General features: G+C 71.3%; 54 protein-coding genes (1 of these 54 running past the window's edge). 37 read left to right on the top strand and 17 right to left on the bottom strand.

Features of this window, described 5'->3' with window-relative positions; translation table 11 throughout:
* The 3 genes in view from ACZ4FV_RS01820 to ACZ4FV_RS01810 are tightly spaced (at most 16 nt apart) and all read left to right on the top strand, a layout consistent with a single transcriptional unit that may run on beyond the window.
* Positions 1-136: the 3' end of an ABC transporter permease gene (locus tag ACZ4FV_RS01820; RefSeq protein WP_402233969.1), read on the top strand. It extends 875 nt beyond the left edge of the window; the window shows 136 of its 1011 coding nt (coding positions 876-1011); the start codon falls outside the window, past its left edge; it ends in the stop codon at positions 134-136.
* 16 nt (positions 137-152) lie between these two features.
* Positions 153-1196, top strand: coding sequence for an ABC transporter ATP-binding protein (locus ACZ4FV_RS01815; protein WP_395870471.1), 1044 nt, complete (start codon positions 153-155; stop codon positions 1194-1196).
* The gene (locus ACZ4FV_RS01810; protein WP_395870473.1) at positions 1189-2271 is read left to right on the top strand and encodes an ABC transporter ATP-binding protein; all 1083 of its coding nucleotides are present in this window, start codon (positions 1189-1191) and stop codon (positions 2269-2271) included. Before ACZ4FV_RS01815 ends, ACZ4FV_RS01810 begins: the two co-directional genes overlap by 8 nt.
* 76 nt (positions 2272-2347) lie before the next feature.
* Here the strand turns inward: ACZ4FV_RS01810 and ACZ4FV_RS01805 are convergent, their stop codons facing one another.
* Positions 2348-4489: a S9 family peptidase gene (locus ACZ4FV_RS01805; RefSeq protein WP_395870475.1), complete on the bottom strand. Its 2142-nt coding sequence runs from the start codon at positions 4487-4489 to the stop codon at positions 2348-2350.
* Positions 4490-4696: 207 nt separating this feature from the next.
* Between ACZ4FV_RS01805 and ACZ4FV_RS01800 the strand changes: the two genes are divergently transcribed.
* From ACZ4FV_RS01800 to ACZ4FV_RS01780, 5 genes are all read left to right on the top strand, one after another.
* Positions 4697-4897 carry a DUF2304 domain-containing protein gene (locus tag ACZ4FV_RS01800; protein ID WP_395870477.1) on the top strand — a complete coding sequence of 67 codons (201 nt, stop codon included), beginning with the start codon at positions 4697-4699 and terminating at the stop codon, positions 4895-4897.
* A 129-nt stretch (positions 4898-5026) separates the two neighbouring features.
* Positions 5027-5647: a class I SAM-dependent methyltransferase gene (locus tag ACZ4FV_RS01795; RefSeq protein ID WP_402233974.1), complete on the top strand. Its 621-nt coding sequence runs from the start codon at positions 5027-5029 to the stop codon at positions 5645-5647.
* Positions 5648-5706: 59 nt separating this feature from the next.
* Positions 5707-6606: an N-acetyl-1-D-myo-inositol-2-amino-2-deoxy-alpha-D-glucopyranoside deacetylase gene (mshB, locus tag ACZ4FV_RS01790; RefSeq protein ID WP_395870481.1), complete on the top strand. Its 900-nt coding sequence runs from the start codon at positions 5707-5709 to the stop codon at positions 6604-6606.
* A 10-nt stretch (positions 6607-6616) separates the two neighbouring features.
* Entirely contained in the window at positions 6617-7009 is a 393-nt protein-coding gene (locus ACZ4FV_RS01785) for a DUF6113 family protein (protein ID WP_395870483.1), read from the top strand.
* A 355-nt stretch (positions 7010-7364) separates the two neighbouring features.
* Positions 7365-10178 carry a VanW family protein gene (locus tag ACZ4FV_RS01780; protein ID WP_465321588.1) on the top strand — a complete coding sequence of 938 codons (2814 nt, stop codon included), beginning with the start codon at positions 7365-7367 and terminating at the stop codon, positions 10176-10178.
* A 216-nt stretch (positions 10179-10394) separates the two neighbouring features.
* On the opposite strand, the gene ACZ4FV_RS01775 is transcribed toward ACZ4FV_RS01780, so the two are convergent.
* Entirely contained in the window at positions 10395-11114 is a 720-nt protein-coding gene (locus ACZ4FV_RS01775) for a hypothetical protein (protein WP_395870487.1), read from the bottom strand.
* Positions 11115-11206: 92 nt separating this feature from the next.
* On the opposite strand from ACZ4FV_RS01775, the gene ACZ4FV_RS01770 reads away from it, so the two are divergent.
* The 4 genes from ACZ4FV_RS01770 (at position 11207) to ACZ4FV_RS01755 (ending at position 14772) form a co-directional block, all read left to right on the top strand.
* A complete protein-coding gene (locus tag ACZ4FV_RS01770) occupies positions 11207-12157 on the top strand; it encodes an ABC transporter ATP-binding protein (protein WP_395870489.1) in 951 nt (316 codons plus the stop codon).
* Complete coding sequence (locus ACZ4FV_RS01765; RefSeq protein WP_395870491.1) at positions 12154-12882, top strand: ABC transporter permease; 729 nt, start codon at positions 12154-12156, stop codon at positions 12880-12882. Before ACZ4FV_RS01770 ends, ACZ4FV_RS01765 begins: the two co-directional genes overlap by 4 nt.
* A gap of 65 nt (positions 12883-12947) precedes the next feature.
* On the top strand, positions 12948-14156 hold the full coding sequence (locus ACZ4FV_RS01760) for a sensor histidine kinase (protein ID WP_395870492.1): 1209 nt from the start codon (positions 12948-12950) through the stop codon (positions 14154-14156).
* A 10-nt stretch (positions 14157-14166) separates the two neighbouring features.
* A complete protein-coding gene (locus ACZ4FV_RS01755) occupies positions 14167-14772 on the top strand; it encodes a response regulator transcription factor (RefSeq protein WP_395870495.1) in 606 nt (201 codons plus the stop codon).
* Positions 14773-14808: 36 nt separating this feature from the next.
* On the opposite strand, the gene ACZ4FV_RS01750 is transcribed toward ACZ4FV_RS01755, so the two are convergent.
* A complete protein-coding gene (locus tag ACZ4FV_RS01750) occupies positions 14809-15561 on the bottom strand; it encodes a class I SAM-dependent methyltransferase (protein ID WP_395870498.1) in 753 nt (250 codons plus the stop codon).
* Positions 15562-15737: 176 nt separating this feature from the next.
* Between ACZ4FV_RS01750 and ACZ4FV_RS01745 the strand changes: the two genes are divergently transcribed.
* A complete protein-coding gene (locus ACZ4FV_RS01745) occupies positions 15738-17351 on the top strand; it encodes a glycoside hydrolase family 18 protein (protein ID WP_395870500.1) in 1614 nt (537 codons plus the stop codon).
* 28 nt (positions 17352-17379) lie between these two features.
* Here ACZ4FV_RS01745 and ACZ4FV_RS01740 read toward each other — a convergent pair whose 3' ends face one another.
* Together ACZ4FV_RS01740 and ACZ4FV_RS01735 are read right to left on the bottom strand one after the other, a co-directional pair.
* On the bottom strand, positions 17380-18219 hold the full coding sequence (locus tag ACZ4FV_RS01740) for a SirB1 family protein (protein WP_395870502.1): 840 nt from the start codon (positions 18217-18219) through the stop codon (positions 17380-17382).
* On the bottom strand, positions 18216-19154 hold the full coding sequence (locus ACZ4FV_RS01735; RefSeq protein WP_395870504.1) for a GNAT family N-acetyltransferase: 939 nt from the start codon (positions 19152-19154) through the stop codon (positions 18216-18218). Before ACZ4FV_RS01735 ends, ACZ4FV_RS01740 begins: the two co-directional genes overlap by 4 nt.
* Positions 19155-19358: 204 nt before the next feature.
* Between ACZ4FV_RS01735 and fdxA the strand changes: the two genes are divergently transcribed.
* The 5 genes from fdxA (at position 19359) to ACZ4FV_RS01710 (ending at position 24366) form a co-directional block, all read left to right on the top strand.
* Positions 19359-19685, top strand: a complete 327-nt coding sequence (gene fdxA, locus ACZ4FV_RS01730; RefSeq protein ID WP_020556628.1) for a ferredoxin — start codon at positions 19359-19361, stop codon at positions 19683-19685.
* Positions 19686-19773: 88 nt separating this feature from the next.
* Entirely contained in the window at positions 19774-20856 is a 1083-nt protein-coding gene (gene dapC, locus ACZ4FV_RS01725; protein WP_395870668.1) for a succinyldiaminopimelate transaminase, read from the top strand.
* Between the two features lie 68 nt (positions 20857-20924).
* Complete coding sequence (gene dapE, locus ACZ4FV_RS01720; protein ID WP_395870506.1) at positions 20925-21986, top strand: succinyl-diaminopimelate desuccinylase; 1062 nt, start codon at positions 20925-20927, stop codon at positions 21984-21986.
* 89 nt (positions 21987-22075) lie between these two features.
* Positions 22076-22861 carry an LOG family protein gene (locus ACZ4FV_RS01715; protein WP_395870508.1) on the top strand — a complete coding sequence of 262 codons (786 nt, stop codon included), beginning with the start codon at positions 22076-22078 and terminating at the stop codon, positions 22859-22861.
* A gap of 98 nt (positions 22862-22959) precedes the next feature.
* Positions 22960-24366 carry an alkaline phosphatase PhoX gene (locus ACZ4FV_RS01710; RefSeq protein WP_395870510.1) on the top strand — a complete coding sequence of 469 codons (1407 nt, stop codon included), beginning with the start codon at positions 22960-22962 and terminating at the stop codon, positions 24364-24366.
* 133 nt (positions 24367-24499) lie between these two features.
* On the opposite strand, the gene folP is transcribed toward ACZ4FV_RS01710, so the two are convergent.
* On the bottom strand, positions 24500-25312 hold the full coding sequence (gene folP, locus ACZ4FV_RS01705) for a dihydropteroate synthase (protein ID WP_402234074.1): 813 nt from the start codon (positions 25310-25312) through the stop codon (positions 24500-24502).
* A gap of 206 nt (positions 25313-25518) precedes the next feature.
* Between folP and ACZ4FV_RS01700 the strand changes: the two genes are divergently transcribed.
* Positions 25519-26232 (top strand): DivIVA domain-containing protein, encoded by a 714-nt coding sequence (locus ACZ4FV_RS01700; protein WP_465321584.1) that lies wholly within the window; start codon positions 25519-25521, stop codon positions 26230-26232.
* A complete protein-coding gene (locus ACZ4FV_RS01695; RefSeq protein WP_395870514.1) occupies positions 26229-26807 on the top strand; it encodes a DNA-3-methyladenine glycosylase I in 579 nt (192 codons plus the stop codon). The genes ACZ4FV_RS01700 and ACZ4FV_RS01695 overlap by 4 nt, the downstream gene beginning before the upstream one ends.
* Positions 26808-26910: 103 nt before the next feature.
* On the opposite strand, the gene ACZ4FV_RS01690 is transcribed toward ACZ4FV_RS01695, so the two are convergent.
* Positions 26911-27708, bottom strand: a complete 798-nt coding sequence (locus tag ACZ4FV_RS01690) for an enoyl-CoA hydratase/isomerase family protein (protein WP_395870516.1) — start codon at positions 27706-27708, stop codon at positions 26911-26913.
* Positions 27709-28012: 304 nt separating this feature from the next.
* On the opposite strand from ACZ4FV_RS01690, the gene ACZ4FV_RS01685 reads away from it, so the two are divergent.
* Complete coding sequence (locus tag ACZ4FV_RS01685; RefSeq protein WP_078976897.1) at positions 28013-28180, top strand: DUF3117 domain-containing protein; 168 nt, start codon at positions 28013-28015, stop codon at positions 28178-28180.
* Between the two features lie 106 nt (positions 28181-28286).
* Here the strand turns inward: ACZ4FV_RS01685 and ACZ4FV_RS01680 are convergent, their stop codons facing one another.
* Positions 28287-28973 carry an O-methyltransferase gene (locus ACZ4FV_RS01680; RefSeq protein ID WP_395870518.1) on the bottom strand — a complete coding sequence of 229 codons (687 nt, stop codon included), beginning with the start codon at positions 28971-28973 and terminating at the stop codon, positions 28287-28289.
* Positions 28974-29298: 325 nt separating this feature from the next.
* Here ACZ4FV_RS01680 and sigE point away from each other — a divergent pair, with 325 nt between their 5' ends.
* The 5 genes from sigE to ACZ4FV_RS01655 all read left to right on the top strand — a co-directional run bounded on the left by sigE (position 29299) and on the right by ACZ4FV_RS01655 (position 34303).
* Entirely contained in the window at positions 29299-29916 is a 618-nt protein-coding gene (gene sigE, locus ACZ4FV_RS01675) for an RNA polymerase sigma factor SigE (protein WP_052174094.1), read from the top strand.
* Between the two features lie 104 nt (positions 29917-30020).
* Positions 30021-30641 (top strand): anti-sigma factor family protein, encoded by a 621-nt coding sequence (locus ACZ4FV_RS01670; protein ID WP_395870520.1) that lies wholly within the window; start codon positions 30021-30023, stop codon positions 30639-30641.
* A gap of 301 nt (positions 30642-30942) precedes the next feature.
* Positions 30943-32760, top strand: a complete 1818-nt coding sequence (locus ACZ4FV_RS01665) for a S1C family serine protease (protein WP_465321583.1) — start codon at positions 30943-30945, stop codon at positions 32758-32760.
* Positions 32761-32924: 164 nt separating this feature from the next.
* Positions 32925-33359, top strand: coding sequence for a sec-independent translocase (locus ACZ4FV_RS01660; protein ID WP_395870524.1), 435 nt, complete (start codon positions 32925-32927; stop codon positions 33357-33359).
* 299 nt (positions 33360-33658) lie between these two features.
* Positions 33659-34303 carry a hypothetical protein gene (locus ACZ4FV_RS01655; RefSeq protein ID WP_395870526.1) on the top strand — a complete coding sequence of 215 codons (645 nt, stop codon included), beginning with the start codon at positions 33659-33661 and terminating at the stop codon, positions 34301-34303.
* Positions 34304-34435: 132 nt separating this feature from the next.
* Here ACZ4FV_RS01655 and ACZ4FV_RS01650 read toward each other — a convergent pair whose 3' ends face one another.
* Positions 34436-35584 (bottom strand): Mrp/NBP35 family ATP-binding protein, encoded by a 1149-nt coding sequence (locus ACZ4FV_RS01650; RefSeq protein ID WP_395870528.1) that lies wholly within the window; start codon positions 35582-35584, stop codon positions 34436-34438.
* A gap of 74 nt (positions 35585-35658) precedes the next feature.
* Between ACZ4FV_RS01650 and ACZ4FV_RS01645 the strand changes: the two genes are divergently transcribed.
* The 3 genes from ACZ4FV_RS01645 to ACZ4FV_RS01635 are packed head-to-tail and all read left to right on the top strand — an operon-like array spanning position 35659 to position 38354.
* Positions 35659-36570, top strand: coding sequence for an amidohydrolase family protein (locus ACZ4FV_RS01645; RefSeq protein ID WP_465321580.1), 912 nt, complete (start codon positions 35659-35661; stop codon positions 36568-36570).
* Between the two features lie 45 nt (positions 36571-36615).
* Complete coding sequence (locus ACZ4FV_RS01640) at positions 36616-37092, top strand: macro domain-containing protein (protein ID WP_402233993.1); 477 nt, start codon at positions 36616-36618, stop codon at positions 37090-37092.
* Between the two features lie 20 nt (positions 37093-37112).
* Positions 37113-38354, top strand: a complete 1242-nt coding sequence (locus tag ACZ4FV_RS01635; RefSeq protein ID WP_402233995.1) for a benzoate/H(+) symporter BenE family transporter — start codon at positions 37113-37115, stop codon at positions 38352-38354.
* Here the strand turns inward: ACZ4FV_RS01635 and ACZ4FV_RS01630 are convergent.
* The 3 genes from ACZ4FV_RS01630 to ACZ4FV_RS01620 form a co-directional block, all read right to left on the bottom strand.
* Entirely contained in the window at positions 38326-38910 is a 585-nt protein-coding gene (locus ACZ4FV_RS01630) for a TetR/AcrR family transcriptional regulator (RefSeq protein ID WP_402233996.1), read from the bottom strand. The genes ACZ4FV_RS01635 and ACZ4FV_RS01630 overlap by 29 nt on opposite strands.
* A 102-nt stretch (positions 38911-39012) precedes the next feature.
* Positions 39013-39597, bottom strand: coding sequence for a DUF1003 domain-containing protein (locus tag ACZ4FV_RS01625; protein ID WP_395870536.1), 585 nt, complete (start codon positions 39595-39597; stop codon positions 39013-39015).
* Positions 39587-40861, bottom strand: a complete 1275-nt coding sequence (locus ACZ4FV_RS01620) for a magnesium transporter MgtE N-terminal domain-containing protein (RefSeq protein ID WP_395870538.1) — start codon at positions 40859-40861, stop codon at positions 39587-39589. The genes ACZ4FV_RS01625 and ACZ4FV_RS01620 overlap by 11 nt, the downstream gene beginning before the upstream one ends.
* A gap of 154 nt (positions 40862-41015) precedes the next feature.
* Between ACZ4FV_RS01620 and ACZ4FV_RS01615 the strand changes: the two genes are divergently transcribed.
* Both ACZ4FV_RS01615 and ACZ4FV_RS01610 read left to right on the top strand, forming a co-directional pair.
* On the top strand, positions 41016-41843 hold the full coding sequence (locus ACZ4FV_RS01615; RefSeq protein ID WP_395870541.1) for a hypothetical protein: 828 nt from the start codon (positions 41016-41018) through the stop codon (positions 41841-41843).
* Positions 41844-41951: 108 nt separating this feature from the next.
* Positions 41952-42896 (top strand): hypothetical protein, encoded by a 945-nt coding sequence (locus tag ACZ4FV_RS01610; RefSeq protein ID WP_395870543.1) that lies wholly within the window; start codon positions 41952-41954, stop codon positions 42894-42896.
* A gap of 129 nt (positions 42897-43025) precedes the next feature.
* Here the strand turns inward: ACZ4FV_RS01610 and ACZ4FV_RS01605 are convergent, their stop codons facing one another.
* Complete coding sequence (locus ACZ4FV_RS01605; RefSeq protein WP_395870545.1) at positions 43026-43550, bottom strand: hypothetical protein; 525 nt, start codon at positions 43548-43550, stop codon at positions 43026-43028.
* Between the two features lie 148 nt (positions 43551-43698).
* On the opposite strand from ACZ4FV_RS01605, the gene ACZ4FV_RS01600 reads away from it, so the two are divergent.
* Positions 43699-44667 carry an HpcH/HpaI aldolase/citrate lyase family protein gene (locus ACZ4FV_RS01600; RefSeq protein WP_391586794.1) on the top strand — a complete coding sequence of 323 codons (969 nt, stop codon included), beginning with the start codon at positions 43699-43701 and terminating at the stop codon, positions 44665-44667.
* A gap of 158 nt (positions 44668-44825) precedes the next feature.
* On the opposite strand, the gene ACZ4FV_RS01595 is transcribed toward ACZ4FV_RS01600, so the two are convergent.
* Entirely contained in the window at positions 44826-45722 is an 897-nt protein-coding gene (locus ACZ4FV_RS01595) for an RNA polymerase sigma factor SigF (RefSeq protein ID WP_395870547.1), read from the bottom strand.
* Between the two features lie 152 nt (positions 45723-45874).
* On the opposite strand from ACZ4FV_RS01595, the gene ACZ4FV_RS01590 reads away from it, so the two are divergent.
* From ACZ4FV_RS01590 to gltX, 3 genes are all read left to right on the top strand, one after another.
* Positions 45875-46243 (top strand): STAS domain-containing protein, encoded by a 369-nt coding sequence (locus tag ACZ4FV_RS01590; RefSeq protein ID WP_395870548.1) that lies wholly within the window; start codon positions 45875-45877, stop codon positions 46241-46243.
* A 182-nt stretch (positions 46244-46425) separates the two neighbouring features.
* Positions 46426-46797 carry an ATP-binding protein gene (locus ACZ4FV_RS01585; RefSeq protein WP_465321579.1) on the top strand — a complete coding sequence of 124 codons (372 nt, stop codon included), beginning with the start codon at positions 46426-46428 and terminating at the stop codon, positions 46795-46797.
* A 129-nt stretch (positions 46798-46926) separates the two neighbouring features.
* The gene (gltX, locus tag ACZ4FV_RS01580; RefSeq protein WP_395870672.1) at positions 46927-48297 is read left to right on the top strand and encodes a glutamate--tRNA ligase; all 1371 of its coding nucleotides are present in this window, start codon (positions 46927-46929) and stop codon (positions 48295-48297) included.
* Between the two features lie 68 nt (positions 48298-48365).
* On the opposite strand, the gene ACZ4FV_RS01575 is transcribed toward gltX, so the two are convergent.
* The 3 genes from ACZ4FV_RS01575 to ACZ4FV_RS01565 all read right to left on the bottom strand — a co-directional run bounded on the left by ACZ4FV_RS01575 (position 48366) and on the right by ACZ4FV_RS01565 (position 53307).
* Positions 48366-49397, bottom strand: a complete 1032-nt coding sequence (locus ACZ4FV_RS01575; protein ID WP_395870552.1) for a WxL domain-containing protein — start codon at positions 49395-49397, stop codon at positions 48366-48368.
* 271 nt (positions 49398-49668) lie between these two features.
* Positions 49669-51264, bottom strand: coding sequence for a WxL domain-containing protein (locus tag ACZ4FV_RS01570; RefSeq protein ID WP_395870554.1), 1596 nt, complete (start codon positions 51262-51264; stop codon positions 49669-49671).
* A gap of 360 nt (positions 51265-51624) precedes the next feature.
* Positions 51625-53307, bottom strand: coding sequence for a hypothetical protein (locus tag ACZ4FV_RS01565; protein ID WP_395870556.1), 1683 nt, complete (start codon positions 53305-53307; stop codon positions 51625-51627).
* 613 nt (positions 53308-53920) lie between these two features.
* On the opposite strand from ACZ4FV_RS01565, the gene ACZ4FV_RS01560 reads away from it, so the two are divergent.
* Positions 53921-54469 carry a hypothetical protein gene (locus ACZ4FV_RS01560; protein ID WP_395870558.1) on the top strand — a complete coding sequence of 183 codons (549 nt, stop codon included), beginning with the start codon at positions 53921-53923 and terminating at the stop codon, positions 54467-54469.
* A gap of 1262 nt (positions 54470-55731) precedes the next feature.
* Positions 55732-56211, top strand: coding sequence for a hypothetical protein (locus tag ACZ4FV_RS01555; RefSeq protein ID WP_395870560.1), 480 nt, complete (start codon positions 55732-55734; stop codon positions 56209-56211).
* Positions 56212-56357: the final 146 nt, after the last annotated feature.

The raw sequence follows: 56357 nt of genomic DNA, 5'->3' as shown, positions 1-56357 counted from the left end.
CAGCTCCGCGACCACCGCGCTGCGCGACTCGCCGTACCAGCTGATCTTCCCGTCGATCTTCCTCTCGGTCACGGTGTTCAGCTTCATCCTGCTCGGCGACGCGGTGCGCGACGCCCTCGACCCGAAGCTCCGCTGAGGGAGGGGACAGACAAGTGACGACGATCGACACGAAGAACAAGCCCGAGGGCTCGGGCTCGGCCGCCGCCGCGCCGCTGCTCGAAGTGGACAACCTCCACGTCGAGTTCCGCACCCGCGACGGCGTGGCCAAGGCGATCAACGGTGTCTCGTACGACGTCAGCGCCGGCGAGACGCTCGCGGTGCTCGGCGAGTCCGGCTCCGGCAAGTCGGTGACCGCGCAGACGATCATGGGCATCCTGGACATGCCGCCGGGGCATATCACCGGTGGTGAGATCCGCTTCCACGGCAAGGACATGCTCAAGATGTCCAAGGAGGAGCGCCGGAAGATCCGCGGCCAGAAGATCTCGATGATCTTCCAGGACGCGCTCTCCGCGCTCAACCCGGTGTACTCGGTCGGCTTCCAGCTCGCCGAGATGTTCACCGTGCACCGCGGGATGTCCAAGAAGGACGCCAAGCTCAAGTCCATCGAGTTGATGGACCAGGTGCGCATTCCGGCCGCCAAGGACCGGGTGAACGACTACCCGCACCAGTTCTCCGGCGGTATGCGCCAGCGCATCATGATCGCGATGGCGCTCGCGCTGGACCCCGAGCTGATCATCGCGGACGAGCCGACCACGGCGCTGGACGTGACCGTGCAGGCGCAGGTGATGGACCTGCTCGCGGAACTCCAGCGCGAGCGCAACATGGGCCTGATCCTGATCACCCACGACCTCGGCGTGGTCGCCGACGTCGCGGACAAGATCGCGGTCATGTACGCGGGCCGGATCGTCGAGCAGGCGCCGGTGCGCGAGTTGTACCGGCAGCCGACCCACCCGTACACCAAGGGTCTGCTCGAGTCGATCCCGCGCCTGGACCACAAGGGCCGCGAGCTGTACGCGATCAAGGGCCTGCCGCCGAACCTGATGCGGATCCCGTCCGGCTGCGCGTTCAACCCGCGCTGCCCGTACGCGCAGGACGTGTGTCGCAGCGAGGTTCCGCCGCTGCACGAGATCTCGGTCGGGCGTGGCAGCGCTTGCCACTTCTGGGAGACCGTGATGGAGGGAGAAGTCCGTGGCTGAGTCCGCGAGCGGCGCGACCGCCGCCGATCTGCGCAAGCTCGTCAAGCCGGTGGCGCAGGGCGAGCCGATCCTTCAGGTGCGGGGGCTGGTCAAGCACTTCCCGATCACCCAGGGCATCCTCTTCCAGAAGAAGATCGGCGCCGTCAAGGCCGTCGACGGTGTCACCTTCGACCTGATGAAGGGCGAGACCCTCGGTCTGGTCGGCGAGTCGGGTTGTGGCAAGTCGACGGTGGCCCGACTCCTGATGAACCTGGAGACGATCACCGCCGGCAGCGTCCTGTACAAGGGCGACGACCTGGCGAAGCTGTCCGGTCGCGCGCTCAAGGCGGTGCGCCGCAACATCCAGATGGTCTTCCAGGACCCGTACACCTCGCTGAACCCGCGGATGACGGTCGCCGACATCGTCGGCGAGCCGTACGACATCCACCCGGAGGTCGCGCCCAGGGGCGACCGCAAGCGGCGGGTCCAGGAACTGCTGGACCTGGTGGGTCTGAACCCGGAGCACATCAACCGGTATCCGCACCAGTTCTCCGGCGGTCAGCGCCAGCGCATCGGGATCGCCCGCGGCCTCGCGCTCAACCCGGAGATCATCATCGCGGACGAGCCGGTCTCCGCGCTGGACGTGTCGGTGCAGGCGCAGGTGGTCAACCTGCTGGAGAAGCTGCAGAACGAACTGGGTCTGTCCTACCTGTTCATCGCGCACGACCTCTCCGTGGTGCGGCACATCTCGGACCGCGTCGCGGTGATGTACCTCGGGCGAATCGCCGAGATCGGCACCGACGCGCAGATCTACGACCACCCGACGCACCCGTACACCCAGGCGCTGCTGTCCGCGGTGCCGGTGCCGGACCCGGACGGCCGTGAGCACCGCGAGCGGATCATCCTCACCGGTGACGTGCCCTCGCCGGCGAACCCGCCGTCGGGCTGCCGGTTCCGCACCCGCTGCTGGAAGGCGCAGGACATCTGCGCCGAGCAGGAGCCGTTGCTGGAGATCCGCAAGGGCCTCTCCGGTCTGGGCGCGCACGACAGCGCGTGTCACTTCGCCGAGGAGAAGGACATCGTCGGCGCGTCCTGAACCGCGCACCGACCCGACAGTGCCCGCCGTTCCGATCGGAACGGCGGGCACTGTCGTGTTTCCGGGCGGCTTCGGGTCAGCCGGCGCCGTCGGTCGCCGGCCGCGCCAGGGCGCGGTGCAGGAAGTCGACCTGGAGGAGCAGGAGGTTCTCGGCGACCTGCTCCTGCGGTGTCATGTGGGTGACTCCGGACAGCGGCAGCACCTCGTGCGGGTAGCCCGCCGCGAGGAGCGCGCCGCTCAGCCGCAGGGTGTGCGCCGCGACCACGTTGTCGTCGGCGAGGCCGTGCACCAGCATCAGCGGGCGGCGGGTCGCCGCCACTTCGCCCGGCTCGGTCCCCGAGACGAGCGAGTTCTCGCGGTACACCTCGGGCCGTTCGCTCGGCAGGCCGAGATAGCGCTCGGTGTAGTGCGTGTCGTACAGCGCCCAGTCGGTGACCGGCGCGCCGGCGACCGCCGCGTGGAAGACGTCCGGGCGGCGCAGGACGGCCAGCGCCGCCAGGTAGCCGCCGTAGGACCAGCCCCGGATGCCCACCCGCGTGGTGTCCAGCCAGGGCCGCTCGGCGGCGAGCGCTTGAAGCGCGTCCACCTGGTCCTGGAGGGTGATCGGGCCGAGGTCGAGGTGGACCGACTTCTCCCACTCGGGGGAGTGCCCGGGGGTGCCCCGGCCGTCCGCGACGAGCACCGCGAAGCCCTGGTCGGCGAACCACTGCGAGGTCAGGTGCGGGTTGCGGGCGGCGAGCACGCGCGGGCCGTGCGGGCCGCCGTACGGGTCCATCAGGACCGGCAGCCGCTCGCCTGAGGCGGGGTCGAACCCGGTCGGCAGGAGCAGCGCGCATGGGATCTCGCGGGCCCCGGCGCGGAGCAGCTCGACTCGTGCGGTGAGCACCGGGGTGGCCGCGTGCGAGGTGATCTCGGCGAGTTCGGCGCCGTCCCGGTGCACGGTGACCCGGGTGCCGAAGCGGTCGAGCGAGGCGGACAACAACACCGTGGTGTCGCCGGAGCGCACCGCGCTGTGCCAGCCGGGCTCGGTGCTCACCCGGGTGACCCCGTCCGAGGCGACGCGGTACACGTGCACCTCGCCGATCTCGGCGGCGCTCGCGTCGGTGCCGGCCGACGCGGTGATCAGCACGTCCTCGTCGGCGATGTCCAGGATCGTGCGGACGAACAGGCGCCGGTCGGTCGACTCCTTGTCCGCGACCACCAGGCGACGCGCGCCGTCGGCGTCGACCAGCCGGACCAGCCGGCCGTCCGGCGTCCACGCCGGTACGCCGGGGATCAGGTCGACCCACACGTCGTCGGTCTCGGTGTGCAGTTCGCGGGTGGTCCCCGTGGCGACGTCCACGGCGAGGGTGAGCAGGCGCTTCTGGTCGCGCGGCTGCACACTCAGCAGCGGGTCGCCGCCGGCCGACCAGTGCACGCTCGCGAGGTAGGGGTACGCGTCGTGATCCCAGCCCAGTTCGGTGCGGTTGCCGTCCAGACCGATCAGCCACGCGGTGACCTCGGCGTTGGCGGTGCCGGCCGCCGGATAGGCGACCCGGGTCGGCGCGGCGGCCGGGTTCGCGGGGTCGCCGATCCACCAGCGGTCCACCGGCGCGTCGTCGGCGCGTGCGGCGATCAGCGCGGAGCCGTCGGGGGCCCACCAATAGCCCCGGAACCTGGACATCTCCTCGGCGGCGATGAACTCGGCCAGACCCCACGTGACGCCGTCGCCGTCCGGTTCGGCCAGCGCGACGTCGAGCGAGCCGTCGGCGGTCACCACGCGCAGCGCGCCGCCGGCCACGTAGGCGATGTGCGTGCCGGTGGGGGAGGGCCGCGGATCGATCACCGGGCCCGGCACGGCAAGCTCGCGCGGGGCCTCGCCGGTGGCGAGGGAGACCGCGAACAGCCGGCCCGAAAGGGTGAAAGCGGCCAGGTCGCCCACGCTGTCGAGCGCGTAGCCGACGATGCCGGCCGCCCCCTCGCGACTGCGTTCGCGCCGGGCCCGCTCCTCGGCCGACAGGTGCTCGGCCGCGCCACCGAGCAGGACCGCGGGATCGGCCACCAGGCGCTCGACGCCGGTGAGCGGATCCAGCGTCCACAGGCACGTGGTGGAGTCGTCGGCGGCCTTGGACCGCAGGAATGTGATCCGGCGGTCGGCGATGCCGAAGCCGCGTGGAGCGCCTTGGGTGAAGCGCTGCGTGCGGGCGTATTGCCGGGGAAATGTGATCTCCGAGCTCATGCGCCACAGCGTACGGGGGCGGTGACGGCGGGAGGAGGGGAGACCGAGGGAGAGTGCGGACGGTTGTACGAACACCACCTCGCGCCCGCTGAACGAGTGAACGCGGTTCGTGACCGTTGGCTTACAGTCTGTGTGTAGACATGTCCCTTTGGGTGCGAAGGCCGGTTTCCCCGAGTCGGCCCCGGACCCCCTGCGCACAGGAGGTGCGTGACTGTGGTGGTGTCCGTCTCCGCCGTGCTGCTGCTCGGTGTCACCGTGGTCTTCCTCGTCCGGAAGTCCTCCCTCAGGCCCGTCCACGCGATCGTCTGCGCGTTGCTCGGCTTCTATTTGTCGAGCACGTCCATGGCCCCCTCCATCCGCGACGCGGGCATGAGCTTCGCGGGAGTGGTGAACGGGATCCACTTCTGACCGAGTCGCGGGATCGATCTTCGACGGGCCCGCTTCCGGATCGAGCCTCGTCGGCGTGGGCCCCGGGGCCGCTCCCGGGGTCGGCACGTTGCGATGACGGGTTCGGCGGGCTTTGTAGGCTCGTCTGCCATGACCAATCGATGGCTGGCCAATACCGGTGGCACCCGAGGGCCCGAGTACGCCGAGCGGTTTCGCAGGCTCGCCGCGGAAGGGCGGGACCTGCACGGTGAGGCGCGGTTCTGCGACGAGCTGCTGGACGAGCCCGCGCGCGTGCTGGACGCGGGCTGCGGGACGGGTCGCATCGCGATCGAGTTGGCCCGGCAGGGCCACGAGGTGGTCGGCGTCGACCTGGACGCCTCGATGCTGGCCGAGGCGGAGGCCGCCGCTCCCGGGCTGACCTGGGTGCTCGACGACCTCGCCGACCTGGAGCCGCGGGCGCTCGGCGGTCGCGGGAGCTTCGACCTGGTGGTGGCCGCGGGCAACGTGATGATCTTCCTGACCCCGGGCACCGAGGCCGAGGTCGTGCGCGCGCTGGCCACGATGTTGCGGCCGGGCGGCGTGCTGGTCGCCGGCTTCAGCCTCGCGGGCGGCCCCGACGGGGTCGGGGCGACGCTCGGCGTCGACGAATACGAGGCCGCGTGCGCGGCGGCCGGGTTGGTCCGGCGCACCCGGTACGCCGGGTGGGCGCGCGAGCCGTGGATCGAGGGCGGCGACTATCTGGTCGCCGTGCACGCGATGCCGACCGGCTGACCCGTGACCGCGGGGGTCGCCCCCCGGGCACGTCGGTTCGGCTGCGTAGGCTGTCGAACATGACCGAACGCACCGAGGCCCCGCTGCGGCTGTTGCTCGTGCACGCCCATCCGGACGACGAAGTGATCAACAACGGCGCTTCCATGGCGCGCTACGCGGCGGAGGGCGTGCACGTCACGCTCGTCACCTGCACGCTCGGCGAGGAGGGCGAGATCCTGGTCCCCGAGCTGGCCCATCTGGCCGCCGACCGCGAGGACGCGCTCGGGCCGCATCGGATGACCGAGATCGCCGACTCGATGAAGGTGCTCGGCATCGCCGACCAGCGCTTCCTGGGCGGCCCGGGGCGCTACCGCGACTCCGGGATGATGGGCGTGCCGAGCAACGAGCGGCCCGACTGCTTCTGGCAGGCCGACGTCGACGAGGCCGCCGAGCACCTGGTGCCGGTGATCCGCGAGGTGCGCCCGCAGGTGCTCGCCACCTACGACGAGCGCGGCGGCTACGGCCACCCGGACCACATCCAGGCGCACCGGGTGGCCCTGCGCGCCGCCGAGTTGGCCGCCGACCCGACCCACGCCGAGGGCGAGGGCGAGTCCTGGACGATCGCCAAGATCTACTACAACGTGATGCCCCGGTCGGTTCTCAAGGCCGGCATCGAGCGCATGGTGGAGGCCGGCCAGGAGGTGCCCTTCACGGCCGTCGAGGTCGACGAACTGCCGTTCGCGGTGGACGACGACCAGGTCACCACGGCGGTGGACGCGGGTGAGTACGTGGGCGCCAAGTTCGACGCGCTGCGGGCCTACCCCACCCAGGTCTCGGTCGAGGACGGCTTCTTCGCGCTGTCCAACAACATCGGCCAGAGCATCATGTCGGTCGAGCACTACCGACTGGTCCGCGGCGACCTCGGGCCCACCGGCCCGGACGGCCGCGAGGACGACCTGTTCGCCGGACTGCGCCCGTAAGGTAGCCCTCGTGCCACAGAAAGCCGGCCGCGTCGCGGCATACGTCGTGCTGTTCCTGCTCGGCGTGGTGATCGCCTTCATCGGGGCGTTCACCCAGGCGGCCTACCCGCCCGCCGGGCTGATCGTCGCGCTCGCGGGCAGCGGCGCCCTGTTCGTCGCGGGCGGTTCGCTGTTCAAGGCGAAGGCCGGGGCGGTGGTGCCGGTGGCGGGCTGGATGTTGACCGTGTTGTGGCTGGCGAGCTGGACCAAGCCGGAAGGCGACTGGATCTTCGTCAGCGGGTTCCTGTCCTATATCTATCTGCTCGGTGGCACCATCTTTGGTGTCGCCTCGGCCACTTACCCCTGGGGCGGCATCAAACCCGTCCTTCTTTCGGGTGAATCGGTCAAGACGCATACGAGGTGAGGCCCTTGCGCGGCCATGCTTGCCGACGGCGCGTGTCATGCGGCACGCGACGGTGCGGGGTACCGGTGTGGCGGGAGCGCAGTATTGTGTTTGCCGAGGTGCGGTGCGTGTCATGCCCTGTCCACAGGGCCGTCGCGACCGACTCCTCTAGCCCGTCGTACCGGGCAACCTCGGTGGCCGAGTTCGTCCACTCGCCTTCGAAGGGGAGCAGGAAAACCCTCGAAGGCGGTGTCACGACCCGCACGCGGCGTGTGTCAACGCACCGTCGTCGCACTTTCCTGGATACCGTCCGACCCCGGGCGGGGGCGGCCGTGCGCCGCCACGCAACCTTCAGCTGTCGGAGAGCTCGTTCTTCGTGAGTAACGACCAGCCCCCCACGCCCGACGACCCGGGCGCGCAGCCGCGCCGCGACGACCTCGGCGGTGATCCGCATCCGTTCTTCGGACGGGTCGGCCGGCAGTCGCAGGCAGCGCCCGCTGCCCGTGAGCGATCCGTCGCGCCCGCGTCGCCCCACCCATCCCCCGATCCGTTCGGGGACGACGACGAGTTCGCGTCGTGGTTCGACGACGAACCGCCCCGGCCCGCGCCCGTCGCGGGGCCGCCCGGTGGCTCGTCGTGGCCCAGCGCGGACGACGATGTGCCACCCGTCGCGGAGCCGCCTCGGCACGCGGCCCCGCAGTTGGGACCCAACGGGCTGCCCCAGCGCGTTCCCGGCGCCTCGGGAGCCAGGAGCCTGACGGCCGACGGGACGGGTGCGCCCGGTCCCGTGCCGTTCTCGGACGGGCCGCCGCCGTTCGTACCGGCGCAGCCCGGACAGCCGCCGGCCCAACCCCGACCGCCGGGGCAACCGGGATCCGGCATGCCGGCCGCCCACGCGGGCGAGCCCGGCCCGGGCACGCCCGGTGCCGGCCTGGACGACGCCGGCTACGGCCCGCCGCCCGGGACCGAACCGGTCGTCCAGCCGAACCAGCCGGCCGCGGCGGCCGAGAGCGGTGCGCTGCCCCCGCGGGTGGGCCGCCGCCGACTGATCGCCGGCTTCGGCACGCCCGAGGCCGCGCCGGTCCCGGTCGCGCCGACCGAGGAGGCGGACGCCGAGTCGGGCGACCAGACCATGACCACCCGGGTCAGCATCAAGATCCCCGGGTCGCGGCCGATCCCGCCGGTGGTGCTGCGCGGCCAGGCTCCGCTGCCCTCACAGGAGGCGCCGCGGTGGACCCGGGACGGCGAGGGCGAGGGACCGTACGAGTACCAGACCCGGCAGGAACAGGACGCCGCCGACCACGGGTTCCCGCAGTACGGCAGCACCGACGCGCACGCGACGGAGACCGGCGCGGGACACCCCGCCGACGCCGGGGAGAACCGTGAGGAAGCCCGGCCGGCGCCGGCGCGACCCGCGCGGCGCAAGCCGAAGGCGCTGATCGCGTGCGCGGCCGGTCTCGCCGTCCTCGGCGGGGTGTACGGCGCGTCGCTGGCCTACGCCGGCGGCGGGGTGCCGCGCGGCACCTCCGTGCTCGGCGTCAACATCGGCGGCCAGTCCCGGGACGAGGCGGTGCGTACGCTCGAACAAAAGCTCGGCGACCGCACCACCAAGCCGATAAAGCTCACCCTGGCCGGCAAGCAGCTGGAGCTCGCCCCGGCGGTGGCCGGACTGCTCCTGGACGCCCGCGCGACGGTCAGCGAGGCGTCGAAGGGCGGGATGAACCCGCTCACCTCGGTGCCCGCGATGTTCGGCAAGACCCGGGAGACGGCGCCGCGTACGGTGGTGGACCCGGTCAAGCTGGGCGCCGAACTGGAAGCGCTCGCCGCCGAGGCCGGTGGCGCGCAGACGGACGGCGGGATCTCGTTCGCGGGCGGCCAGGCCGCGGCGGTGGCCCCGAGCAAGGGCAAGGTGCTGGACACCCCCGCCGCGATCAAGCTGGTCGAGGCGGCCTTCCTGCAGGGCAACGGTCCGGTCGAACTGCCCACCAAGGCCGCGGACCCGAAGGTCAACCAGGCCGAAGTCGACCGTGCGATGCGCGAGTTCGCGGTGCCCGCGATGTCCGGACCGGTCACCCTGACGGCCGGCAACAAGAGCCAGAAGCTGACCCCCATCGTGCTCGCCAAGTACCTCACGATGGTCCCGGACGGCAGCGGCAGGCTACAGCCCAAGATCGACGTGAACGGGTTGCAGGACGAACTGGGGCAGACCTTCTCCTCGGTCGGCGAGAAGCCGAAGAACGCCACGTTCAAGGTCGAGGGCAAGTTGGCGGCCGGGGCCAAGGTGTCCGTGGTGCCGTCGGTGGCGGGCAAGGGCGTCTCCGGCGCGACCGCGGCCGACGCGCTGCTGTCGGTGCTGGCCAAGACCGGCGCGGCGCGGACCGCGAAGGTCAACCTCGGTCCGGTCGAGCCCGAGCTGACCACCGAGGCCGCCAACAAGCTCGGCATCACCGAGGTGATGTCGACCTACACGACGAACTACCCGTACGCCGCGTATCGGTTGACCAACATCCACCGGGCCGCCGACCTGATCACCGGCTCGGTGATCAAGCCCGGCGAAACCTGGAGCCTGAACAAGACGGTCGGCGAGCGCACCGCGGAGAACGGCTTCGCCAAGGGCACGATCATCAACAACGGGCGCTTCCAGACCGACTTCGGCGGCGGCGTCTCGCAGGTGGCCACGACGACCTTCAACGCGGTGTTCTTCGCCGGGCTCAAGGACGTCATGCACCGCCCGCACAGCTTCTGGATCGATCGCTACCCGGCCGGCCGCGAGGCCACCGTGGCCTGGCCCTCGCTCGACCTGAAGTTCCAGAACGACTCCGGCAAGAACGTCTATCTGGAGTCCACATACACCGACTCCACGGTGACCGTGACGCTGCTCGGGACGCGCAAGTACGACGACATCAAGGCCGAACCCGGCAACAAGTACGACGTGGTCAAGCCCAAGTCGGTGGTCGACAAGTCGGCCGGCTGCGTGGAGCAGGCAGCGTCCGACGGGTTCAAGATCGACGTGACCCGGGTGTTCTTCCAGGGCGGCAAGGAGACGGCGCGGGAGAAGTTCCACACCAAGTACGACCCGGCGGACAAGATCACCTGTGATCGCACCGGCGGCGGTGAGGGCGAGGGGCAGGGCCGCACCGCGGACGCGCCGCCGGCGGGCGGATTGCCGGTGCGCGCCTCCGACGACTGACGTACCGACGGACCGACCGACCGGCGGATCATCGCCGGCACCGGGGACCGGACACGCGCGGCACACGCCGGACGGGCTCGACGAGCTCGTCCGGCGTCGTGTCCTCCGGGGCGGTCTCGTCGCCGGGTGGGGTCGCTCCCGAGGTGGATCAGACCCCGCGCGGGCTCGGTCCCCGGCCTTGGACCCGGGCCTTGGGGGCCTTGGTCCCGGGCCCGTTCAGTCCCTGGGGCGACCCACGTCTCGGGACAGGTCCAGGGCCAGGAAGCGGTCCACGTGTGCCAGTGCCTCGAACCGGGCGCCCGGCGCGAACCCCTGGTCGCGGGACAGCTCGATCAGGAGCCGTAGCGCGGTGCGGGTGTCCAGGTCGTCGTCGAGCGCGGCGTGGATCGACCCGATCGCCTCGGCCGGCATCGCCTGGGACGGGGACTCGGCGAACTCCGCCGTCCGGGCCCGCAACTCGGCGAGTGTGCGCTCGGCCTCGACCACGCCGTGATAGCCCTTCGCGTCCGCCCGCAGGGGCTGGTCCGCGGCCAGCGTGAGCAGGAGCAGGCGCAGCGCGAGCGGGTCCCCGGGGTGCGGGACGGGGTGCCGATTCGCCGCCTCGACCACCGCCGACGGATGCAGCACGTGCACCCGGGCCCGCGGGCCCTGATCGCCGTTCTCCCCGATGTACAGGTCGATCGCGCCGTCCGGTTGCCCGGTGGTGGGCACCGGCATGTTGTACCGCCCGTAGCCGGCCGCGTCCGCGATTCGGGCGCGGTACGGCAGTTGATGGATCGTCACGGTCAGCCGGTGTCGGCCCGCGACCCGACGGAAGGTGTCGGCGAGGATCGCCGCGCGCAGCGAGCGGCTCGGATACGCCACGCGCACCCGTCGGCCGATCGAGGTGGTCACGGTCTCGGACTTGCCGGTCTGGGAATCGGTCAGTCGCACCATGCCGCCCACCGTAGGCGCCCATGACATCTGTCATGGCGCGATCAGGAGGTTTCCCACTTCGTCGTGTCCACGCCTTCGGCCAGGCTGAGGCCATGAAGATCAGGGCTGGGGAACAGACGACCGCGCCGGCCGTCGCGCTGAGCGGCGTGCGCAAGCGCTTCGGTGACCTGCACGCGGTGGCCGGGCTCGACCTGGAGCTGCGCCAGGGCGAGACGGTCGCGCTGCTGGGGCCCAATGGGGCGGGCAAGTCGACCACGCTCGACCTGCTGCTGGGCCTGAGCAGGCCCACCGAGGGCACCGTCGCGCTGTTCGGCGCCGACCCGCGCGAGGCGATCCGTCGCGGCCGGGTCGGCGCGATGCTCCAGACCGGCGGCCTGATGCCGGACGTGACCGTCGGCGAGATGGTCGAGCTGGCCCGAGACCTGCATCCGCGCCCCTTGCCGCAGGCGGAGGTGCTGCGCCGCGCGGGCATCGAGGACCTGGTCGGCAAGGACGTCGGCAAGCTCTCCGGCGGGCAGGCCCAGCGAGTGCGGTTCGCGGTCGCCATCGCGGGCGAGGTGGACCTGATCGTGCTGGACGAGCCGACCACCGGGATGGACGTGGACAGCCGGCAGCGGTTCTGGGTGAGCATGCGCGAGCAGGCCGAGCTGGGCCGCACCGTGCTGTTCGCGACGCACTACCTGGAAGAGGCGGACAACGTCGCCGACCGGGTGCTCGTGCTGCACCGGGGCAGGTTGCTCGCCGACGCGAGCGCCGCGCAGATCAAGGCCCGCGCGGGACTGCGCCGGATCGCCTTCGACCTGGACGCCCCGGTCGAGCGGTACGAGCCCACGCTGCGCGCGCTGCCCGGCGTCGAGCACCTCGAACTGGGCGCCGGCACGGTGCGCATCCGCAGCGCCGACGCGGACGAGACGGTCGCCGCGATCTACGCGGCGGGCCTTCGGCCGCGCGGACTCGAAGTGGCCGGACTCGGCCTGGAGCAGGCGTTCCTGGCGATCACCCAACAGGCGGACGAGGCGGAAGGCACGGAGATCGCGTCATGAAGACCCTGATGAGGCTGGAGATCCTGCGGATGTTGCGCAACCGCCGGTACCTGATCTTCACGCTCGCCTACCCGGTCGCGATGTACCTGATCTTCGGCAGCCAATCCGGTGACGTCGACGGCACCGACGTCTCCGCCTACATCATGGTGTCGATGGCCTCGTTCGGCGCGGTCGGCGCGACGCTCAGCGCGGGCGTGCAGCGGATCGCGGCGGAACGGCAGAGCGGGTGGACCCGGCAGTTGCGGCTGACCACGCTGACCGGGCGCCAATACGTGATCTCCAAACTCGTGTCCGCCTCGGTGGTCGGCCTGCCCGCGATCGTGCTGGTGCTGTTCACCGGCTTCCTGCGCGGCGTGCGGCTGGACCCGTGGCAGTGGGGCGTGATCGTGCTCGCCCTGTGGTTCGGCTCGTTCGTGTTCGCGGTGCTGGGGATCGGGTTGGGCTATCTGGTCGCACCCGACTCGGCGCAGCCGATGTTCATGCTGGTCTATCTGGGCATGGCGGTGCTCGGCGGGATGTGGGTCCCGCTGACCGGGTTCCCGCGCTTCCTGCAGGACGTCGGACACGTGATGCCGACCTACCGATTGGGCCAACTCGGCTGGGAGGTGCTGGGTGGACACCACCCCCGGGTGTCGGACGTCCTGGTGCTGGCCGGCTATCTGGTCGCGTTCACCGCGCTGGCGGCGTGGCGCTACCGTCGCGACGAGCAGAAGGTCGCGGCCTGATCCGGGACCACTCGCAGGACGGGGTCTCGTGCACGACGGGATCCTTCGTACGGAGGGCGCACGACATGGACTGGTCGGACCCGACGCGGCAGGACAGCGCGCGAGGGCGGGCGATCCGGATGTCGTGGTCGCTGCTGTGGTTGTTCTTCCTTACCCCGGTCGTGCACGACCTGGCGACCGGGGACTACGGGCCGGTACGGCTCGCGGTGGGCGCGTTCGGCCTGCTGGTGGTGGTGGTCTGCTACGTGTCGCTGGTGTTCGGCGGGGTCGGCTGGTTCGGGCTGTTCGGGCGGGTGGAGGGCGCGCTGCGCAAGGCGCTGGACAGCGATCGCGCCCAGCAGGTGACCTGCCTGGTGTTGTGGGCGACCGCGGTCGCGCTGATCCTGACCTTCGACGACGCGTGGTTGGGCCTGATGGTCTACGTGTCGGTGTCGGTCGGCGCCGGGCTGCGGTTCCCGCGGTCGATGTGGGCGATCCTGGGCTGTGTGCTGAGCGGGCTCGTGCTCGGTGTGCTGCTGGACGCGGCCGGCAACGACATGCTCGTACTCGCGTTCGTCACGGTGCTCACCGGCGGCCTGATGATCGGCGTGCGCCGACTGCTGGAGACGCTGGCCGAGTTGCGCGAGGCCCGGGAGATCGTGGCCCAGCTCTCGGCCAACGAGGAACGCCTGCGGATGGCGCGCGACCTGCACGACGTGCTGGGCCACTCGTTGTCCCTGATCACGCTCAAGAGCGAGCTGGCCGGCCGGTTTCTGCCCGGGCACGTCGAGCGCGCGGCCGAACAGGTCGCGGACATCGAGCGGGTCAGCCGGCAGGCGCTGGTGGACGTACGCGAGGCGGTCGGCGGATATCGGCGGCCGACCTTCGCGGTCGAGCTGGCGGGCGCCCGGATCGCCGCCCGGGCGGTGGGCATCGAGCTGATCCAGCTCCCGGAGCAGTGGCCGGTGTGCCCCGACCCGGAGGCCGAGGCCGTGCTCGCGTGGGCGCTGCGCGAGGCGGTGACCAACACGATGCGGCACAGCGGCGCACGGCGCTGCACGGTGGCGCTGGGCACGGGCCCGGTGTGGAGCCTGGACGTCACCGACGACGGGCGGGGTGCGGCGGGTCGCGAGGGCAACGGGCTGACCGGGCTGCGCGAGCGGTTCGCGGCGGCCGACGGCAGCATCGGTGTGGGTGTCCCCGAGGGCGGCAAGGGGTTCCGATTGACCGCTTCGGTCCCGGTGCTTCCCGGTAAGGACGAGGAGGGGCAGATCGATCCCGGGGCGAACCGCTAACGTTCGGCCGGTGATCAACGTTCTGCTCGCCGAGGACCAGGCCATGGTGCGCGAGGCACTCGCCGCGCTGCTGGGCCTGGAGGAGGACATCCGCGTCGTCGCCCAGGTCGCGCGTGGTGACGAGGTGGTCGAGGCGGTCCGGACGAGCGCGGTGGACGTGGCCCTGCTGGACATCGAGATGCCCGGTCAGGACGGCCTGGCCGCCGCGGCCGACCTGCGCCGGGCGTTGCCCGGGTGCCGGATCGTCATGTTGACCACGTTCGGCCGGCCCGGCTACCTGCGTCGCGCGATGGAGTTGGGTGCGGACGCGTTCCTGGTCAAGGACGCGCCCGCGGCCCAATTGGCCGACGCCATCCGGCGGGTGCTGCGCGGTGAGCGGGTGATCGACCCCACGCTCGCGGCCACCGCGCTCTCGGTCGGCGCCGATCCGCTCACCGAGCGCGAACGCGACGTGTTGCGCGCGGCGGCGGACGGCTCGACGGTGTCCGAGATCGCGTCGCGGTTGCACCTGTCCGAGGGCACCGTGCGCAATCACCTGTCCTCGTGTATCGGCAAGACGCACGCCCGCAATCGGGCGGACGCGGTCCGCATCGCGCACGAGAACGGCTGGTTGTGAGCGGCCGACCGTGAGCCGCCGGTCGCGCCGGGCGGGTCAGGTCGCGACCGCGACGAAGCGCAGCCGGACGTAGTCCGCGTACCACGTGCCCTCGCGCGACCGGCGGTCGCGCACCAACTCGTCCACGCGGGCCAACAGCGTCTCGTGCGCGGCTTCGGGGAAGTGCGCGAGGGTGCTCGGCCCGAACATCCGCCACCAGTCGGCCGCGGTGTCGCCGGGGGCCAGTGCCGTGGGACGGTCGAAGTACTGCATCAGGCGCACCTCGAAGCCGGCCCGCTCCAGCCGACCGGCGTGCTCGGCCGGGCTCGGGAAGTACCACGGCAACACCGGTTCGCCCAGGCCCTGTTCGGCGGCGGCCGTGCGCAGGCCCCGGATCAGCGCGGCGACGTTGCGGCCGCCGCCCTGCTCGGCGACGAAGACGCCGCCCGGGCGCAGCGCGGCGTGTACGCGGGCGAGCACCTCGTCGGGCCGGGTCATCCAGTGCAGCGCCGCGTTGGAGAAGACCTTGTCGACCGGCTCGGCCGACGTGAAGGTGTGGCCGTCGGCGACGTCGAAGCTCACCCCGGACCCGGCGTGCTTGGCCCGTGCGGTCCGGATCATCCGCGCGTCGGCGTCGATCCCGTGCACCCGCGCACCCGTTCCGGCGATCTCGACGGCGAGGTCGCCGGTGCCACAGCCCAGATCCAGGATCGACTCGTCCGGCCGGGGCGCGAGCAGATCGATCATGGGGCGTCCATGTGCCGAGACGAAGCCGAAGTTGCTGTCGTACGTTGCGGCATCCCAATCCATGCCTTGCAATGTATGACTCCTATCCAGAATTCGATACTCATATCTCATGGAGTGAGACGAAAGATCTTTCTCGTGGATCACGCGGACAAGATCGATGGGACGCGAGCCCGAAGGCCGGTAGAGTCCTGGTGCCCGGCGGCCCGAGTGCCGCCGGAGAGGATGTCGGAGGAATGGGCATGGGGTCGCACCGGGCAAGCGGGCCCGAGCCGGGCTCCCGTCGTCCCCGTCGGGAGCGGATCCGCTGGCTCGCGGCGAGTGCCGCGCTCGCCGCACTGCCCGCCGCGTTGATCGTGGCCCTGTCCGGGGATTCCTCGACCCCCGACCACGCGCTCAGCGCCGATTACGTCCGCACCGGCTCGTGGCCCACCGGCTACAGCGGGCAGTACGTCCTGCGCAACTCCGGCTCCGACACGGTCAAGGGCTGGACCCTGCGCTTCGACCTGCCGGCGGGCACCCGGATCGCCAACGTGTGGAACGGTCGGCTGGAGCCGGCCACCGGCAAGTACACGGTGCGCAACGAGAATTGGAACAAAGCACTGCGTCCGGGCGAGAGCATCGTGGTCGGCTTCGAGGTCCGCCGGGAAGGCGCCGGTGTGCCGACCGCGAGCGAACCGGCCCGCCCCGACGGGCCGATCGCCTGCACGATCAACGACAAGCCGTGCACCGGGGCCGGTCCGACCGCCTCGGGCGAGCGGTCGACGCCGGCCGGGTCGATTCCGCCGGTCGGCCCGCTCGACACCGACCGGCGCACCGCCTCGGCCGCCCCCACCGCGACCGGCACCGCACGCGCCGGCGGCTCGCCGGCCGGCTCGACACCGCCACCCGCGAGCGGACCCGCCGGCGGCGCGACCCCGCGCTCGGGCACGGTCGAACACCTCGCGCCCTACCTGGACATGACGCTCCCGGGCCCGCTCGACCCCACTCAGGCGGGAGCGGCCGGCACGGTGCGCGAGCGCACGCTGGCCTACGTCGTGGACGGCGGCGGCTGCCGGCCGATGTGGGGCGGGGTGACCCGACTCGACGATCCGGCGACCACCGGCCGGATCGCCGCGCTGCGCGACGCGGGCGGGTCGATCCGGGTCGCGTTCGGCGGCGCCGGCGGCACCGACCTCGCCGCGTCCTGCGGCACGCCCGAGGAACTGGTCGCCGCCTACCGGCAGGTGCTGGCCGCGACCGGGGCGAGCGGCATGGACCTGGACATCGAGGGCCGCTCGCTGGTGCGCCCCGACGTGGTGCAGCGGCGCAACGCGGCACTGCGCCTGCTCCAGGAGGGCGCCCGCGCGAACGGACAGAGCGTGGACGTCGGGTACTCGCTGCCGGTGGACCCGCTCCAGGGCCTGGGCGAGGAGGCCAAGGCGCTGCTGCGGGACGCCGCCGCGCAGCGGGTCGAGGTCTCCTACGTCAACGCCAAGGCGCTCAATTACGGTGCGGCGGTGGCGCCTCGACCGGAGGGCCGGATGGGCCGGTTCGCGAGCGACGCCGCGCACGCCGTGCAGGGGCAGATCCGCGAGGTGTGGCCGAACCTGTCCGAGGAGCAGGCCTGGCGGCGGGTGTCCGTGACGGTGATGATCGGCCGCAACGATGTCGCCGGCGAGGTGTTCACGCTGGAGGACGCCCGCACCTTCACCGAGTTCGCCCGGTCCGTGCATCTGGGACGGGTCGCGTGGTGGTCCGCCGCCCGCGACAAGCCGTGCCCCGAGGACGCCGCGGACGCGACCGGCGCCGACCCCACGTGCAGCGGGATCGCCCAGGACGCCGACGCGTTCCTGCGTGTCTTCGGCGGCGGCTGAGCCGCGCCACGCCGCCGGTTTCGAGGCCTCAGTTCAGTCGGGCTCGGGCGGCTTTGGCCTCGGCCAGCACGCTCTCGGCGACCTTCGGGTCGATGCGTTCGACCAGCTCCGCGTACTCCTGCAGCTGTCGGGCGCCGGCCGCGAACTGGCCGGTCCGCGCGAGCAGCGAGCCGCGCTCGTGCCGCAGCGCCGCCGGATGACGCGGCAGCAGCAGGGACAGCTCGACCGCCCACAGCCGGGTCCAGGCACCCTCGATGCCGCGCTCGGGCTGGGCGGCCCAGGCCCGGATGTTGTTCAGGACGCGGAGCAGGATCGTGGTCGGCCTGGCCGGTTGCAGCAGCGTCGGATCGCCCGCCTGGCCGCCCGCCTCCGCGGCCAGGCGCCGGGCTCGGGACACCGACAGCGGCACCCCGCCGTGGAACGGGTCGGCCAGCTCGAACGCGCCGTCCGGATCCCCGATCCCGACCACGAAATGTCCCGGCAACGCGACGCCGTACACCGGCAGCCCGGCCCGTCGGCCCACCTCGATCCACACCACCGACAGCAGGATCGGCAGTCCGCGCCGGCGGCGCAGCACCTCGTGCAGCAGCGACGAGCGCAGGTCGGCGTAGTCGGACTGCTGCCCGAAGAAGCGGGCCCGCCCGCCGAGCACCGAGGCCAGCGCCGCGGCGGCCCGCGGCGGGTCGTACTCGGATCCCGCCTCGGCCCGCACCGCGGCCGCGAGCCGATCCAGTTCGGCGATCCCCACCGCGGGGTCGAAGGCCGGGTCGACCTCGACGCCCATCAGCAGCGCGGCCTCGGCCAGATTCACCTCGTCCGCCCGGACCACCGAGGCGAACCGGTCGCGGGCGTTGCCGGGAGCGCTCACGGGCGCTCGACCGGCGACCGGCGGTAGTGGTAGCCGTGGTGGTCGGTGAAGCCGAGCGCGTCGTAGAGCTCGCGCGCGGGCCGGTTGTCCGATTCCACCTGGAGCCAGCCGGTGACCGCGCCGCTCGCCAGCGCCCGGTCGGTCAGCGCCCGCACGATCGCCCGGGCGTGGCCCCGACGGCGGTGGGCCGGGTCCACCTCCAGGGCGGCGAAGCCCGCGTACCGACCGAGCACGCACACGCGTCCGATCGCGATCGGCTCGGCGGAGGCCGGATCCGAAACGGTCGCGAACAGGGTGCCCGGCGGTCCCTGCAGCACGTGTCGCTCGGCGCCGCCGCCCGGGCCCGCGACGTGGTGGTAGAGCGAGAGCCACGCGTCGGTGAGGGTGCTCTCCACCCGAACCGCGCTCGCGTCCACGTCGCGCAGTACGTCCGCCGCGCGCACCAGTCGCCCCGTGCGCATCAGCGCGTCGCCCTCCGCGGGCCAGTCGGCCGCGTCCAGGAAGCGGTCGAACGGGTCGTCGTGCGCGACCTGGAACAGTGTCGGCAGCCTGCGCTCGGCGTACCAGGCATTCACTCGATCGAGTGCCTCCGCGAACGGCACGCCCGGCTCGCCCAGGACCAGCACCGAGTTCGCCCGCCGGGTGAATCCCTCGGCCGCGCGCAACAACCACTCGCCGTAGGTGGCGATCTCCGGCGCGGGCCAGGACCGGCTGGCCACGTCCTGCAACCGGGCCGGGGTCAGGCGTCGGACCGGCGGCGGGACCACCTTGGCGGCCACGATGCTCGCTTCGGCCACCCGGGCGATACTGCCGTCCCTGCGGGTGATTGTCAGCACACCGTCGCGCCAGTCCACGAGGTCGCCCACGACGTCTGTGTAGGTCGCTCCGGAGTCCTCCGGCGGCAGCTCGCGGCGCACCGACACGCGTCTGCCCACATCCCGTGGTGTGATCCTCTTCACCTGTCCGGCTTCCCCGATCCGGGCTGACCTCGTCCGCCCACGTCTGCTGACATGTTCCCGGCCCACAGGTAAGGGCCACCTGCTAGGAGTAGGCCCCGGCCCACCGCGATACTAGTTGCGGGCACCGACGTTGCCGCGCTCCCGCGCACCCTGTACCGCCCGCATGAGGAGGAACCCGACGTGACCTACGTCATCGCGCAGCCCTGCGTCGACCTGAAGGACAAGGCATGCATCGAGGAGTGCCCCGTCGACTGCATCTACGAGGGTGAGCGTGCGCTGTACATCCACCCCGACGAGTGCGTCGACTGTGGAGCCTGCGAGCCCGTCTGCCCGGTCGAGGCAATCTTCTACGAGGACGACACCCCGGAGCAGTGGAAGGACTACTACAAGGCGAACGTGGAGTTCTTCGACGACCTCGGTTCCCCGGGTGGCGCGTCGAAGATGGGTCTGATCGCCAAGGACCACCCGCTGATCGCCGCGCTGCCGCCGCAGGCGACCGGCGAGTAGCGCCGACGTGACCGCTTCGCACAACGGTGCCGAAGCACCCGCCGACCCCGCCGCCGCGCGGGGTCGGCAGGCGCGTCGTGTCACCGACCTGCTCCCCGTCTTCCCCTGGGACCGCCTCGAACCGTTCGGCCGGCGGGCGCGCGCCCACCCCGACGGCGTGGTCGACCTCTCGGTGGGCACGCCCGTGGACCCCACCCCGGAGCCGATCCGCGCCGCGCTGCGCGCGGCCGCCGACTCGCCCGGGTATCCGACCGTGTTCGGGAAGCCCGAACTGCGCGAGTCGATCGCGGCGTGGCTGCGCCGCCGGCTCGGTGTCACCGGCGCGAACCCGGACGCGGTGTTGCCGGTGATCGGCACCAAGGAACTCGTCGCGGCGCTGCCGGCCCAGCTCGGGCTCGGCCCGGGCGACACGGTCGCGCACCCGGCGCTGGCCTACCCCACCTATGACGTGGGCGCGCGCCTGGCCGGTGCCACGCCGCTCGCGGTCGTGGACGGCACGCTGCCGGACCCGGCGGGCGTGCGGATGATCTGGCTCAACTCGCCGGGCAACCCGCACGGCGCGGTGCGTTCGGCCGACGAGCTGCGCCGCATCGTCGAGTGGGCCCGCGCGCACGAGATCCTGGTGGTCTCCGACGAGTGCTACATCGAGCTGTGCTGGGACGCCCAGGCGGTGTCGGTGCTGCACCCGGACGTGTGCGGCGACTCGCACGAGGGGCTGCTCGCCGTGCACTCGCTGTCCAAGCGCAGCAACCTGGCCGGCTACCGCGCGGGCTTCGTCACCGGCGACCTCGCGGTCGTCCGCGAGCTGCTCGCGGTGCGCAAGCACTCCGGGCTCATCATGCCGGGCCCGGTGCAGGCGGCGATGACCGTCGCGTTCGCCGACGACGAGCACGTCGCGGCGCAACGCGCCCGCTACGCGGCCCGGCGGACGGCACTGCGCGGCGCGCTGGAGTCGGCCGGCTTCCGGATCGAGCACTCCCAGGCGAGCCTGTACCTGTGGGCCACGCGCGACGAGGACTGCTGGGAGACCGTGGCGTGGTTCGCCGAGCGCGGCATCCTGGTCGCCCCCGGCGACTTCTACGGCTCGCTGGGCGAGCGGCACGTGCGGATCGCGTTCACCGCGACCGACGAGCGGGTGGCGGCGGGCGTGGACCGGCTCAAGAACGGTTGAGCGACGAACCCCGATTCACTTGACACATCGTCAGTTGTCGTGTCCCGGGGCAGGGATAGGCTGCCGGTATGACCGTGAGGCTTGATCTGTCCCAGGACGCGGCGTCGCTTACCGCGCAACTCGTCGACATCCCCTCCGTCAGCGGCGACGAGCGTGTGCTCGCCGACGCGGTGGAGGAGGCGCTGCGCGCCTGTCCACATCTGACCGTGTACCGCGACGGCGACTCGGTGGTCGCGCGCACCGACCTCGGTCGGGCCGAGCGGATCCTGATCGCGGGCCACCTGGACACGGTCCCGATCGCGGACAACCTGCCGTCGCGGATCGAGGGTCCGCTGATGTACGGCTGCGGCACCTCGGACATGAAGAGCGGCGTCGCGGTGCAACTGCGGCTCGCCGCGCACCTGCCCGAGCCCAATCGCGACGTCACCTACGTGTTCTACGACTGCGAGGAGGTCGACGCCGCCCGCAACGGCCTGCTGCGGCTGGCGAACACCCATCCGAAGTGGCTGGAGGCCGACTTCGCGGTGCTGATGGAGCCGACCGGCGGCGCGGTCGAGGGCGGCTGCCAGGGCACGTTGCGGGTGCGGATCACCACGGTGGGCACCCGGGCGCACTCGGCCCGCTCGTGGCTGGGCGACAACGCGATCCACGCCGCGGCGCCGATCCTGACCCGGTTGCAGGGCTACGAGGCGGCCCGGGTCGTGATCGACGGGCTCGAATACCGCGAGGGGCTCAGCGCGGTCGCGATCGAGGGCGGCGTCGCGGGGAACGTCATCCCCGACGCGTGCACGGTCACGGTCAACTTCCGGTTCGCGCCCAATCGCAGCGTCGAGGAGGCGTTCGAGCACGTGCGCGAGGTGTTCGCCGGCTTCGACGTGGTGCTCACCGACTCGGCGGAGGGAGCGCTTCCGGGACTGGACCGGCCGGCCGCGGCGGCGTTCGTGGCGGCGATCGGCACCGCGCCGCGGGCCAAGTTCGGCTGGACCGACGTGGCACGCTTCTCCGCGCTGGGCATCCCGGCGGTCAACTACGGGCCCGGCGACCCCAATCTCGCGCACAAGCGGGACGAACACGTGGAGATCGCGCTGATCGGCGACAGCGAGAGCCGGTTGCTGCGCTGGCTCGGGTAGCGGTCGGCGCGCGGCGCCTTCGCCGCCCGCGCGGGGCGGTTACCGGGTAAATCCGATCAACCGCCGCTCCGGCGTGACAGGGTGGCCGGATGGATGCGCGATTCGCTCCGTCGGAGGAGCCACCCGAGTTCGCCTCGCCCAGTGAGGTGGAGGAACAGCATCCCGGCATGGGTCACCTCGGTACCGAGGCGTGGCGCGTGCTGCGGATCCAGACCGAGTTCGTCGACGGCTTCGGCATGCTCGCCGATCTCGGCCGGGCGGTCAGCGTGTTCGGCTCGGCCCGGACCAAGCCGGGCTCGGCCGAGTACCGGATCGGCGAGCGGGTCGGCCGGGCACTGGCCGAGGCCGGCTACGCGGTGATCACCGGCGGTGGCCCCGGCGCGATGGAGGCCGCGAACAAGGGCGCCCGGGACGCCGGCGGCCAATCCGTGGGCGTGGGCATCAAGCTCCCGTTCGAGTCCGGGCTCAACCCCTACGTGGACCGGGGCATCACGTTCCGGTACTTTTTCGCGCGCAAGACGATGTTCGTCAAATACGCGCAGGGCTTCATCGTGCTGCCCGGCGGAATCGGCACGCTGGACGAGTTGTTCGAGGCGCTCACCCTGGTCCAGACCGGCAAGGTCACGCACTTCCCGGTGGTGCTGATCGGGCGCGACTACTGGACCGGGCTGATCGACTGGGTGCGCGACGTGGTGATCGCGCAGGGCAAGGCGTCGCCGGCCGACCTGGACCTGATCCGGATCACCGACGACGTGGACGAGGCGGTGCGGATCATCCGGGACGCGGATCTGGAGTGCTCGAAGATCGAGGCCGAGTCGCGCGCGGACAAGGCCGCCGCCGAACGCCGCGCCGGTGGCGGAGCAATTGCCACCTGACGGGCATTCGGGCGCCCCGTCGCGTTCACTTGGGGGACACCGACGGGCGAAAGCGTAGGGGCGTCCCGATTTTTCCCGCCTGTCACTGGAGAAACCAGATGTCGCTGTCCCGTAGGGGTTTCCTCGGTCGCACCGCCACCACCGGTGCCGGTGTCGCCCTCATCGGCAGCACCGGCATGTTGCTCGCCCCCAACGCCTCGGCCTCGTCCCGCGGCGGTCACGGCCGGCCGCCGGCCCAGCCCGGCTACGGTGCGCTGATCAACGACCCCGCCGGGCGCCTGGCGCTTCCGAAGGGCTTCTCGTACCAGATCGTCACCGAGGCGGGTGTCACCAAGCTGGAGTCGGGCGAGGCCACCCCGAGCAACCACGACGGCACCGGCGCGTTCAAGCTGCGCGGCGGCGGTACGGTCCTGGTCAACAACCACGAGCTCGGCGGTTCGCTCAAGGACACCCCGCTGCCGGTTCCGCACCTGTCCGGTCTGACCTACGACGAGGGGCTCGCCGGCGGCTGCACCGTGGTCGAGGTGAACCGTTACGGCAGGCGCATACGCGAGTACGTCGGCGTGGCCGGCACCGCGACCAACTGCGCGGGCGGGGTGACGCCCTGGGACACCTGGCTGACCTGCGAGGAGACCGAGCAGCTCGCCGGTCAGGGCAGCGCGACCAAGGACCACGGCTACGTGTTCGAGGTCGACCCCTACGACCGCCGCGCCAACCGCGACCCGAAGCCGATCAAGGCGCTCGGCCGGTTCGCGCACGAGGCCGTCGCGGTCGACCCGCGCCGCGGTCACCTGTACCTGACCGAGGACGCGGGCAACCCGAACGGGCTGTTCTACCGCTGGGAGCCCCCGCGCCACTGGGACGGCGGCCGCGGCCGGCTGCGCAAGCTGGCCGACGACGCGGGCACCCTCGCGGCGATGCGCTGCGTGGACGCGAGCGGCAAGCACGTGGACGACCTCTCCCGCGCGACCGAGATCGGTACCACGTACGCGGTCAACTGGGTGACCGTGCCCGAGCGCGACGCGCGCACGGTGTCCATCCGCAAGCAGTTCCAGAACAGCGACATCACCCGCGGTCGCAAGATCGAGGGCATCTGGTGGGGCGACGGTGGCGCGTACGTCGTCACCAGCTTCGCCCGCAAGGAGAGCCCGGGCACGCCGCACGACGGCCAGATCTGGTTCTACGACCCGCGTCGGGGCCGGCTGACCCTGAAGCTGCGCTTCGGCGTCAACACCACGCCGGACGTGGACGGTCCCTACGACGGTCCGGACAACATCAGCGTCTCGCCGCACGGCGGCGTGATCATCGCCGAGGACGGCGAGGGCGTCCAGCACCTGCTGGGTGCGACCGAGGACGGCAAGACCTACCCGATCGCGCGCAACGACATCCCCGGCGGCAGCGAGTTGACCGGCCCGACCTTCTCCGAGGACGGCCGCACGCTGTTCGCGAACCTGCAGAGCCCGGGCACGATGTACGCGATCACCGGTCCCTGGAAGCGCTGCTGATTCGACGGCGACGCCGCCCCGGCGGTCCGCACCCCCCGATCGGCGCCCCCAACGTCGGCGCCCGCCCCCACCTTCCCGGTGGGCGCGGGCGCCGTACGCGTCCCCGGGGGCCGCGTGGGCGGCCCCCGGGGGGTCAGGCCAGTCCCCGCCGGGCCACCGCGGGCTGCCGGATGCCGTGGATCGAGGACACCATGTCCAGCACCTGCCGCGTCTCCGCCACCTGGTGCGCGCGGTACACCCGGGCGCCCAGCCACGCGCTCACCGCGGTGGTGGCCAGCGTGCCGAGCAGGCGCTCGTTCACCGGCTTGTCCAGCGTCTCGCCGACGAAGTCCTTGTTGGACAGCGAGACCAGCACCGGCCAGCCGGTGTCGACCATCTCGCCGAGTCGGCGGGTCGCCTCCAACGAGTGCCGGGTGTTCTTGCCGAAGTCGTGCCCGGGGTCGATCAGGATCGCGTCCCGGCGCACCCCGAGCCGCGCGGCGCGCTCGGCCAGGCCGACCGTGACGTCCAGGATGTCCTCCATCACGTCCACGTAGCCGATCCGGTGCGGCCGGGTGCGCGGCTGCGCCCGCCCGGCATGCGTGCACACGATGCCCACGTCGTACTTCGCGGCCACCTCGGCCAGCTTGGGGTCCACCCCGCCCCACGCGTCGTTCATCAGGTCCGCGCCCGCCTCGCAGACCGCCTCGGCCACCTCGTGTCGCCAGGTGTCGACGCTGATCACCACGTCGGGGTGGCGGCGGCGGACCTCGGCCACGAAGGACGCCGTCCGGCGGATCTCCTCGGCGACGTCCACCTCCGCCCCCGGACCGGCCTTGACACCCCCGATGTCCACGATCCCCGCGCCCTCGGCGACCGCGCGCTCGACCGCGTCCAGAGCGGGTCGATCGTCGAACGTCGCGCCCTTGTCGAAAAACGAGTCCGGCGTCCGGTTGACGATCGCCATGATCACCAACTCGTCACCGCCGAACTCCCGTCGTCCCAGCCTCAGCGTCGTCACCCCGTCGACCTCCGCTACCCACACCCTGCACGTGCCACCTGACCCCCTGATCGTGGCACGATCGTCCCGTGCGACGACCCGGGGGCTTCCCGAAGCGGCCCGGAGCGGACACCCGTGCCAGCACCTGCACCACCGTCGAAGGGGAGCCGTCCGTGTTCTGGATCCAGCTTGTCGTGGTGACCGGGGTGATCCTCGTGATCGCCGCGGTCGTGCTCGGGGCGGGTGGCTCCCTCCCCGACGCCTACCGCGAACAGCCCGAGCTGCGGATGCCCGGCGACCGCCCGCTCACGAGCGCGGATGTCGACCACATCCGGTTCCCGGTGGTCTTCCGCGGCTACCGGATGAGCGAGGTCGACCTGGTCCTGGACCGCCTCACCGGCGAGCTCGCGGCACGCGACGCGCGCATCCTGGAGCTCGAGTACAAGATCACCGGCACCACCCCGGCCGGGCTCACCGTCTCGGTCCCGGGCGCGACCACCGCGGGCGCGAGCGCGGTCGGCGCCGGCCGGCTCGCCCCGCCGCCGCGCGGGTCGGGCACCACGCTGTCCCTGGAGAAGCCGGACCGGGCCGACGAGCTCGTCGCCGACGCGACGCCGACCCCGACCCCGACCCCGGCCGCGCCCGCGGCCGTCGACGAAGCGGACGGGACGCGGGACGAGAGTCCGAACGAGCAGCGGGACGAGACCGCGGACGCGAAGCGGGACGAGACGCCGGACGCGGGGAAGACCCCGGAGGCGAGTGCCGAGGCGGCGACCGAGCCGGGCGCCGCGGCGGACGCTCCGGCCGACCGGGTCGGCGACGCCGAGTCGACCGCGGAGTCGACCGCGGAGTCGACCGCCGAGCCGAAGGGCGACCCGAAGCCGTGACCGTCGTCGGCGGTCCGATCGCGGGACCGGACGGGTTGCCCCGCTGCCCGTGGGGCGCGTCCGGCCCCGAGGACTACCGGGCCTACCACGACACCGAGTGGGGCGTTCCGGTGCACGGCGAGGACCGGCTGTACGAGCGGTTGTGCCTGGAGGCGTTCCAGTCCGGGCTGTCCTGGCTGACCATCCTGCGTCGGCGGGCGGGCTTTCGGGCCGCTTTCGCGGACTTCTCGATCGCCCGGGTGGCGCGGTTCGACGACGCGGATCGGGCTCGGCTGCTCGCCGACGAGGGGATCATCCGCAATCGGGCCAAGATCGACGCGGCGATCGCCAACGCGCACGCCGCGCAGGCCCTCCAAGGCGGTCTGGACGCGCTCGTATGGTCGTTCGCACCTTCCGGACGCCGGAAGGCTCCCGCGGCCCTGTCGGACGTACCGGCGGTCACCGACGAGTCCACCGCGCTGGCGAAGGAGCTCAAGCGCAAGGGTTTCCGGTTCGTCGGCCCGACCACCGCCTACGCGCTGATGCAGGCCTGTGGGCTGGTCAACGACCACCTCGAGGGCTGCGTGTCCCGCTGAACGAGGCCGGCCGCGGCGTCGAGTGCGGTCCGCGCGTCGACACCGCGGACCGTCGTGCGCGACCCGAGGGTCCGCGCGGCGGTCCGCGCAGCCGGCACCGGGGTCAGCGGCCGACGAAGGTCGGCTTCTCCTTGGCCACGAAGGCCGCGACCGCGATCCGGTGGTCCTCGGAGCCACCCGCGCGCAGTTGCAGCTCGTCCTCCTTGGCGAGCGTGTCCACCAGCGAGTGGGACGCGCCGAAGGCCACCGACTCCTTGAGCGCGGCCAGCGCCACGGTCGGGCCGTCGGCCAGCCGGCGGGCCAGTTCGCGGGCCGCGCCGACGACCTCGTCGGCCGGGACCACTCGGTTGGCCAGGCCCAGTTCGAGCGCCTCGGCGGCCTTGACGGTGCGCGGCAACATCAGCAGCTCGACCGCCCTGGCCTGACCGACCAGGCGCGGCAGCGTCCAGGAAGCGCCGGAGTCGGCGGTCAGCGCGACCCCGGCGAACGCGGTGTTGAACCCGGCCGTGTCCGCCATGATCCGGAAGTCGCACGCCCACGCGATCGCCGCGCCGGCCCCCGCGGCGACGCCGTTGACCGCCGCGACCACCGGCTTGGCCATCGTCGCCAGCGCGGTCACCAACGGGTTGTAGTGCTCGCGCACGGTGGCGAAGGTGGCCTCGGGGCCGGTCTCCAACTGCCGGATGTGCGCCTTGAGGTCCTGGCCGGCACAAAACGCCCGACCGCTGCCGGTCAGCAGTACGGCTCGGACGGCGGGGTCCTCGGCCGCGCGGAGCACCGCGTCGCGCAAAGCGATCTTGGTCGGCTCGTCGAGCGAGTTCATCGCGTCCGGGCGGTTCAGCGTGACGGTCGCGACCCCGTCGGCGAGTTCGTAGAGCACATTGTCGGTCTTGTCGGCCATGGCCTGCCTCCGCATCGGATCCATCTCCGCAGGTGGGATGTGCACAGCATGCCGGACCGCCGTGCCGTGCCCACGCCCGGCCCTGACGGACCGTCAGCTCACTGCCGGGGCGGGATCGAGCCGGCGCGGAGCCGGGACGGACCATCTCATTTCAGTGCCGTACGGACGTGGTTCGAGAGGCCGACGGGACCCGATGTTGCTCACCCCACCGTTCGATGCGGGATAATGGTCCCTGATCAATGCTCTCGAAGACCGGTGGCCGGTTTGAGCACCGGTGCGTCGATATGCAGGAAGGGGAACGAGCATGGCGGCCATGAAGCCGCGGACGGGCGACGGCCCGCTCGAGGTGACCAAGGAAGGGCGGGGCATCGTCATGCGCGTTCCGCTTGAGGGCGGTGGACGGCTCGTAGTCGAGCTGTCGGCCGATGAGGCCGGTGCCCTGAGCGAGGCGCTGAAGAACGCCGTGGGCTGACCCCCAGGGGCGACGCCCTCGACGAAAGTCGTGATGCGACGGCCCCGGTCCGGACATGGAGACTCATGTCCGGACCGGGGCCGTCGGCATGCGCCGGCGGCGTCGATCAACTCCGACGGGCCGCGCACAGCAGGCCGTCGCCGACCGGGAGCAGGGCGGGCACGAGCGACTCGTGCTCACGGATCACCCGCAGCACGTCGCGCACCGCGGCGGTCTCCGCGTCCCGGTGCGCCGGATCGGCCACCCGGTCGCGCAGGAGCGCGTTGTCGAAGCACACCACGCCGCCGGGCCGCAGCAACCGCAGCGCCTCGGCCAGGTAGTCCAGGTACTCCAGCTTGTCGCCGTCGCAGAACACCAGGTCGTAGCCGCCGTCGGCGAGCCGGGGCAGCACCTCCAGGGCGCGGCCGGGGATGAAGCGGGCGCGTCCGCTGGGGAAGCCCGCCTCGGTGAAGGTCTCCTTGGCGAGGCGCTGGTTCTCCGGGTCGGCGTCGACCGTGGTGAGCACGCCGTCGGAGCGCATGCCGCGCAGCAGGTAGAGCCCGGAGACCCCGGTCCCGGTCCCGATCTCGGCGACCGCCTTGGCCTCGACCGCGGCCGCGAGGAAACGCAGCGCGGCGCCGGCGCCGGGACCTATCGGGAGCACGCCGACTTCCCGGGCGCGGGCGCGGGCGCCCGCGAGGACGGCGTCCTCGCCGACGTACTCTTCCGCGAACGCCCAGCTCGCCTGGCGATTGCCGGAAATGGCTTCCTCCTCTGTCCCGGCCCCCCGTACGCGTCCCGACGAGGCGGCCACCTGAGCGCAAGCGTATTACCGAGGGCTCGGCCGCCCGGTCGGGGAGCGCCGCACGAGTGCGCGCGGGCGGCGGCGACGAGATCCGTCGAGCGACCGGTGCGGGATCGGGGAACCGCGCCCGGGTGCGGTTCGTTGGCTCCCTCGGAAGACAGGTGAACACGAGGCTCGTGGTCTCGCGGCACCGAAGGTGGGTCGGATGTGGGCTCGGCGCCCTTATCCGGGCTTAACAGGCAGGACGCTTATGGTGGTTGCGCTACTCGGAAGAGGAGGTGTGGCAGTGGTCGACCACCGCGGGGAACAATCCTGTACCCGCGACGCGTCGCCGATGCCGGATCACGTGGCCGAAGCCGCAAACGCAATCAGCAGCCCAGCCCAGGCCGAATGGGTCCCGCCGTCGTGGGAGGACATCGTCCGAACCCACTCCGCTCGGGTCTATCGGCTCGCCTACCGCCTCAGCGGCAACCCGCACGACGCGGACGACATCACCCAAGAGGTGTTCGTCCGAGTGTTCCGATCGTTGTCGAGCTACACGCCCGGCACGTTCGAGGGTTGGCTGCACCGCATCACCACGAACCTTTTCCTCGACATGGTTCGGCGCCGTCAGCGCATCCGCTTCGAGGGTCTGGGCGACGACGCGGGCGAACGCCTCGCCGGTCGTGAGCTCTCACCCGCGCAGGCATACGACGACGCCCACCTGGACGCGGACGTCCAGCAGGCGCTGGATGCCCTCGCCCCGGAGTTCCGCGCCGCGGTCGTGCTGTGTGACATCGAGGGCCTGTCGTACGAGGAGATCGCCACCACGCTCGGAGTGAAACTCGGGACCGTGCGCAGCCGCATTCACCGCGGCCGGTCCCAGCTCCGTGCGGCGCTGCGGCATCGTGCTCCCCGGAACAAGGCAGGCCAGGAGACGGCTGCGGAGGTCCGGACCACGGTGCGGAGATGAGGGACCGTGACCAGTGAGCCCGGCGACCGCTTGGGCAGGGGGGTAGTGAGTGCGACACGGATGGGACGCACCGCGACCCGACGTGGGGCATGCGAGGTGGGGACATGAGCCACCTCGAGGACAAACTCGCCGCCTATGTGGACGGTGAGCTGGGCCATGAGGCCCGGGAGAAGGTGCTGGCGCACCTCGCCGAATGCGCGGACTGTCGCGTGGAGGCCGAGGAACAGCGCCAGGTGAAACAACTGCTCGGCAGGGTGCGACAGCCCGGTCCGTCGGACGATCTGATGGCACGGCTGCTGGCCATGGGCGAGCCCGACCAACCGTCGCCTCCGCCGCCCGCGTCGGGGGATCGCTTCACCTTCCCGACCGCCGGGCGACCGGCGGTCTCGGCACGTGCGCGCTCGCGCTCGACCGGTCCACGTGCCGGTCGGCCCGGCAACATGCCCGAGCGGGTGCGCCCGCCGGTGAGTCGGCGTCGGTTGACGTTCGCCGCCGCGGGCGCGTTCTCGATGATGGCCGTCGCGCTCAGCAGCGCGTTCGTGCCGGGCGGGACCAGCGGCGGTACCGAGGGACGCCCCGCGGCCCCGGCCGTGGAGCGTTATCTCGTGGAGCAGGCCGCCACCACGACCGCCCTGCCCGCGGGCTCGGCGTCGCGGCGTCCCGCGCCGGTGCTGGCCGGGACGCAGTTGACGGTCCCGATCCAGCCGGTCGACGCCCGGCGCTGAATTCGCCCGCGCCGGGCCGGCTCGTCGGCCCGGCGGGGCGTCACGCGTGTCCGGAGCCTGTCCGGACACGCGTTCGTCACGTGTTCGTGCGCCGGGCCGGGCCGAGCGGGAACGATTCGCCGCAGGCCCGGTCCGCGGCGCGGGCCGGGTGGGGCCGGTACGTTCGGCGGGTCGCGCGTGCGACGCGGCGGGGCGGGTATCCACTGCCGCCGGGACGACACCGACCGGCACGCGCAAGACTGTGGCCGTGCCGTGGAAGCAGCAGGTGTTCGGCACACCGGGAGCGGTAGGAAGGCACACGATGAGCGACGTATACGGCCGCGGGGGAGCGGAGCCGCCGCGAGGTGACGACGCGCCGGCCGGACCGGGACCCGATCACGACGCCGAACCGGCGGCCTTCCCGACCGGGACACCGCCCTCGCGGCGGCGGGAGGAGCCCGCGCCGGATCGATCCGCCGAGGCCGACCGGACCCCCGAGGTCCCGGCCGAGACCCCGCCGAAGCCTTCGGTCGAGCGTGGCCCCGACGCGGAGCCCGCCGCGTTCCCGACCCGCCCGTCGCCGGTCGCGGCCGAGCCGCCCGCGACCGGCGGCGCCCCGGCCGCGGCCGGGTCTTCCGCGCCGGCGGATCCGGCCGAGCCGGTCGCCGAGCCGGCGGCCGATCCCACCACCGAGCCGGCCGCGTTCGGGCCGCCCGTCCCGGATGTCCGGGAGGCGGTCACCGCCGAGGTGCCGGTCGTACACGGCACCGCCGAGATCCCGAGCGCGGACGATCCGGCCTACGACCCCTTCGCGCCGCCCCCGCAGCCGCCACCGCCCGCCGGGGCGCCGACCCGGCCGTGGCCGGGGCAGGCCGGTGGCTACGGGACACACCCGGGCACGGCACATCCGGGCTACGGGCCCTACGGGCCGTACCCCTCGTACGCCCCGCAGGCGGCCTACACGCCTTATCAGGCCGTGCCGTACGGCTATTCGGTGCCGGGGGACATGACCGGTGCCGGCGGGCCCACGGAGGACCTCGGCAAGCGCTACGGCCGCCGGCTGATCGTGTGGGCCGCGGTCCTCGCGCTGGTGGCCGGGCTGATCGGCGGCGGCATCGGCGCCTGGATCGCGGATCGCCACGACACCAAGGTCCGCCTCGGCGACCCGCCCCCGACCGGCCCCGCGCGGGGCAAGGACACCATCGCCGGACTCGCGGGCCGCACGCTGCCGGGGGTGGTGTACATCCACACCAAGACCGGCCGCGGCGAGGCCACCGGCACCGGTTTCGTGCTGGACACGGCCGGCGACATCCTGACCAACAACCACGTGGTCGAGGCGGGCGCGTCCGGCGGCACGATCACCGTGACCTTCAACGACGGCCAGCAGACCTCGGCGACCCTGGTCGGCCGGGACACCGGCTACGACCTCGCGGTGATCCGGGTGTCCGGCGTTCAGGGGCTGCACCCGCTGCCGCTGGGCAACTCCGACGGCGTCCAGGTCGGCGACCCGGTGATCGCCATCGGCGCGCCGTTCAACCTGGAGGGAACCGTCACCTCCGGGATCATCAGTGCCAAGGACCGCGCGGTCAGCGCGGGCACCTCGGGCAGCGACGTGTCCTACATCAGCGCGTTGCAGACCGACGCGCCGATCAACCCCGGCAACTCGGGTGGTCCGCTGATCGACGCGGCGGGCGCGGTGATCGGGATCAACTCGGCGATCCGCTCGGCCGGCGGCGGGCAGGGCAATCCGTTCGGGGCCCAGCAGGAGGCGGGCAGCATCGGCCTCGGCTTCGCCATCCCGATCAACCAGGCGCGTCGGGTCGCGCAGCAGTTGATCGACACCGGCAAGGCCTCGCACCCGGTGATCGGCGTCACATTGGATGTCGCGTACCAGGGTGACGGTGCGCGGATCGCGCCGCAGGACGTCAAGGGCGCGCCGCCGATCCGGGCGGGCGGGCCGGCCGGGCGGGCCGGGCTCAAGCCGGGCGACGTGATCAAGGCGATCGACGGCCGCAAGGTGCACGACGCCAACGAGTTGATCGTGGCGATCCGGTCCAAGGCGCCCGGTGCGGTGGTCAAGCTCACCATCGAGCGGGACGGGACCGAGCGCACGGTCGACATGACCCTCGAAGCCGGATGACCCGGACATGACGTACGGATGTCCGGACGAACACATCTTCGGGGGATAGGCCGCAAACACCGGGTTCGATGCCGGCCGCCACCTTCCGCTTCCGGGGCCGACGACTACTCTGAGGGGGTTCGGTCGCCCGACCGAACCCCCTCGCGCAATCTCGTGGAGTCCAGGTGTTCGACGTCGGTGCACCCGAGATGGTCGCGCTCGTCATCCTCGCGATCGTGATCTTCGGTCCCGAGAAGTTGCCGAAGATGATCGGCGACGTGGCCCGCACCATTCGCAAGTTCCGCGAGTTCTCCTCCGGGGCCCGAGCGGACCTGAAGAAGGAACTCGGTCCGGAGTTCCAGGACATGCACCTCGAGGACCTCAACCCCAAGACCTTCGTCCGCAAGAACCTGATGGGCGACGGCGACGACCTGGGCATCAAGGAACTGCGCGACTCGCTCGGCAAGGACTTCGAGGACATCAAGGGCCTGGCGAGCGGCAGCCCGTACGACCCGGACGTGCCGGACACCTCGTACAGCCCGCCCTCGCTGCACAAGAACACCGCCGCCCCTCGGGTCGAGCCCGGCGAGCGCCCGCCGTACGACGCCGACGCGACCTGATCGCCGGCGCGACGCCCGGGACACACCTCGGTCGCCGTCGCCCCGACGCGGGTTCGAACGACGCCGCGCGCCGTCGCCGATTCCCGCCCCTTCCCGGCCCGACACGGTGCGGGGGCACGCGCGCATTCGGGCAGTATGGCTTCCGGAGTACACGGGCGGTGTGTGGTCGGTGACTCGGCGGATACATGTATCGGACGGACGGTCCACCCGGAAGTCGCCGGGAGAGGTGGGCCCCGGACATGGCATACCGAGGCAGCCGGCGGCGCCGTCGCGCCGCGTGAGAGGACCTGAGGCGGAGCATGGACACAATCAGCCACGCGGGCGAGGCGTTGCCCGCCGACGAGGCCGGCAAGCCCGACCTGCTGGCGGAATACCTGGGCGCGGACTTCCCCTGGTACGGCCTGGACGAGGGCTGGAACGGGCGGCGTTGGTTGTCGTCGGTGTGCAGGGGCCGAGGCGCGATCGAGTACGGCACGCTCGGCCACGGCGATCTGCCCAGCCGGCGGCCCGGTGATCCGACACCCCGACGGTTCGTGTCCGTGGTGACCGTCCCGCAGCGGCCCAAGCGGCCGGCCGGGGACGGTACGGGGCAGATGGAGGCCACCTCGAAGTCGAGCGCGGCGTCACTCGCAGGGGTGGCGTTGCTCGCGGAGAGTTGGCCGTGGCAGTTGGATCGCACGACCCGCGCGGAGTGGCTGGATCAGCAGACCAACATCGCCTGGGACCTGTCCGACAATCTGACCGGATCGGGGTGGACGGACCTGGCCATCCCGGTGGACGGGGTGCCCTCGCGGTTCCGCTACCGGGAGTCGGCCTACGGCTGGGTGCTCGCGGGCGAGAGCGCGGGCGTCTACATCGGGGTGTACGGCCGCGGCGCGAGCGCGTACGGCCTGGGCCTGTCCCGCTCGGTGGACCTGAGCAGCTACGCGAGGCCGGATTCGTGAACCGCGGCGATGATCCCGGGGGCACGCGCGGGACCGGCCGCGCGTGACCCCGGGATCATCGCGGTGGAGCGCGATGCCCGGCCGGGCCGAAGCCGTGCCGGGCATCGTGGCGCGGGCCCCGGGACACGTCCTCTAGAAATTGCGCAGCGGGGTCAGGCCGAGTTGGAGGCCGGAGAGACCGCGCTCGCGTCCGCCGAGCTTGGCCGCGATCGCGGCGAGCGCGACGGCCGCGGGCGACTGCGGCGCGTCGATCACGACCGGCTTGCCGGTGTCGCCGCCCTCGCGCAGCCGGGTGTCGATCGGGATCGAACCCAGCAGCGGGACCTTGGTGCCGGTGGCCGCGGACAGGCCGTCCGCGACCCGCTGACCGCCGCCGGAGCCGAACACGTCGACCATCTCGCCGCAGTGCGGGCAGGGCAGGCCGGCCATGTTCTCGATCACACCGGCGATGGTCTGGCGGGTCTCCACCGCGATGGTGCCCGCGCGCTCGGCGACCTCGGCGGCGGCCTGCTGCGGCGTGGTCACCACCAGGATCTCCGCGTTCGGCACCAACTGGGCGACCGAGATGGCGATGTCGCCGGTGCCCGGCGGCAGGTCGAGCAGCAGCACGTCCAGGTCGCCCCAGTAGACGTCGGCGAGGAACTGCTGGAGCGCGCGGTGCAACATCGGACCGCGCCAGACCACCGGAGTGTTGCCCGGGGTGAACATGCCGATCGAGATGACCTTCACGCCGGACGCGGACGGCGGCATGATCATGTTCTCGACCTGGGTGGGCTTGCCCTCCGTGCCGAGCATGCGCGGCACCGAGTGGCCGTAGATGTCCGCATCCACGACGCCGACCTTGAGCCCCTGCGCGACCATCGAGGCGGCCAGGTTCACGGTCACCGACGACTTGCCCACGCCGCCCTTGCCGGAGGCCACCGCGTATACGCGGGTGAGCGAACCGGGTTGGGCGAACGGCACCTCGCGCTCGGCCTGACCGCCGCGCAGGTTGCTCGCGAGTTCCTTGCGCTGCGCGTCGCTCATCACGTCCAGCTCGACCCCGACCGAGGTGACGCCGGGCAGCGCGCCGACCGCGGTCTCGACCCGGCTGATGATCGTCTCGCGCATCGGGCAGCCGCTGACGGTCAGGTACACCCCGACCGCGACCCGCCCGTCGGCGTGGATCTCGACGGATTTGACCATGCCCAGTTCGGTGATGGGCCGGTGGATCTCGGGGTCCTGGACGGTCGCCAGCGCATCCTGGACGTCGTCCGCCGAGGGCAGGGTTGCAGAAGCCATACCGTGAGCTTACGACGCCCTCGGAAAAACTCTTTGAGAGCATCGACCTCCGAGCCGAATGGGGAGGTGGCCGTGTGACGACGGTGGCCGAGGAGACGCGCGTGGCCGGCTTCCGCCGGGAGTTGGGCCTGGCGTCGCTGATCGACGTGCACACGCACTTCATGCCGGGGCGCGTGCTGGACAAGGTGTGGGCGTACTTCGACGCGGCCGGTCCGCTGCTCGGCCGGCCGTGGCCGATCACCTACCGGCTGGACGAGGACGAACGGGTCGCCACGCTGCGCCGGTTCGGCGTCTCGGCGTTCACGTCGATGCTCTATCCGCACAAGCCCGAGATGGCCGCGTGGCTGAACGCGTGGGCGCGCGAGTTCGCCGACCGTACGCCGGACTGCCTGCACACCGCGACCTTCTTCGCGGAGGCGGGCGCGGCGAAGTACGTGCGCGAGGCGATCGACGCGGGTGCGGTGGTGTTCAAGGCGCACGTCCAGGTCGGCGGGTGGGATCCGGCCGATCCGCTGCTGGAGGACGTGTGGGGCACGCTCGCGGACGTCGGGGTGCCGGTGGTCGCGCACTGCGGGTCCGGGCCGGTGCCGGGCGCGCACACCGGGCCCGAGCCGATCGCCCGGGTGCTGGCCCGGCACCCCCGGCTGCGGCTGATCGTCGCGCACATGGGGATGCCGGAGTACGGCGCGTTCCTCGACCTCGCGGACCGCTACCCGGGGGTGCACCTGGACACCACGATGGCCTTCACCGACTTCGTCGAGGAGTTCACGCCCTTCCCGCCCGCCGATCGCTCCCGGTTGCGGGACGTGGGGGACCGGATCCTGTGGGGCAGCGACTTCCCGAACATCCCGTACGGCTACGCGCACGGGCTCGACGCGCTGGCCGGGCTCGACCTGGGCGACGACTGGCTGCGGGCGGTCTGCCACGACAACGCGGCCCGGCTGTTCGCCGCGGGGCTCTCCGGTCGAGCCCAACGCCGGTCGTAGGAAACGATTGCCGGCGCGTCGGCGCGGACGGCTACGTTGCCGCGCATGGCGACCGTCACGTATGTCCGAGGAGACGCCACCACGCCCCTGGGCAAGGGCGTCAAGGTGATCGCGCACGTGTGCAACGACCAGGGCGGCTGGGGCAAGGGCTTCGTGCTCGCGCTGTCCCGGCGCTGGTCCGAGCCGGAGGCCGACTATCGGCACTGGCATCGCGAGCGGGCCGGGAACGACTTCGGGCTGGGCGCGGTGCGTCTGGTCCGGGTCGACACCCACTTGTGGGTGGCCAACATGATCGGTCAGCACGGGATGCGTACCGGCAGCAAGGGACCGCCGGTGCGCTACGACGCGATCGACCGGGCGTTGGCCGAAGTCGGGCGCCGGGCCCTGGAACTGGGTGCCTCGGTCCACATGCCGCGAATCGGCTGTGGTCTGGCCGGGGGCAACTGGGGCAGGGTGGAGCCGCTCGTCCTGGAACGGTTGAGCGCGTGCGGTGTCCCGGTCACCGTCTACGACCACGACTGAACCACGAGGCGAGGCGCCCGGTGACTACGCGAACCACGGCGGACACGAAGCCGGCGTCGGCGGCGGGCAGGCCGAGCCTGTGGCGGGACGCGTCCTTCTCGGCCGTGCTCGCCGGCCTGATCGCGGTGCTGGTGTCCTACTCGGGGCCGCTGGTGATCGTGCTGTCCGCGGCCTCGGCGGGCGGGCTGACCCGGGAGCAGACCGGATCGTGGGTCTGGGCACTGTCCATCGGCAGCGGGCTGACCTGCCTGGGGCTGAGCCTGTACACCAGGATGCCGATCGTCACCGCGTGGTCCACGCCGGGCGCCGCGCTGTTGGTGACCAGCCTGGGGTCGTACTCCTACCCCGAGGCGATCGGCGCGTTCGTGGTCACCGGTGTGCTGATCACCGTGATCGGGGTGACCGGCGTGTTCGGCCGACTGATGCGGCGGGTGCCCGCCGCCGTGGTGTCCGCGATGCTGGCCGGGATCCTGTTCTCGTTCGGCACCGGGGTGTTCACCTCGGTCAAGTCCGCGCCCTGGACGGCCGGCGGCGTGCTGCTCGGCTACCTGCTCGCCAAGCGCTTCCTCCCGCGCTACGCGGTGCTCGTCGCGCTCGTGGTCGGGGTGGCCTGCTCGGCGGCGACGTCGCGGTTGCACGTGCGGATCGAGGCGTTCGAGATCGCCCGCCCGGAGTGGACCACGCCGCACCTGTCGGTGCCGGCCCTGATCGGCATCGCGGTGCCGCTCCTGGTGGCCACCCTCGCGTCCCAGAACGCGCCCGGGATGGGGGTGCTGGCCGCGTCCGGCTACACGCCGAACGACCGGGTGCTGATCGGCTCGACCGGGGCGGTGTCCACGCTGCTCGCGCCGTTCGGGTCGCACGCGATCAACCTGGCCGCGATCACCGCGGCGATCTGCACCGGCCCCGAGGCGCACCACGACCCCCGCAGGCGTTACGTCGCGGGGGTCTCGTGCGGGGTCTTCTATCTGATCGTGGGCATGTTCGGGTCGACGCTGGTCGCGCTGTTCGCGGGCCTGCCCAAGGAACTGGTGGCCGCGGTCGCGGGCGTCGCGCTGTTCGGCGCGCTGGCGAGCGGCCTCACCGGCGCGATGGCCGACGACGAGCACCGCGAGGCGGCGCTGATCACCTTCCTGGCCACCGCGTCCGGGGTCACCATCGGCGGGATCGGATCCGCGTTCTGGGGGCTGATCGCGGGTGTCCTGGCCCACGTGGTGCTGTCCTGGGGCCGGTTCAGCCCGCGGCGCGGCTCCCGCCCATGAGCAAGCGCATGCCCTCGGCGAGATCACGGCCGGTCGGGGCGGTCTCCGGCGCGAGCATCCACTGGCGGACCACGCCCACCAGCAGCGCCTGACACAGCGCCCCGACGGTGCCGGTCAGATGCTCGTTGCCCTCCTCGGGCACGCCCAGGAACACCGAGGCCAACCCGGACCGGCCCTCGTCCTGCGCCGCGGCGAGCACCTTGTGGATCTCCGGCAGGTCGTCGAGGTGGGCCAGGATCTCGAAGTTGGCGGCCCACATCATCCGGTGCGACTCCATCAGATCGATCACCCGCGTCCAGATCGCCTCGAAGCGCTCCAGCGGCGCGGACTCGGCGCCGACCGCGTCGACCAGCGCGGCGCTCAACTCGTTGCCCCACTCCTTGATCGACTCCAGCAGCGCCTGCTGCATCAGCGCGTCCTTGGACCCGTAGTGGTAGCCGATCGATCCGAGGTTGGTGCCCGACACGGCGACGATGTCGCGCGCGGTCGTGCGCATGTAGCCCTTCTCGTACAGACAACGTTTGGCGCCGGCCAGCAGGTCTTCGCGGTGTCCCATGGGGCGATGGTAACCGGGGATTAGACAAATGTCTTACACAAGTGACTCATACGCGTGTATGAAGAAGTTCGACCCCGCCGTCGACCTGGATCCGGTGCCGGCTCAGGGATGTTCCGGGTCCGGCGGCGGCTGCTGCCGGGTCAGGTGCGCGTCGGTGACGTCGCGTCCCATCAGCCACCCGTCGGTCTCCCGTCGCTCGTCCAACTCCTTGAGCATGGACTGGAGTTCCGAACGCAGGAAGTCCCGGGTGGCGACCTCGCCGAGGGCGATCCGCAGTGCCGCGACCTCGCGGGTCAGATATTCGGTGTCGGCGATGTTGCGCTCGTTGCGGGCCCGGTCCTGCTCCAGGTTGACCCGGTCCCGGTCGTCCTGCCTGTTCTGCGCGAGCAGGATCAGCGGCGCCGCGTAGGACGCCTGGAGGGACAGTGCCAGGGTCAGGAAGATGAACGGGTACTCGTCGAAGCGCAGCGCCGGCGGCACGAAGATGTTCCAGCCGATCCACACGATCACCGTGGCGGTCATGTAGACCAGGAACCGACCGGTGCCCAGGAAACGGGCGATCCGCTCGGAGAACCGGCCGAACGCCTCCGGGTCGTACGCGGGCAGCAGCGGACGCCGCCCCGGATCGCGCGGTTGATCCAGGCGCGGGCGGCGGCGCTTGTCGGCGCTCGTGCTCTCACGAGCCACGGCGGACACCCCCGTCTCCGTGTATGGCGCCCTCGCGCCAGTCCTCGGGCAGCAGATGGTCGAGCACGTCGTCGACGGTGACCGCGCCGAGCAGGTGGTCGTCCTCGTCCACCACCGGCGCCGCGACCATGTTGTACGCGGCCAGGAAGCTGGTCACCTCGGCGAGCGGGGTGTCCGGGCGCAGCGGCATCAGGTCGGTGTCCAGCACCGCGCCGACCAGGGTGAACGGCGGATCGCGCAACAAGCGCTGGAAGTGCACCGTGCCCAGGTACTTCCCGGTCGGCGTCTCGGTCGGCGGCCGGCACACGTAGACCTGACTGGCCAGGGCCGGCGAGAGGTCGGCGTTGCGCACGTGGGCGAGCGCCTCGGCGATGGTGGCGCCGGGTTCGAGCACGATCGGCTCGGTGGTCATCATGCCGCCGGCGGTGTCCTCGACGTAGGTCAGCAGCCGGCGCACGTCCTCGGCCTCCTCCGGCTCCATCAGGCCGAGCAGGCGTTCCGCGGTGTCCTCGGGCAGCTCGGAGATCAGGTCGGCCGCGTCGTCCGGGTCCATCGCCTCCAGCACGTCGGCCGCGCGCTCCTCCTGGAGCTGGCCCAGGATCTCCACCTGGTCGTCCTCGGGCAGTTCCTCCAGCACGTCCGCGAGCCGGTCGTCGTCGAGCGCCGCGGCCACCTCGGCGCGGCGCTTGGCGGAGAGGTTGTGCAGCACGTTCGCCAGGTCGGCGGGCCGCAATTGCTCGAAGGTGGCGAGCAGGTTGGCCGCGCCCTGCTGGTCCTCGGGGCGCTCGAAACCGACCACCGCGTTCCAGTCCACGGTGATCGTCTCGCCGCGTCGCCGGCGCAGGCCGGAGGTGCCGCCCTTTTGCACGAAGAGCTTGGAGATCAGCCAGTCGCGACCGCGTCCGAGCGCCATCGCGACGTCCAGCACGGTCACCGGCTCGTCGGTCTCGGCCAGGCTCACCCGGCGATCGAGCATCTCGGCGAGCACCAGCGTCTCGCTCGGCCGTTGCTCGAAGCGGCGCATGTTGACCAGCCCGGTGGTGATCACCTCGCCGGTCTCCACGCTGGTCACCCGGGTCATCGGGACGAAGATCCGCCGACGGGTGGCCACCTCGACGACCAGGCCGAGCACGCGCGGGGGGAGCTGGGCGGTGCGCAGCATCACCACCACGTCGCGCAGCCGGCCGACGTGGTCGCCGTTGGGGTCGAACACGGCCACGCCCGCCAGGTGCGAGATGAACACCCGCCCGGATGACGCACCCATGCCGTGGTCCCTCCGTCGCCGATGTGTATGCCCGCTCGGGCCGATCCGCGGCCGATCCGCGCGGTCGTTCCTCGTATGCCCCCGGACGGTCAGGCTACCGGTCGACGTGGGCATGATCACGACACCTCGCGCCCGGCTCAGTACAGTGCCGCCCGTGCGCTTGCCTCAGACGAAGACCACGATCGCCCTCCTGGCCGCCTGCGTCCTCACCGGCACGGCGTGTTCGAAGGCGGAGACCGGACTCGGCTCGGAATCCGCGGATTCCATCGCCGGCAAGTCCAAGGCGGCGGCCGCGACGGCCGTCGCGGTCCACGTGCAGGGCGTGTGGCGGATCCAGACCCAGGAGTTCCGGATCGATCTGCGGCTCAAGCGCGAGGGAGGGGTGGGCACCGTGGTCACCGCGGACAGCACCATCGAACTGCTGCGGATCGGCGAGGACCTGTTCGTGCGCGGCGACGCCCGGCTGTATCGGGGCCGGGACGGGCGCGGGGGGACCGACGTCGAGGAGTCGGCCCAGACGCTGCGGGACAAGTTCGTCAAGGTGCCGCCCGCCGATCCCAGCTACGCGCGGCTGTCCGGGTTCACCCGGATGCAGGACATGATCACCGATCTGATCCGGCTCAACGGCAAGCTCAAGAAGGACGGCCGGGAGAAGATACGCGGCGCCGAGTCACTCAAGGTGGTGGCCGACCGGGGGCGCGGCGGCGAACTGCGGGTGGCGCTGAAGGGGACCCCGTTCCCGCTCAAGTACATTCCTTCGCCGAGCGGCGGATCGCTCGAACTGTTCGAGTACAACCAGGACTTCCCGCTGGTGTTGCCCAAGCCCGACGACGTGCTCGACTACGGGTCGATGACCGACGGCAAGGAACCGTCGGACAAGTCGCCGGACAAGTCCCCGGTCAAACCCTCGGGTCAGCCCTCCGGAAAACCCTCGGGTCAGCCCTCGGGCAAGCCCACCGGGCCGGTGCCGGGTACCGACTGAGGCGGGGGATTCCGGCTCCGGGATACCGTTTCCCGCAGGACGTCGACGCGGGCGTGCGTCGATCAGGTCAGCGAACCAACGAGACATCGAACGACGAGGAACCCAACGGTGGATCACGTGCGGCGCGGCTTCGTGGTGGCGACGGCTGTATCGGTCACGGTGCTGGCCGCCGGGTGCAGTGCGGGACGGCCCGCACACCGCTCGTGGCAGGCGCCGGTGGACGAGCCGACGGCGGGTGCGCCGCTCGGCAACCAGGTGGACGGGCTGGACCCGGCGGCGATCCTTCAGCGTGCCCAGGCCGCGACGGCCGCCGCGAAGTCCGTGCACGTCAAGGGCGAACTGGCGGTCCCGGGCGCGTCCGGCAGGCCGGCCAAGCCGTTCAGCGTGGACATGCGCTTCACCAGCACCGGCAGCGAGGGCCAGATCGTCGAGGACAACACGACCGCGTACATCACCCGGGTGCAGAACCAGGTCTGGTTCCGGGGGGACGCGAAGTTCTGGTCCAAGGTCGAGGGCAACGGCAGCGAGACGGCCAACCACGACAAGTACGTACAGGTCCCCTCCGGGGACAAGAAGTACGGCGGCATCGTGGAGAACACCTACGTCGAGCGGCTGACCAACAAGCTGATGGGCAAGCCGGGCAAGCTGGAGAAGGGCGCGGTCAAGCAGGTCAACGGCCACAAGGCGATCGCCCTGGAGAATCGCACGCCGGGCGCGGGCGGCACCATCTGGGTGGCCACCGAGGGCGCCCCGTACCTGCTGCGGATGGAGTCGGCCCAGGACGCGAAGCAGACCGGCGCGTTCGACTTCCTCGGCTACGGCGAACGGGTTGACGTGCACGCGCCGGAGCCCAAGGACGTGGTGGACAAGGACCTGACCACCCAGGGCCGCCCGACCGGCGGCAGCAACGGCACCTCGACCGGCGGCTCGAGCACGCGGCCGCCGACGACCGGCGCGCCCACGAGTTCCACCACGCGCCGCCCCGACATCGGCCGGACCGGCAAGCCGCCGGTCCCCGCCGGCCTCAAGCACGACCCGGTGTTGTTCTTCTGATCGGGCGTCGGGCCCACCCGGGGCGGCCTCATCCGGTGCGGGCCCACGGCTCACCCGAGGCGGCTCCGTCGCCGCGCCCGACGTCCCGCGGACGGTCGGCGCCCGGGCCCGGCCCGGGGGCACCGACTGTCAGCCGCGCCGGCGCAGGCGGCCGATCGACAGGTTGAACGGGGACGCGCCGCGCGTCACGGCCGGCGACCCGACCGGAACGGTGCGTCCGGCGTCCCGGGGCAGATCCCGGGCCGGGCCGGTCGGGGTCAACCGGATCAGGTCGCACTCGCGTTTCCAGCGGGCCGGCTGCTCCTCGCCGTCGGGCGCGTTCAACCGGGCCGCGTGCAGGGCCAGCACGGCCGGCTCCCACGCCGGGTCGTCCGGTGCCACCACGGCGACCCGGGCGGTCCAGCCGGGCAGCCGGCCGCCCTTGTCCTTGCTGCGCAGGTCCACGAGCGCCTCGGCGGCCTCGGCCAGGCCGGGCACGAACTGCTCGACCGCGCCGTCCGCGCGGGCCGTCACCAGCCACGACGCGCCGTCCAGCCACACGTGCCAGACCGGGCGGGCGGGTGCGGTGCCGACCGTGAGCCAGAGCAGGCCGGACTTCTTCGCGGCTTCCTCGCGCAGCGCGTCCGCTTCCGGGAGTGCGTCGGTGTCCGTCATGCGCCACAGCGTCCCACAACGCGCGGGCGCGGAACGTGGTCCCGCCCCGGCGACGTGCGAGGCCGAACGTGCGCCACCTCATAGCCCGCCAGGGGTGACCCGTCGGTAACCTGACCGCACGATCCGCAGCACTGGGAGGACCAGAGACATGGCCGCCACATCGCGTAGCTTGCGTTCCCGCCGTTCCTGTATGGCTGTGCCCGGCAGCAACCCGCGCTTCATCGAGAAGGCGCAGGGGCTTCCGGTCGACCAGGTGTTCCTCGACCTCGAGGACGCCTGCGCCCCGCTCGCGAAGGAGGGCGCGCGGCACACCATCGTCGACGCGCTCAACAACGGCGACTGGGGGAATCGGATCCGCGTCGTGCGGGTCAACGACTGGACCACCCACTGGACCTACCGCGACGTGGTCACCGTCGTGGAGGGCGCGGGGGCCAACCTCGACGCCATCATGCTGCCGAAGGTCCAGGACGCCGGCCAGGTCAAGGCCCTGGACCTGCTGCTCACCCAGATCGAGAAGACGGTCGGCCTGGAGGTCGGCCGGATCGGCATCGAGGCGCAGATCGAGAACGCCCGAGGACTGGTCAACGTCGACGAGATCGCCGCCGCGTCGCCGCGCGTGGAGACCATCATCTTCGGCCCGGCCGACTTCATGGCGTCGATCAACATGAAGTCCCTCGTGGTCGGCGAGCAGCCCCCGGGCTACGACACCGGCGACGCGTACCACTACATCCTGATGCGGATCCTGATGGCCGCGCGGGCCAACGACCTCCAGGCGATCGACGGCCCCTACCTCCAGATCAAGGAGGTCGACGGCTTCCGCCGGGTGGCCGGCCGCTCGGCCGCGCTGGGCTTCGACGGCAAGTGGGTGCTGCACCCCGGCCAGATCGACGCCGCGAACGAGCTGTACTCGCCGACCCAGGCCGACTACGACCACGCCGAGATGATCCTCGACGCGTACGACTGGTGCACCTCGGCCGAGGGCGGCATGAAGGGCGCCGCGATGCTCGGCGACGAGATGATCGACGAGGCGTCGCGCAAGATGGCCCTGGTGATCTCGGCCAAGGGTCGCGCGGCGGGCATGCAGCGTACGCAGAAGTTCGAGGCCCCCAAGGGCTGAGTCCGGCCCCGGTGACCCGGGCCGGTGCTCCGGTGCCCGGGCGGTGACGCGACGAAGGGGCGGCACCCGATCGGTGATCGGGTGCCGCCCCTTCGTGTCGCATCGGCCGTGTCGCATCCGCGCGGCGCGGCGGCTCCCGGGGCGCGCCGCGGCCCGGCTCAGCTCTCGGTGAGCAGACCCGCGCGCAGAGTGCCGAGCGTGCGCGACAGCAGCCGAGAGACGTGCATCTGGGAGATGCCCAGTTGCTCGCCGATCTCGGACTGGGTCTTGCCGCCGAAGAAGCGCAACATCAGGATGTGCTTCTCGCGCGGCGGGAGCGCGGCGATCAGCGGCTTGAGCGACTCTCGGTTCTCCACCAGTTCGATCGCGTCGTCGTCCGCGCCGAGCCGGTCCATCGGAACCGCGGCGTCGTCGCCGGCGCCCGCGGGGGTGTCCAGCGACGAGGCGCTGTAGCCGTTCGAGGCGATCATGCCCTCGACGACCTCCTCGCGGGAGACGTCCAGGAAGTCCGCCAACTCGGCGACGGTGGGCGCCCGTTCCAGGCGCCGGCCGAGCTCGTCGCTCGCCTTCGCCAGCCGCAGCCGCAACTCCTGGAGTCGGCGCGGAACCCGGACGGACCACGAGGTGTCCCGGAAGAAGCGCTTGATCTCGCCGAGGATGGTCGGCATCGCGAAGGTCGGGAACTCCACCTCGCGCTCGGTGTCGAAGCGGTCGATCGCCTTGATCAGCCCGATCGTGCCGACCTGGACGATGTCCTCCAGCGGCTCGCTGCGGGTGCGGAAGCGAGCCGCCGCGAAGCGCACCAGCGGCAGGTTGAGTTCGATGAGGGTGTTGCGCACGTACTGGTACTCGTGGGTGCCCTCTTCCAGCCGGTTCAGCCGCCGGAAGAGTGTCTTCGAGAGCGCGCGCGCGTCGGCGGCGCCCATCGATCCGATCTCGTCGTCGTCGAATTCACGCGCGAGTTCGCACAGATCCAGCTCTTCTGCCCCGGTGTCCGTCGCCGGTGGCCGCTGTGACCCCCGGACCTGCATCTCGGCTTCGAGCTGTACTGCCATGCCTCCCCCTCGTCACGCTTTTGAGGTCTCTCCCGTGCGCCTAACCCGGATGGGGGAGAGCAAACACCATCCACCCGAAAAACTTGTGCGGGCAAGCCGACCCCCCGCATTCGGGGGCGGTCGTCTATCGTGTGCCCGGGCCGGAGTACTCGATGGGCAAAGGGCAGCAGGAGGCTGGCATGCAGGGCGGCTTGACGGTGTCGGTGAGCACCAATGGCACCTCTGCGATCGTTACGGTCGCCGGTGAGATCGACGTGGACAGTGCCGCCGCGGTGCGGGACCGCCTGTTCGAGTGTGTCGAGCAGGGCAGTACGCGTCTGGTGATCGACTGCTCGGACCTCGATTTCTGTGATTCGACCGGGCTGAACGCGTTTCTCGCCGCCCGGCTGCGCGCGCAGGCCGCGGGAGGAGCCGTCCACCTCGTGGGCGTTCAACCCGCTGTTGCGCGGGTATTCGAGATCACCGGTGCGGTACAGGGGTTCACTTTCCACGAGACCCTGGCAGAGGCGGTCGGAGAGTAGCCCGTGACTTCTGGTGTCCTCCAGCGGGATGCGGGCAACTATCACCGCGTAGCAGCGTGAGCGAGGTGAGCCAGTAGATGTGCGCCATGCGATCGCAGGCGCCCGGCGACGGGGGCGCCTGCTTCTCCACACCACCGCTTCGTCAGGTGCGGAGATTGCCGTTCGAGGGCGCGAAGGGGGCGGTGGCGCGGTCGAGGACGTTCATCCGCAACACGCTCCACGCGTACGGATGGTCGGGTTCCCAGGACGAGCAGGTGATGCTGACCGCCGACGACGTGCTGCTCGTCGCGGTCGAGCTGGTCACCAACGCGTGCCTGCACGCGGGCGGTCCGGTGGAGTTGCGCGTCGTGCGGACGAGCGAGCTGTTGCGGATCGAGGTGGACGACCGCAGCGAGGAGCCGCCGCAGGCACGTGCTCCGCATTCGGGGACACGACCGGGCGGACACGGACTGCACATCATCCGGCGGCTGACGCTGGACTGGGGGGTGGTCGTGCACCAGGGCGACGGGAAGACCGTGTGGGTGGACATGCCCGTCCCCGAGGTGATGCGCTGAATCGGACGCCTGCTCGCGGGGTGCGGTGCCGAGCCGGATACCGGCCCGAACCCGGTGCGCTCGGCGGATACCCTGGAGCACATGTCTGCCTCTTCGGTTCGTGTTCGCTTCGCTCCCTCTCCCACCGGCATGTTCCACGTCGGTGGCGCTCGTTCCGCGCTGTACAACTGGGCCGTCGCGCACAAGGCCGGCGGCACGTTCGTGCTGCGTGTCGAGGACACCGACGAGGCGCGGAACCGGCCCGAGTGGACCGAGGGCATCATCGGCGCGCTCGCGGCGATCGGCATCAACGCGTCCGACCCGGCCTTCGAGGGCCCGTACTTCCAGTCGCAGAACACCGCGTTGCACCGCGAGAAGGCGGTCGAGCTCTTCGACGCGGGCCGCGCGTACTACTGCGACTGCACGCGTGAGGACCTGGAGGCCCGGACCGGCTCCAAGCACCTGGGCTACGACGGCTTCTGCCGCGACCGCGGGCTGCCCGCGGGCGAGGGGCGCGCACTGCGCTTCCGTACGCCGGACGAGGGCGTCACGGTGGTGGCCGACCTGGTCCGCGGCGACACCGAGTTCCCGAACGCCTCGCTGGAGGACTTCGTGGTGGCCCGGGGCAACGGCTCGGCCGTGTTCCTGCTGGCGAACGTGGTCGACGACGTCGACCAGCGGATCACCATCGTCATCCGCGGCGAGGAGCACCTGTCCAACGCGGCCAAGCAGCAGCTGTTGTGGGAGGCGCTGGGCGCGACCGCGCCGCAGTGGGCGCACCTGCCGGTGATCGTCAACGAGAAGCGGCAGAAGTTGTCCAAGCGTCGGGACAAGGTGGCGCTGGAGTCCTACCTGGACGAGGGCTACCTGCCCGAGGCGCTGGTGAACTACCTCTTCCTGCTCGGCTGGGGCCCGAAGGACGACGTGGAGATCCGGCCGTACGCGGAGCTGGAGCAGCTCTTCGACCTGCGGGACGTGAACAAGTCGTCGGCGTTCTTCGACGTGAAGAAGTTGTCCTCGTTCAACGCCGACTACATTCGCGCGCTGGACGCGGACGCGTTCGTGAAGGCGTGCGAGCCGTGGGTGCTCGGGGAGAAGGCGCCGTGGGCGAAGGAGGCGTACGACCCGGCGGTGTTCGCCGAGGTCGCGCCGCTCGTGCAGACCCGGATCACGGTGCTCGACGAGGTCCCGATGTACGTGGACTTCCTGTTCCTGGACGCGCCCGCCGAGGACGAGGCGGCCTGGGCCAAGGCGATGAAGCCGGGCGCCGCGGACGTGCTGGCCAGTGCGCGCGAGGAGCTCGCGGGGGCCGAGTGGAACGTGGACGCGCTCAAGGCCGCGGTCGAGGCCGCGGGTGCCGCGCACGGCCTGAAGTTGTCCAAGTCGCAGGCCCCGGTCCGGGTCGCGGTGACCGGTCGCACGATCGGCCTGCCCCTGTTCGAGTCGCTCCAGGTACTCGGCCGCGACCGGGTCCTGTCCCGCATCGACGCGGCGCTGGCCAGGTTGGCGACGGCGCAGTAGTCGCCGCACCGGAACACGGCGGGCCCGCACACCGGGAAACGGGTGGGCGGGCCCGCCGGGGCGGCGGGTCAGCTCAGTGACAGGGTCAGTGTGGTGTCGTAGGCACCGGGCTGCTGCATCGCGGGTACGGCGAGCGAGATCGATGCCTTGGCGATGAACGCGCCGCCGGTTCGCGGGGCGTTCGGCGTCGACGCCAGCACGGATCCGCCGGCGATCCGGCCGGGCGTGCCGGGCACCGCGACGCTCAGGCCGCCCGGCGCGCTCTCCACCGCCGGTACCCAGGTGAAGTGATCGGCCGGAATCCGGCCGCCGTCCGGTGAGGTGAAGTCGCCGATGTCGGCGGTGAGCGTCCAGCCGAGCGAGCCGCCGCGCACGTCGGTGACGGTGATCGGGTTCAGCGGGCCGGACATGGTCTGCGCGCGGGTGCTCACCGCGCCGCCCACGAGTCGGATGCCGTCACCCTGCTGGGAGATGGTCAGCCCGCCGGTGCCGATCACGCCGGTGATGTGCTGGGACACCGTGCCGGCGCCGGAGTCGGCACCGACCGTCAGAGTGCGCGAGACGGCCGGTGGCACGACCGGGGCGCAGTCGATCAGCGTCCCCCCGATGCCCTCCGCGGTCACCGTGTAGGTGCCCGGGGTGAGCGTGACCGGGCCGCTTCCGGGGATCGTGAACGTGCCGGTGAGATCGGTGAGTTCAAGGGAGCCGGAGGGATTCTCCGGCGCCGGGCGGCCCTGACCGCGTACCCCGAAGGCGGTGTGCTGCGAGCCGCCCACGTTCACGGCGGCCTCTGCGTAGAACGGGATCGAGTCGATGTGCGGCATTCCCGGATACTTCGGCTGCGTACCCCAGTGCCAGGTGACGGTGACCGTTTCGCCCGGGTTGTAGGTCGGCTTGTCCGGGCTGACGACCAGGTCCACGTCGAACGCGTCTTCCGGGAACCGTATGCCGAGGATGGAGGAGGAGCATCGCTCCTGGTACGTGATGGTGTCCGCCTGTGCGGGTGCCGCCGACGTCAGGCCGACGGCCGCGACGACGATCGCCGTCGCGCAAGCCGCCAGGACGCGACGGGCCGAGTTTCTTTGGTTTCTCTTGAACACGGATTTCCTTGCCGGAGTCGGGAATCGATCGGTGCCAAGGCGCGGTGGGGACCGGGTTGGTTCCGAGCGGGTCCCCGACCGACACGATGTTTGGCACGATCAATGATTACTGACGGCAACCCGCGCCGCACTCGGAATTGCGCAGCAACTCGCTTGGGTGGCAAGGAAATTGACGGGCCGTTGGATCGTTCCCGGCCGGGAACTCCGGACGGCCCCCGCGACTGTCGTCGCGGGGGCCGCCCGGAGTTTCGGTGTTGCTCGTGCTATCGCGTCAGCTGATCGAGAGGGTCAGCGTGGCGGTGTAGGTGCCGACCGCCTGGTACGCCGGGACGGCGAGGGAGAGGTCGGCGTCGGCGGCGAAGGTACCGCCGGTGACGGGCGCCGCCGGAGCGGACGCCAGCGTGGCGCCGGTGCCGATCGGGCCGGCACTACCGGGCACCGCGACACTGGGCGAGCCCGGGCCCGCGGCGACCTTCGGGGTCCAGGTGAACTTGTCGGCGCCGATCTTGCCGCCGGTGCCGTTGGTGAAGTCGGACACCGAGCCGGTGAGGGTCCACCCGGTGTTGCCGCTGCGGAAGTCCTTCACGGTCACGGTGTTCAGCGCGCCGGTCATGTTCTGCGCCTGGCCGTTGATCGTGATGTCCGACAGCTTGATCGCGCCGGCTTCCTGGGAGATGGTCAGGCCGCCGGCCACCACGTTGCCGGTCACGGTCTGGTCCAGGCTCGCGCCGGGGACGGTGATGCGGAACGGAGTGGTGATCGCGGTGGTGTCGTCGGTGCCCTCGGTCACGTAGATCGAGGCGATCGACGGGTCGCTCGCGACGAAGTCCGGGATGGTGAAGGTGCCGTCGGCGGCCGAGTCGGCGTACGCGGCCGTCTCGTCCAGCACGTAGCCCGAAGCGGTCTGGCCGCGCGCGATGATGGTCAGGTTCGGGGTGAAGTTCTTCCCGGTGACCTTGACCGTGGTGCCCACCGGACCACTGGCCGGGTCGAGGCTGATCTGCCGCGCGGTGGCGGTGATCTTGATCGGGGCGAGCGCCTCGGAGGCACCGACCTTGACCTTGATCTTGTAGTCGCCCGCGGCCACCGTGGCGATCGTGCTCACGTTGCCGGTGAGCGCGCCGTCGGCCACCGCGAGGGTGTTGCCGGGCGCGATCTTGGCCGCGTCGCAGGCCGCGCCGGCGGCGTCGCACAGCTCGACCGACGGGGTGCCGGCCGGCCAGTGCGCACCGGTCAGTGCGATCGGCGCGCCGGCGGCGGCCTCGGCCGGACCGGACAGCGTGGCCGGCTCCTGCGAGGTGCCTTCGACCTTGAGGGTGCGCGAGACCGCGACCGGGGTCACCGGCGTGCAGTCGGTCGGCACCTTCAGGCCCAGGGCCGTGGTGAAGGTCGAGTAGATGTCCGGGGTCAGGGCGACGTCACCGGGCGTGGTCAGGGTGAACTTGCCGGTGCCGTCACTGACCTTGAGGTCCTGGCCGGGCAGGGCCTCCGGGTTGTCCTGCGGCCCGATCACCTTGAAGTTGCCGCTCTGGGCACCGGAGAGCTTCACCGTGCCGTCGAGGTAGGTCGAGTTCGCGGGCACCTTGCCGATCACCGGAATGGTCGGCGGGGCCTTCGGGAACACCGTCCAGTGCCACTTGACCGTGACCTCTTCACCCACGGCGTACGTGGGCTTGTCCGGGGTGACCTGCAGGTCCATCTGGACCTGACCGTTGGGCAGGTTCGGCGAGTACTTGTTGACACAGTGCGTCGTGTAGTCGACCGGGACCGCCTGGGCGGACGGTGCGAGGACCACGAGACCGCCGGCGGTCGCGACGGCGACGACGGCTGTCGAGGCGAGCAGCCTGCGTGGAGCGATTCTTCGCATTCGGGACACTATTCTCCTCGCGGGGATGGGAATATGCCTACTGCCACGGTGGAGCGGCATCGCGCGATCCCGGAATTCTGCGGCCTCCGCCCTCTCGGAGCGTGGCGGGCCGCCGGTCGGAATGCGACGGATGCGGTAGCGGTCGGCAATAGATGGTCCGACACCGTATTCATCCGTTAATTGCTGACGAAGTCAATGACTATTCCGAGGCGATCCAGGTGTCACGTGTCAACATGATCGACTTGCCGCGCGGCAAGGGAAGCGGAATGCGATCGTCCCCTCCCGGACCCCGGTATCGGGCACAACGAAGGCCGCCGTCCCCAGGGACGGCGGCCTCCGGTCGAGCCCTTCGGATATACGTCAGCCCGTCACGGTGAACGGGGTCGACGCGTTGCGGTCGGAGTGGAAGGTCTCCGACGCGATGATGCCGGTGGTGTTCGACTTCGTGATCAGGATCCAGATGCTGAAGTCGCCGTTGGCGTTCGCCCAGGCGCCGGCCCAGTCACTGGTCTTGGAGTTGCCCGCCAGACCGTTGACGTTGACCCACGCGAGCGAGCCGTAGCCGTGCCCGGTGACCAGGACGAACGTGCACGGGTCGCCGGACGTCTTGTTCAGCTCCAGCCAGCGGCGCTGCACGGTGACCGAGGTCAGCGCGCTGTTGCTGCCGTCGCTGAGCTTGAGCTTGTAGGTGCCCTCGCCCACGTTTCCGGCGATCGTCACGTTGCCGGCGAGCGTGCCGTCGGCGGCGATGGTGATCGGGCCCGAGCTGATCCGGGCGGCGCTGCACGCGGAGCCGTCGGCCGCGCACAGCGACGCGGCGGCGGAGCCGTTCGGGGTCCAGTTGTTGCCGGACACCGCGACCGAGCCACCGGCGTGCGTGGTCGCGGGCGACGCCGACAGGGTGGCCGGCAGGGCCGCGCCGATGGTGAACGGCACGGCGAAGCCGGTCGTCTCGTCGACGCCCTCGGTGATCCAGACCGCGGTGATGCTCGGGTCGCTCACCACGAAGTCCGGGATGGTGATCGTGCCGTCGGCGGCCGAGTCGGCGTACGCGGCCGTCTCGTCCAGCACGTAGCCCGTCGCGGTCTGGCCGCGCGCGATGACGGTCAGGTTCGGGTTGAAGTTCTTGCCGGTCACCGAGACGACGGTGCCCACGGGGCCCCGGTTGGGGCTGAGCGTGGCCTGTCGGGCGACCGCGTTGATCTTGACCGCGGCGACCGCCTCGCCGGCGCCGACCTTGACCTTGAGCTTGTAGTTGCCGGTCGGCACGGTGGCGACGGTGTTGATGTTGCCGGACAGCGCGCCGTTGGCCACCACCAGGCTGTTCGCCGCGATCTTGCTCGCGTCGCACGCGGCGCCGTTCGCGTCGCACAACTGCACCGACGGGGTGCCCGCGGCCCAGTTGTTGCCGGCCAGCGCGACCTGGGCGCCGGCGTTGAACTCACCGGGGTTCGCGCTCAGGGTGGGCGCCCCCTGCGAGGGGCCGTCCACGGTGAGGGTGCGCGACACCGAGATGGGGTTGATCGGCGAGCACTTGGTCTCGACCGTCTGCCCGACCGCAGTGGTCCACGTCGAGTAGATGTCCGGGGTCAGGTTGACCTGGCCGGCCTGGGTCAGTGTGAGGTTGCCGACCGGGTTGCTCAGGATCAGGTCCTGGCCGGGCAGCGCCTCGGGGTTGATCTTCGGTCCCTGGATGGCGAAGTTGCCGGTCTGCGCGCCCGTCAACTTCACCGTACCGACCGGATAGGTCGAGTCCTTCGGCACCTTGCCGACGACCGGGATCGACGTGGGGGCCTTGGGGTACAGCTTCCACTGCCACTCGACCGAGACGACATCGCCCACCTGGTAGCTGCTCTTGGCAGGGGTGACCACCAGGTCGATCTTGACCTGGCCGTCCGGCGGCGTCGAGTACGGGTTGGTGCAGTGCGTCGCGTAGTCGACGGTGTCGGCTTGCGCGGCGGGGGCGAGGACGAGGGCGCCGGTGCTCGCGATGGCGCCGACGGCCGCGGCCGCGATCAGCCTGCGCGGAGCGATTCTTCGCATTCGGGACACGTTTCTCCTAGCCGGGTGGGAGGTGCCTGGTGGTGCGGGAGAGTCCGCTTCCCCCGCGTACGCCCGGAGGGCGACATTTCGTCGCCCACTACGGCCGTCGCCCGTCGGCGACGGGTGTCGGGAGTGTTGGCCGAGTGGCTGGGTGAAAAGGCCGGGATGGCGAACTCCGAACGTTGCTGGTCCGCCCGAACATCTAGCGAATAAAGGCGCAAGAAGCAATGCGTAAAACGTGGCGATCTTGGTGTCACGTGTCACCATGATCAACTTTGATAAACCTGCTCCAGCCTTCTGTTTCTGAGCTTGACCGAGTCAATAGGAACCGCGATCGATTCATGATCGCTGCCCGATGGATTCATCTACAAAACCGTATTGACTTCTTCCGCTTGCGCAGTTTCACTTTGGCTGTGCCGGAGGGCCCCGGCGTGGGGAAGAAGCGGGCCCGCCCCGGATCCCGATAACACCGTCGTGCCGTCCGGTTCGTACCGCGTCGGCCGACCCTTCGGGATGCCCGCCGGTTGCTCCACCGTTTTCGCCTGCGGCGTGCAGGCCGGGAAGAACGTGCGCCATCACCAGGTCCTCGGAAGCGATGAAAAGGAGCTCCACCATGTCTCGTACCAAGCTCGCAAGCGCCGGTATCGCCTGCTCGGCCGCCGCCTTCGCCGCGGTCATGGCGCTGTCCGGCACCGCGAACGCGGTTCCCGATTCGCGCAGCGTGAACCTCACCTGCAAGGACAGCACGGGTACCACGTGGGTCACCGGCGGCACTGGAACCCTCACCTCCAGTGACCCGGGCGGCACGGCGGCGCAGAAGATGAAGCTCGTCTCGCCGATGACCGCGCCGATCGCGATCCCGGCGAACTCGCTGACCACCACCATCCGCACCATCCAGACCGGCGCGGGTGCGGGCACCGTTCGTGACTTCACCGGCACCGTGAACCTGCCGATGAACATCGGAAACCAGATCAACCTGGGCCCGGTTTCCGGGACTTCGCGGCTTGCTGCGGGCACCACCGTGCGCCTGCAGGACACTTCGGCCGCCGCGCCGAGCGCCACGAACTGGTCGGTGAAGATCAACACGAGCATCTCCGGCTCCCCGGTGGAGATCTGGTGTGCCGGCAAGCAGGACGCGGCTTCGGGCGACTACACGTTCTGATCGATCCCGGACCGGACCCTGCCCGTGCAGGAGGGTCCGATCAGGATTCGATGATCAGGATTCGATGACGTCTCGCGCCTGCCCGGGCGGCCTCGTGCCGCCCGGGCAGGCGTACGCATGTCCGGGTATCGGTGACGCGAGCCGGTGGGGGCACAAGGGCGTGGCCCGGCGAGCGGGCTTTTCCGCCGTTCGAGGTATTCCCGATGATTCGGGTCGGAGGGCCGGGGCGGCATTCTTTATCGGTGTCACGTGTCACCAAGATCGAATCAGATAAAGCCGGCCCGATAATCGCCTTTCGATTCTTTCCCGGATTCCCGGGAACGGAAACCGTTTTACTTCGCCGGCCGTACGGTTCGTGTCGAGTCGGCCGAAAGGGCCCGTGCGAGTGGTGGAGCGGGCCGGTCATCGGTCTCGGCGCGGTCGGTGACGGTGGCCGTATCGGCCGCATTCCCCGCCTACGCGGGCCGAAGCCGTGGTGCGGGCCGGGTCTTCGAAACCGACGCGCGGGAAGCCTCTCCAGGGCTCCCGCCGCCGCTCGGTACAGCGGGTGTGACCACCGCGTTCGCGGCAACCGCAGCAGCTTGGCCACCGTGCCGGACGCATCGAACCGGCCGGTGTGGATCGCATTGCGCCCGAACGGGCCACGGTCCTGCCCTGCGGCGCGGGTGGATCGGACTCCGGGGCGGACGACCTTCGCCCGCCGAGCGGCTCGGGCCCGGAAAATTGCACCGGAACCATCGATTTCGCTTTCCTTCGCGGATTGGTTTCCGTGCGTCTCTCCGGACGTGCCGCGTCCCGCGGGACGTTTGTTTTACCGAGAATTCGGGACGCAATACTCACGTTACGTAATCACGCCTGTATAGTGACGCGTGTCACCATGATCAAAGATATGCATTTGGTGATCATGAGGATTGAAGGCGCTCTGTCGGTCGATATGGTTGGAAGCTTCTCGAAGATCACTCGGCTTTGTAAACGTGGACATTAGGCATTGACTTCTTTTCTTTCTCCCGCTTCACTCTCCCTGTGCCGGAAGGCCCGATGCAGAAGCAATCCGGGCCCTTCGCGGTTTGGCTTGCGTCGCCGTTCCCGTCGATGTCGAGATACCGGCCGGCAGTACCAGCGTCTTGCCTGCTTCAGGGCACTCGGGCAAGCACGTCTTCATTCGGAAAGCCGTGAAAGGAGCACCACCCCTCATGTCTCGTTCCAAAGCTGCAACGGTTGGCATCGCCTGTACGGCGGGTGCCTTCGCGGCCGTGATGGCCATGTCCGGTACTGCCAACGCCGCTCCGCCGGAGTCGCGCGGGGTGCACCTGACCTGTGTCGACATCAACTCGGGTATCACGTACTCGACGAACGGCGCGGGCACCCTCTCCTCGAGCGACCCGGGTTCGCCGAACCCGCAGAAGATGAAGCTCACTTCGTCGATCACGGCGCCGCTCAACATCCCGGCGAACTCGCTGACCACCACGATCCGGATGACGGGCGGCGTCACGTTCTCCGGGACGGCCAACCTGCCGATGAACGCGGGCAACCCGATCACGCTCGGCCCGGTTCCCGCCGCCGCGCGTATCGCGGGCGGGACCAGCATCATCCTGCTGGACACCTCCGCCGCCGCCCCCAGCGCGACGAACTACTCGGTGCGCATCCAGGCGACCTTCGCCGGGACCGCGGCCGACATTCGTTGCGCCGGCAAGCAGGACACCGTTCCGCCCGCCACCGGCCCGACCCCCTTCACCTTCTGATCCGCCCGGCTCTCGACCAGGGAGCCGGAACGCTCGGATCCTTGCGCCACGGGCCCGGGGGGGGGGGGGGGGGGGGGGGGGGGGGGGGGGGGGGGGGGGGGGGGGGGGGGGGGGGGGGGGGGGGGGGGGGGGGGGGGGGGGGGGGG

This window comes from Embleya sp. NPDC025285, assembly GCF_055558835.1.
The sequence above is the reverse complement of the archived record's forward strand: the minus strand, read 5'-3'. Positions and strand labels throughout refer to the sequence as shown.

Bases quoted from the DNA above. Each gene is read 5' to 3' on its own strand.
- ACZ4FV_RS01805 (WP_395870475.1), bottom strand. From the start codon at position 4,489: ATGAGCTCGGAGATCACATTTCCCCGGCAATACGCCCGCACGCAGCGC.
- ACZ4FV_RS01795 (WP_402233974.1), top strand. From the start codon at position 5,027: ATGACCAATCGATGGCTGGCCAATACCGGTGGCACCCGAGGGCCCGAG.
- mshB (WP_395870481.1), top strand. From the start codon at position 5,707: ATGACCGAACGCACCGAGGCCCCGCTGCGGCTGTTGCTCGTGCACGCC.
- ACZ4FV_RS01775 (WP_395870487.1), bottom strand. From the start codon at position 11,114: ATGGTGCGACTGACCGATTCCCAGACCGGCAAGTCCGAGACCGTGACC.
- ACZ4FV_RS01770 (WP_395870489.1), top strand. From the start codon at position 11,207: ATGAAGATCAGGGCTGGGGAACAGACGACCGCGCCGGCCGTCGCGCTG.
- ACZ4FV_RS01765 (WP_395870491.1), top strand. From the start codon at position 12,154: ATGAAGACCCTGATGAGGCTGGAGATCCTGCGGATGTTGCGCAACCGC.
- ACZ4FV_RS01760 (WP_395870492.1), top strand. From the start codon at position 12,948: ATGGACTGGTCGGACCCGACGCGGCAGGACAGCGCGCGAGGGCGGGCG.
- ACZ4FV_RS01750 (WP_395870498.1), bottom strand. From the start codon at position 15,561: ATGGATTGGGATGCCGCAACGTACGACAGCAACTTCGGCTTCGTCTCG.
- ACZ4FV_RS01745 (WP_395870500.1), top strand. From the start codon at position 15,738: ATGGGGTCGCACCGGGCAAGCGGGCCCGAGCCGGGCTCCCGTCGTCCC.
- dapE (WP_395870506.1), top strand. From the start codon at position 20,925: ATGACCGTGAGGCTTGATCTGTCCCAGGACGCGGCGTCGCTTACCGCG.
- ACZ4FV_RS01715 (WP_395870508.1), top strand. From the start codon at position 22,076: ATGGATGCGCGATTCGCTCCGTCGGAGGAGCCACCCGAGTTCGCCTCG.
- ACZ4FV_RS01710 (WP_395870510.1), top strand. From the start codon at position 22,960: ATGTCGCTGTCCCGTAGGGGTTTCCTCGGTCGCACCGCCACCACCGGT.
- folP (WP_402234074.1), bottom strand. From the start codon at position 25,312: ATGGCGATCGTCAACCGGACGCCGGACTCGTTTTTCGACAAGGGCGCG.
- ACZ4FV_RS01690 (WP_395870516.1), bottom strand. From the start codon at position 27,708: ATGGCCGACAAGACCGACAATGTGCTCTACGAACTCGCCGACGGGGTC.
- ACZ4FV_RS01685 (WP_078976897.1), top strand. From the start codon at position 28,013: ATGGCGGCCATGAAGCCGCGGACGGGCGACGGCCCGCTCGAGGTGACC.
- sigE (WP_052174094.1), top strand. From the start codon at position 29,299: ATGCCGGATCACGTGGCCGAAGCCGCAAACGCAATCAGCAGCCCAGCC.
- ACZ4FV_RS01670 (WP_395870520.1), top strand. From the start codon at position 30,021: ATGAGCCACCTCGAGGACAAACTCGCCGCCTATGTGGACGGTGAGCTG.
- ACZ4FV_RS01665 (WP_465321583.1), top strand. From the start codon at position 30,943: ATGAGCGACGTATACGGCCGCGGGGGAGCGGAGCCGCCGCGAGGTGAC.
- ACZ4FV_RS01655 (WP_395870526.1), top strand. From the start codon at position 33,659: ATGGACACAATCAGCCACGCGGGCGAGGCGTTGCCCGCCGACGAGGCC.
- ACZ4FV_RS01650 (WP_395870528.1), bottom strand. From the start codon at position 35,584: ATGGCTTCTGCAACCCTGCCCTCGGCGGACGACGTCCAGGATGCGCTG.
- ACZ4FV_RS01640 (WP_402233993.1), top strand. From the start codon at position 36,616: ATGGCGACCGTCACGTATGTCCGAGGAGACGCCACCACGCCCCTGGGC.
- ACZ4FV_RS01630 (WP_402233996.1), bottom strand. From the start codon at position 38,910: ATGGGACACCGCGAAGACCTGCTGGCCGGCGCCAAACGTTGTCTGTAC.
- ACZ4FV_RS01620 (WP_395870538.1), bottom strand. From the start codon at position 40,861: ATGGGTGCGTCATCCGGGCGGGTGTTCATCTCGCACCTGGCGGGCGTG.
- ACZ4FV_RS01605 (WP_395870545.1), bottom strand. From the start codon at position 43,550: ATGACGGACACCGACGCACTCCCGGAAGCGGACGCGCTGCGCGAGGAA.
- ACZ4FV_RS01600 (WP_391586794.1), top strand. From the start codon at position 43,699: ATGGCCGCCACATCGCGTAGCTTGCGTTCCCGCCGTTCCTGTATGGCT.
- ACZ4FV_RS01595 (WP_395870547.1), bottom strand. From the start codon at position 45,722: ATGGCAGTACAGCTCGAAGCCGAGATGCAGGTCCGGGGGTCACAGCGG.
- ACZ4FV_RS01590 (WP_395870548.1), top strand. From the start codon at position 45,875: ATGGGCAAAGGGCAGCAGGAGGCTGGCATGCAGGGCGGCTTGACGGTG.
- gltX (WP_395870672.1), top strand. From the start codon at position 46,927: ATGTTCCACGTCGGTGGCGCTCGTTCCGCGCTGTACAACTGGGCCGTC.
- ACZ4FV_RS01570 (WP_395870554.1), bottom strand. From the start codon at position 51,264: ATGCGAAGAATCGCTCCACGCAGGCTGCTCGCCTCGACAGCCGTCGTC.
- ACZ4FV_RS01565 (WP_395870556.1), bottom strand. From the start codon at position 53,307: ATGCGAAGAATCGCTCCGCGCAGGCTGATCGCGGCCGCGGCCGTCGGC.
- ACZ4FV_RS01560 (WP_395870558.1), top strand. From the start codon at position 53,921: ATGTCTCGTACCAAGCTCGCAAGCGCCGGTATCGCCTGCTCGGCCGCC.
- ACZ4FV_RS01555 (WP_395870560.1), top strand. From the start codon at position 55,732: ATGTCCGGTACTGCCAACGCCGCTCCGCCGGAGTCGCGCGGGGTGCAC.